Annotated in this window: 64 protein-coding genes and 1 riboswitch (1 of these 65 cut by a window edge); of the genes, 9 read left to right on the plus strand and 55 right to left on the minus strand. The window is 38.5% G+C overall.

Translation table 11 applies throughout. The features are described from left to right. Positions 1-358: 358 nt before the first annotated feature. From prsW to AC4BHA_RS03025, 11 genes are all read right to left on the minus strand, one after another. The gene (gene prsW / locus AC4BHA_RS02975) at positions 359-1039 is read right to left on the minus strand and encodes a glutamic-type intramembrane protease PrsW (RefSeq protein ID WP_066107516.1); all 681 of its coding nucleotides are present in this window, start codon (positions 1037-1039) and stop codon (positions 359-361) included. Between the two features lie 108 nt (positions 1040-1147). Beyond that, entirely contained in the window at positions 1148-2113 is a 966-nt protein-coding gene (locus tag AC4BHA_RS02980) for an asparaginase (RefSeq protein ID WP_066107519.1), read from the minus strand. 37 nt (positions 2114-2150) lie between these two features. Next, the gene (locus tag AC4BHA_RS02985) at positions 2151-3125 is read right to left on the minus strand and encodes a YpdA family putative bacillithiol disulfide reductase (RefSeq protein WP_066107522.1); all 975 of its coding nucleotides are present in this window, start codon (positions 3123-3125) and stop codon (positions 2151-2153) included. A gap of 195 nt (positions 3126-3320) precedes the next feature. Next, entirely contained in the window at positions 3321-4586 is a 1266-nt protein-coding gene (locus AC4BHA_RS02990; protein WP_066107527.1) for a Glu/Leu/Phe/Val family dehydrogenase, read from the minus strand. 263 nt (positions 4587-4849) lie between these two features. Beyond that, the gene (locus AC4BHA_RS02995; RefSeq protein WP_490558129.1) at positions 4850-5440 is read right to left on the minus strand and encodes an adaptor protein MecA; all 591 of its coding nucleotides are present in this window, start codon (positions 5438-5440) and stop codon (positions 4850-4852) included. Between the two features lie 74 nt (positions 5441-5514). Beyond that, complete coding sequence (locus AC4BHA_RS03000) at positions 5515-6300, minus strand: metallophosphoesterase (RefSeq protein WP_490558130.1); 786 nt, start codon at positions 6298-6300, stop codon at positions 5515-5517. A gap of 83 nt (positions 6301-6383) precedes the next feature. Further along, the gene (locus AC4BHA_RS03005) at positions 6384-7034 is read right to left on the minus strand and encodes a CBS domain-containing protein (RefSeq protein WP_066107536.1); all 651 of its coding nucleotides are present in this window, start codon (positions 7032-7034) and stop codon (positions 6384-6386) included. A 93-nt stretch (positions 7035-7127) separates the two neighbouring features. Then, the gene (locus tag AC4BHA_RS03010; protein WP_066107539.1) at positions 7128-7586 is read right to left on the minus strand and encodes a YpbF family protein; all 459 of its coding nucleotides are present in this window, start codon (positions 7584-7586) and stop codon (positions 7128-7130) included. Positions 7587-7699: 113 nt separating this feature from the next. Further along, a complete protein-coding gene (locus AC4BHA_RS03015; RefSeq protein WP_066107543.1) occupies positions 7700-8293 on the minus strand; it encodes a CPBP family intramembrane glutamic endopeptidase in 594 nt (197 codons plus the stop codon). Positions 8294-8297: 4 nt separating this feature from the next. Next, positions 8298-9773, minus strand: a complete 1476-nt coding sequence (locus AC4BHA_RS03020) for a RecQ family ATP-dependent DNA helicase (protein WP_148629894.1) — start codon at positions 9771-9773, stop codon at positions 8298-8300. Between the two features lie 2 nt (positions 9774-9775). After that, the gene (locus AC4BHA_RS03025) at positions 9776-10831 is read right to left on the minus strand and encodes a YpbB family protein (protein ID WP_066107549.1); all 1056 of its coding nucleotides are present in this window, start codon (positions 10829-10831) and stop codon (positions 9776-9778) included. A 219-nt stretch (positions 10832-11050) separates the two neighbouring features. Here AC4BHA_RS03025 and AC4BHA_RS03030 point away from each other — a divergent pair, with 219 nt between their 5' ends. Then, complete coding sequence (locus tag AC4BHA_RS03030; protein ID WP_066107552.1) at positions 11051-11299, plus strand: ferredoxin; 249 nt, start codon at positions 11051-11053, stop codon at positions 11297-11299. Between the two features lie 54 nt (positions 11300-11353). Here AC4BHA_RS03030 and AC4BHA_RS03035 read toward each other — a convergent pair whose 3' ends face one another. Then, the gene (locus AC4BHA_RS03035) at positions 11354-11941 is read right to left on the minus strand and encodes an ECF transporter S component (protein ID WP_066107555.1); all 588 of its coding nucleotides are present in this window, start codon (positions 11939-11941) and stop codon (positions 11354-11356) included. Positions 11942-12118: 177 nt separating this feature from the next. Next, a riboswitch (FMN riboswitch) is annotated at positions 12119-12249 on the minus strand. A 383-nt stretch (positions 12250-12632) separates the two neighbouring features. Between AC4BHA_RS03035 and serA the strand changes: the two genes are divergently transcribed. Next, positions 12633-14216: a phosphoglycerate dehydrogenase gene (serA, locus tag AC4BHA_RS03040; RefSeq protein ID WP_490558131.1), complete on the plus strand. Its 1584-nt coding sequence runs from the start codon at positions 12633-12635 to the stop codon at positions 14214-14216. A gap of 87 nt (positions 14217-14303) precedes the next feature. Here serA and AC4BHA_RS03045 read toward each other — a convergent pair whose 3' ends face one another. The 16 genes from AC4BHA_RS03045 to AC4BHA_RS03120 all read right to left on the minus strand — a co-directional run bounded on the left by AC4BHA_RS03045 (position 14304) and on the right by AC4BHA_RS03120 (position 29674). Continuing rightward, positions 14304-14777 (minus strand): mannitol dehydrogenase family protein, encoded by a 474-nt coding sequence (locus AC4BHA_RS03045; protein WP_181162015.1) that lies wholly within the window; start codon positions 14775-14777, stop codon positions 14304-14306. A 132-nt stretch (positions 14778-14909) separates the two neighbouring features. Further along, entirely contained in the window at positions 14910-16682 is a 1773-nt protein-coding gene (locus AC4BHA_RS03050; protein WP_066107565.1) for an ATP-binding protein, read from the minus strand. After that, entirely contained in the window at positions 16682-17401 is a 720-nt protein-coding gene (locus AC4BHA_RS03055) for a response regulator transcription factor (protein WP_066107568.1), read from the minus strand. The genes AC4BHA_RS03050 and AC4BHA_RS03055 overlap by 1 nt, the downstream gene beginning before the upstream one ends. A 338-nt stretch (positions 17402-17739) precedes the next feature. Further along, positions 17740-18918, minus strand: coding sequence for a c-type cytochrome biogenesis protein CcsB (ccsB, locus tag AC4BHA_RS03060; protein ID WP_490558132.1), 1179 nt, complete (start codon positions 18916-18918; stop codon positions 17740-17742). Further along, on the minus strand, positions 18899-20557 hold the full coding sequence (resB, locus tag AC4BHA_RS03065) for a cytochrome c biogenesis protein ResB (protein WP_490558133.1): 1659 nt from the start codon (positions 20555-20557) through the stop codon (positions 18899-18901). Before resB ends, ccsB begins: the two co-directional genes overlap by 20 nt. A 15-nt stretch (positions 20558-20572) precedes the next feature. Beyond that, complete coding sequence (gene resA, locus AC4BHA_RS03070) at positions 20573-21100, minus strand: thiol-disulfide oxidoreductase ResA (protein ID WP_066107578.1); 528 nt, start codon at positions 21098-21100, stop codon at positions 20573-20575. A gap of 86 nt (positions 21101-21186) precedes the next feature. Next, positions 21187-21915, minus strand: a complete 729-nt coding sequence (rluB, locus tag AC4BHA_RS03075; protein WP_066107581.1) for a 23S rRNA pseudouridine(2605) synthase RluB — start codon at positions 21913-21915, stop codon at positions 21187-21189. 225 nt (positions 21916-22140) lie between these two features. After that, positions 22141-22671 (minus strand): spore maturation protein, encoded by a 531-nt coding sequence (locus tag AC4BHA_RS03080; RefSeq protein ID WP_139891721.1) that lies wholly within the window; start codon positions 22669-22671, stop codon positions 22141-22143. Then, positions 22671-23264, minus strand: coding sequence for a nucleoside recognition domain-containing protein (locus tag AC4BHA_RS03085; RefSeq protein ID WP_066107588.1), 594 nt, complete (start codon positions 23262-23264; stop codon positions 22671-22673). Before AC4BHA_RS03085 ends, AC4BHA_RS03080 begins: the two co-directional genes overlap by 1 nt. Then, the gene (locus tag AC4BHA_RS03090) at positions 23257-24384 is read right to left on the minus strand and encodes a D-alanyl-D-alanine carboxypeptidase family protein (RefSeq protein ID WP_066107848.1); all 1128 of its coding nucleotides are present in this window, start codon (positions 24382-24384) and stop codon (positions 23257-23259) included. The genes AC4BHA_RS03085 and AC4BHA_RS03090 overlap by 8 nt, the downstream gene beginning before the upstream one ends. A 322-nt stretch (positions 24385-24706) precedes the next feature. Beyond that, positions 24707-25363, minus strand: coding sequence for a molybdate ABC transporter permease subunit (modB, locus tag AC4BHA_RS03095; RefSeq protein WP_066107591.1), 657 nt, complete (start codon positions 25361-25363; stop codon positions 24707-24709). 9 nt (positions 25364-25372) lie between these two features. Then, complete coding sequence (gene modA, locus AC4BHA_RS03100) at positions 25373-26155, minus strand: molybdate ABC transporter substrate-binding protein (RefSeq protein WP_490558134.1); 783 nt, start codon at positions 26153-26155, stop codon at positions 25373-25375. A gap of 255 nt (positions 26156-26410) precedes the next feature. Beyond that, the gene (gene moaA, locus AC4BHA_RS03105) at positions 26411-27427 is read right to left on the minus strand and encodes a GTP 3',8-cyclase MoaA (protein ID WP_219847589.1); all 1017 of its coding nucleotides are present in this window, start codon (positions 27425-27427) and stop codon (positions 26411-26413) included. A 132-nt stretch (positions 27428-27559) separates the two neighbouring features. Beyond that, a complete protein-coding gene (gene moaD / locus AC4BHA_RS03110) occupies positions 27560-27793 on the minus strand; it encodes a molybdopterin converting factor subunit 1 (protein WP_066107599.1) in 234 nt (77 codons plus the stop codon). Next, entirely contained in the window at positions 27790-28236 is a 447-nt protein-coding gene (locus AC4BHA_RS03115; RefSeq protein WP_066107853.1) for a molybdenum cofactor biosynthesis protein MoaE, read from the minus strand. Before AC4BHA_RS03115 ends, moaD begins: the two co-directional genes overlap by 4 nt. Before the next feature lie 181 nt (positions 28237-28417). Next, on the minus strand, positions 28418-29674 hold the full coding sequence (locus tag AC4BHA_RS03120) for a molybdopterin molybdotransferase MoeA (protein ID WP_066107602.1): 1257 nt from the start codon (positions 29672-29674) through the stop codon (positions 28418-28420). A gap of 65 nt (positions 29675-29739) precedes the next feature. Between AC4BHA_RS03120 and moaC the strand changes: the two genes are divergently transcribed. Continuing rightward, entirely contained in the window at positions 29740-30228 is a 489-nt protein-coding gene (gene moaC, locus AC4BHA_RS03125; RefSeq protein ID WP_066107605.1) for a cyclic pyranopterin monophosphate synthase MoaC, read from the plus strand. A 141-nt stretch (positions 30229-30369) separates the two neighbouring features. On the opposite strand, the gene AC4BHA_RS03130 is transcribed toward moaC, so the two are convergent. From AC4BHA_RS03130 to AC4BHA_RS03160, 7 genes are all read right to left on the minus strand, one after another. After that, positions 30370-31389, minus strand: coding sequence for a ThiF family adenylyltransferase (locus AC4BHA_RS03130; RefSeq protein WP_490558135.1), 1020 nt, complete (start codon positions 31387-31389; stop codon positions 30370-30372). A 201-nt stretch (positions 31390-31590) separates the two neighbouring features. Beyond that, the gene (locus AC4BHA_RS03135) at positions 31591-32103 is read right to left on the minus strand and encodes a MogA/MoaB family molybdenum cofactor biosynthesis protein (RefSeq protein WP_066107611.1); all 513 of its coding nucleotides are present in this window, start codon (positions 32101-32103) and stop codon (positions 31591-31593) included. Positions 32104-32260: 157 nt separating this feature from the next. Continuing rightward, positions 32261-33130 carry a superoxide dismutase gene (locus AC4BHA_RS03140; protein WP_490558136.1) on the minus strand — a complete coding sequence of 290 codons (870 nt, stop codon included), beginning with the start codon at positions 33128-33130 and terminating at the stop codon, positions 32261-32263. Positions 33131-33278: 148 nt separating this feature from the next. Next, positions 33279-33767, minus strand: coding sequence for a DUF3907 family protein (locus AC4BHA_RS03145; protein ID WP_066107615.1), 489 nt, complete (start codon positions 33765-33767; stop codon positions 33279-33281). A gap of 223 nt (positions 33768-33990) precedes the next feature. Next, the gene (locus tag AC4BHA_RS03150; RefSeq protein ID WP_140461611.1) at positions 33991-34368 is read right to left on the minus strand and encodes a hypothetical protein; all 378 of its coding nucleotides are present in this window, start codon (positions 34366-34368) and stop codon (positions 33991-33993) included. 12 nt (positions 34369-34380) lie between these two features. Continuing rightward, positions 34381-34959, minus strand: coding sequence for an SMC-Scp complex subunit ScpB (scpB, locus tag AC4BHA_RS03155; protein ID WP_140461612.1), 579 nt, complete (start codon positions 34957-34959; stop codon positions 34381-34383). Next, positions 34946-35713 carry a segregation/condensation protein A gene (locus AC4BHA_RS03160; protein WP_140461613.1) on the minus strand — a complete coding sequence of 256 codons (768 nt, stop codon included), beginning with the start codon at positions 35711-35713 and terminating at the stop codon, positions 34946-34948. Before AC4BHA_RS03160 ends, scpB begins: the two co-directional genes overlap by 14 nt. 175 nt (positions 35714-35888) lie before the next feature. On the opposite strand from AC4BHA_RS03160, the gene AC4BHA_RS03165 reads away from it, so the two are divergent. Both AC4BHA_RS03165 and AC4BHA_RS03170 read left to right on the plus strand, forming a co-directional pair. Next, on the plus strand, positions 35889-35984 hold the full coding sequence (locus AC4BHA_RS03165) for a YjcZ family sporulation protein (protein WP_066107625.1): 96 nt from the start codon (positions 35889-35891) through the stop codon (positions 35982-35984). A gap of 172 nt (positions 35985-36156) precedes the next feature. Next, a complete protein-coding gene (locus AC4BHA_RS03170; RefSeq protein WP_490551305.1) occupies positions 36157-36681 on the plus strand; it encodes a DUF309 domain-containing protein in 525 nt (174 codons plus the stop codon). 32 nt (positions 36682-36713) lie between these two features. Here AC4BHA_RS03170 and AC4BHA_RS03175 read toward each other — a convergent pair whose 3' ends face one another. Further along, complete coding sequence (locus AC4BHA_RS03175; protein ID WP_066107629.1) at positions 36714-37079, minus strand: GNAT family N-acetyltransferase; 366 nt, start codon at positions 37077-37079, stop codon at positions 36714-36716. A 373-nt stretch (positions 37080-37452) separates the two neighbouring features. Here AC4BHA_RS03175 and AC4BHA_RS03180 point away from each other — a divergent pair, with 373 nt between their 5' ends. Next, a complete protein-coding gene (locus AC4BHA_RS03180; protein WP_066107633.1) occupies positions 37453-38325 on the plus strand; it encodes a DUF1002 domain-containing protein in 873 nt (290 codons plus the stop codon). 39 nt (positions 38326-38364) lie between these two features. Here AC4BHA_RS03180 and lysA read toward each other — a convergent pair whose 3' ends face one another. From lysA to spoIIM, 15 genes are all read right to left on the minus strand, one after another. After that, the gene (gene lysA, locus AC4BHA_RS03185; RefSeq protein WP_490558137.1) at positions 38365-39672 is read right to left on the minus strand and encodes a diaminopimelate decarboxylase; all 1308 of its coding nucleotides are present in this window, start codon (positions 39670-39672) and stop codon (positions 38365-38367) included. 106 nt (positions 39673-39778) lie between these two features. Continuing rightward, positions 39779-41251, minus strand: a complete 1473-nt coding sequence (locus AC4BHA_RS03190; protein WP_490558138.1) for a spore germination protein — start codon at positions 41249-41251, stop codon at positions 39779-39781. Further along, positions 41211-41813, minus strand: a complete 603-nt coding sequence (gene spoVAEA, locus AC4BHA_RS03195; RefSeq protein WP_066107642.1) for a stage V sporulation protein SpoVABEA — start codon at positions 41811-41813, stop codon at positions 41211-41213. Before spoVAEA ends, AC4BHA_RS03190 begins: the two co-directional genes overlap by 41 nt. A 22-nt stretch (positions 41814-41835) precedes the next feature. After that, positions 41836-42231, minus strand: coding sequence for a stage V sporulation protein AB (locus AC4BHA_RS03200; protein ID WP_308810534.1), 396 nt, complete (start codon positions 42229-42231; stop codon positions 41836-41838). 10 nt (positions 42232-42241) lie between these two features. Continuing rightward, on the minus strand, positions 42242-42859 hold the full coding sequence (locus AC4BHA_RS03205) for a stage V sporulation protein AA (protein WP_066107645.1): 618 nt from the start codon (positions 42857-42859) through the stop codon (positions 42242-42244). Between the two features lie 138 nt (positions 42860-42997). After that, positions 42998-43753 (minus strand): RNA polymerase sporulation sigma factor SigF, encoded by a 756-nt coding sequence (gene sigF / locus AC4BHA_RS03210; protein WP_066107647.1) that lies wholly within the window; start codon positions 43751-43753, stop codon positions 42998-43000. A gap of 13 nt (positions 43754-43766) precedes the next feature. After that, positions 43767-44213: an anti-sigma F factor gene (gene spoIIAB / locus AC4BHA_RS03215; protein ID WP_066107650.1), complete on the minus strand. Its 447-nt coding sequence runs from the start codon at positions 44211-44213 to the stop codon at positions 43767-43769. Next, positions 44214-44564: an anti-sigma F factor antagonist gene (spoIIAA, locus tag AC4BHA_RS03220; protein ID WP_066107855.1), complete on the minus strand. Its 351-nt coding sequence runs from the start codon at positions 44562-44564 to the stop codon at positions 44214-44216. A gap of 123 nt (positions 44565-44687) precedes the next feature. Next, positions 44688-45866: a D-alanyl-D-alanine carboxypeptidase family protein gene (locus AC4BHA_RS03225; protein ID WP_066107653.1), complete on the minus strand. Its 1179-nt coding sequence runs from the start codon at positions 45864-45866 to the stop codon at positions 44688-44690. A 736-nt stretch (positions 45867-46602) separates the two neighbouring features. After that, on the minus strand, positions 46603-47427 hold the full coding sequence (locus AC4BHA_RS03230) for a purine-nucleoside phosphorylase (RefSeq protein WP_139891702.1): 825 nt from the start codon (positions 47425-47427) through the stop codon (positions 46603-46605). A 14-nt stretch (positions 47428-47441) separates the two neighbouring features. Continuing rightward, positions 47442-48617: a phosphopentomutase gene (gene deoB, locus AC4BHA_RS03235; protein WP_066107658.1), complete on the minus strand. Its 1176-nt coding sequence runs from the start codon at positions 48615-48617 to the stop codon at positions 47442-47444. A gap of 311 nt (positions 48618-48928) precedes the next feature. Further along, complete coding sequence (gene xerD, locus AC4BHA_RS03240; protein WP_066107858.1) at positions 48929-49819, minus strand: site-specific tyrosine recombinase XerD; 891 nt, start codon at positions 49817-49819, stop codon at positions 48929-48931. A gap of 6 nt (positions 49820-49825) precedes the next feature. Beyond that, complete coding sequence (locus AC4BHA_RS03245; RefSeq protein WP_066107661.1) at positions 49826-50056, minus strand: YqzK family protein; 231 nt, start codon at positions 50054-50056, stop codon at positions 49826-49828. A 112-nt stretch (positions 50057-50168) separates the two neighbouring features. Further along, positions 50169-50654, minus strand: a complete 486-nt coding sequence (fur, locus tag AC4BHA_RS03250) for a ferric iron uptake transcriptional regulator (RefSeq protein WP_066107665.1) — start codon at positions 50652-50654, stop codon at positions 50169-50171. Positions 50655-50833: 179 nt separating this feature from the next. Then, positions 50834-51475: a stage II sporulation protein M gene (spoIIM, locus tag AC4BHA_RS03255; RefSeq protein ID WP_066107668.1), complete on the minus strand. Its 642-nt coding sequence runs from the start codon at positions 51473-51475 to the stop codon at positions 50834-50836. 137 nt (positions 51476-51612) lie between these two features. On the opposite strand from spoIIM, the gene AC4BHA_RS03260 reads away from it, so the two are divergent. Beyond that, entirely contained in the window at positions 51613-52182 is a 570-nt protein-coding gene (locus AC4BHA_RS03260; RefSeq protein WP_066107671.1) for a GNAT family N-acetyltransferase, read from the plus strand. Between the two features lie 46 nt (positions 52183-52228). On the opposite strand, the gene AC4BHA_RS03265 is transcribed toward AC4BHA_RS03260, so the two are convergent. Then, complete coding sequence (locus AC4BHA_RS03265) at positions 52229-53404, minus strand: endonuclease Q family protein (RefSeq protein WP_140461618.1); 1176 nt, start codon at positions 53402-53404, stop codon at positions 52229-52231. Then, complete coding sequence (locus AC4BHA_RS03270) at positions 53405-53956, minus strand: NUDIX domain-containing protein (protein ID WP_139891700.1); 552 nt, start codon at positions 53954-53956, stop codon at positions 53405-53407. It lies immediately after the preceding gene. Between the two features lie 80 nt (positions 53957-54036). Between AC4BHA_RS03270 and mciZ the strand changes: the two genes are divergently transcribed. Both mciZ and AC4BHA_RS03280 read left to right on the plus strand, forming a co-directional pair. Continuing rightward, positions 54037-54171 (plus strand): Z-ring formation inhibitor MciZ, encoded by a 135-nt coding sequence (mciZ, locus tag AC4BHA_RS03275; RefSeq protein ID WP_077248152.1) that lies wholly within the window; start codon positions 54037-54039, stop codon positions 54169-54171. A 64-nt stretch (positions 54172-54235) separates the two neighbouring features. Then, the gene (locus tag AC4BHA_RS03280) at positions 54236-55156 is read left to right on the plus strand and encodes an aldo/keto reductase (RefSeq protein WP_490558139.1); all 921 of its coding nucleotides are present in this window, start codon (positions 54236-54238) and stop codon (positions 55154-55156) included. A gap of 54 nt (positions 55157-55210) precedes the next feature. Here AC4BHA_RS03280 and AC4BHA_RS03285 read toward each other — a convergent pair whose 3' ends face one another. Both AC4BHA_RS03285 and AC4BHA_RS03290 read right to left on the minus strand, forming a co-directional pair. Beyond that, complete coding sequence (locus AC4BHA_RS03285) at positions 55211-56710, minus strand: aminotransferase class V-fold PLP-dependent enzyme (protein ID WP_490558140.1); 1500 nt, start codon at positions 56708-56710, stop codon at positions 55211-55213. A 130-nt stretch (positions 56711-56840) separates the two neighbouring features. Beyond that, positions 56841-57671, minus strand: partial view of a methyl-accepting chemotaxis protein gene (locus tag AC4BHA_RS03290; protein WP_490558141.1) — the 3' end only. The gene runs 867 nt beyond the window's last position; only the last 831 of its 1698 coding nucleotides appear in the window; its start codon lies beyond the right edge, outside the window; it ends in the stop codon at positions 56841-56843.

Here is a 57671-nt window from a genome sequence, read left to right on the forward strand (position 1 = left end):
TTCAGTCCAACATGAAAATCATTTTCAAACTAGAGGATTGATGATTATAAAAATAAGTTGCATACAAAAGCTTTTTGAGCTGATAGCAGAGAAAAGCAAAGTTGAATGGAGGTAGGGAAAAATCATTTAGGATTGTAGAAGCAGTGGGGTATGAAGCATATTCTTTGTAACATAATAAGCAACAATTTCAGGATGAATTCATGACCTTTATTTACCCTGGAGGATTAAAGCCGCAGACAACATAAATAGATAAAACATCCTTTAAAATAAAAAAAACAAACCCTAATCAAATCTACTCCTAAAAAGAAGCAGATTTAGATTTAGTGTTTGTTTCTATTTTACTGCAGTTTACAGTTTATTAAACTGATTCAAATGACTGTTTAAAAGCCTTTTCTGTTAAAATTCTTGCCTTTTTTACTTTCCAAAGTCCGAGACCCCATAGACAGAACATAAATGGAATTAAATATACATACCATTTTTCCTGCTCCATCAATATATAGTTAAAGGAACCATGCAAGGCAATCGGAATGAACAAGGCTGTCAGCATATAAGTCAGCTTTAACCTGGGCTGGGTTTGGAATTTGGCTTTCCCAAAATAAAAGCCCATGATGACCCCAAACAGTCCATGACTTGAAACAGGGAACATCGCTCTTCCCCATGCATATTCAAGCCCATTCGAAAATAAATAGAGGATATTTTCCAATGTTGCAAACCCCAAAGAAATAGAAACTCCATAAACAATTCCATCATAGGGTTCATCAAAATCAACATGGCCATAGATCAACCAAAGGAATAAAGCCCACTTAATCAGCTCTTCTACCATTCCCTTTTCAAAGAAGGCATCAGCCCAAACAGAAAGAAAAAGCCCTTCTGCCTGGATGACATATTGAATAAACATAACAGGTATGACAAATAACGCACCATAGATAAATACTTTAAATACAACTGATACAGGCTCAGTGTTATATTGATCTTTCAGGTAAAAATAAATTAGCAAGGCTATACCAGGTGCAACGCCCGCTGTTAATATATTTAACATGGATTACCCTCTCTTTTTTACTCTTTCGTCCTTTAATCGTAACACGGACGAAAAAAAAAGAAAATCAAGAATTCTCACAGCTTTCATGTGATTAGTGTAATTCGAACCCTACAACTTAAACGCAGCCTTGATATCGACATTACCATTGGATAATAATATGGCCAATTTCAATCTTGCCTTCTTGCTGTCATAATCCTCACCTAGAATCACACCCCTATTTTGCAGGTCATGCGCACTGCCGTGGTATCCATAGGCAGGATACACTTTTCCTTCTTCCGCACTTGTACTGATAACAATTGTTATCCCGTTATCCAAAGCAGATTGGATTGAGTTGACCATTAAAGGTGTTACTTGCCCACGGCCGACTCCTTCTAGCACAATTCCACGTGCGCCGGCATTTACAGCGGCATCAATCATAATCCCATCTGCACCTGTATAGCATTTTACGATATCAACGCGCGGTATTTCCGGACCGATTTTGTAAGATTCATTATAGATCGGCTTTTGATAGACGCTGACTACATCATTATCGATGATTCCAAGATATCCATAACCAAATGATTCAAAGCCCTGGAGATTCGAAGCATGGACTTTTTTCACGTATCTTGCAGAATATATCCGCTCATTAAAGACAACCAAAACTCCGCTATGCTTTAAGTGTTGATTTGCGGCTACATAGATTGAATTCCGTAAATTGGAATATACATCGGTTCCGACATCCTGAGGGGAGCGCTGTGAGCCTGTTACCACTATTGGTCTTGGATCTTTAGTTGTTAAATCAAGAAAATAAGCCGTTTCCTCTAACGAATCCGTTCCATGAGTGACTACCACTCCACAAACTCCTTCATCCTCCAATTCCTTTTCAATGGCTTCTTTTATTAAAACCATATCTTCGAAACCAATATGCATGGAAGGCTTTTGCATTAAATCTATAATTTTTATATCGAAACCCTCCGGCAACTGACAGAGTGCTGCTAATTCCTCACCACTCATAGCACCCGAATTCAGAAGTCCTTTAGAGATTTCTTTACTGGCAATCGTTCCACCAGTCGTAATTAGTGAAATTTTCTTCATTTTACACCTCTTAACAAGTAATCAAGCATTCTTAATGCTACTCCAACCCTTCCTTATCTTTTACCGCATTTGCTATTTGTCCACCATGAAATCTTCCATTCTCAATAAAAATTTCATTAGCATTATTTCCGGCCACAATCACACCAGCCACAAATAGGTTCTCTATGTTTGTTTCCATTGTTTGCTCATCAATCATTGGTTTCCCTGTATCACTTTGTATTTCAACACCTACATTGGTTAGAAGGCTGTAATCCGGATGGTACCCTGTCATAGCAAAAACAAAATCATTTTGTATTTCGATTATTTGCCCCTCTTTTTCATAAATGACAGTTTGCTCTTTAATCTCTTTTACGACTGAATTAAATTCCATTTTGATAATTCCGTTGCGGACATATGATTCAAACTCGGGCAAAATCCAAGGTTTAATGCTTTTTGAATAAACATTTCCCCGATATATGACTGTTACTCTTGCTCCCGCTTTTACAAGCTCTAGCGCAGCATCTACGCTTGAATTTTTGCCACCGATCACAACCACATCCATATCGTAGAAAGGATGTCCTTCTTTGAAATAATGGTATACCTTATCCAAATTTTCACCTGGTATATTCATCATATTTGGTTGATCATAATAGCCCGTTGCAATGATACAGTATGGTGTTTCATATTCATTTTTGGTTGTTTTTATTCTAAATAATCCATTCTTCTGCTTTTCTATTACTTCCACACATTCATATGTATTTATTCTGAGATTCTTCCTCTTCGCTACTTCTCTATAGTATGTTAATGCCTGGAGTCGAATAGGTTTCCGATTTTCAGTAATGAAAGCGACATCCCCAATTTCTAATTTCTCACTGGTTGAGAAAAAGGTTTGATGTGTTGGGTAATGATAAATCGAATTAACAATATTCCCCTTTTCAATAATCAATGGATTTTTACCAATTTCCTTTAAACTAATGGAAGCTGACATACCACATGGTCCGCCGCCAATCACAATTGCTTCTTCATAGTGCATACTTCTTTCCTCCAAATAACCGTAAACTGGAATTTCAATTTGTATGTAGTATCTAGTACTTCTCAATGAATATTTAAATAACCTTTTTAGAATAACATTTTTAGAATAACATTTTTAGAACCTAAACTCATCCACCACATGCAAAAAAGTTTTCTATCTCACGAGGGACAGAAAACTTTCTTATTGTTTGCAGTATTAAATCCAGCCTCTGAAACGCGATGCTTCGGCCATTTTCCGTACCCCAACCATATAGGCGGCGAGGCGCATGTCTACACGGCGGGATTGAGCTGTATCGTAGATGGTATTAAATGATTTAACCATTACTTTTTGTAATTTTTCCTCAACTTCTTCTTCAGTCCAATAGTATCCTTGATTATTCTGTACCCATTCAAAATAAGATACTGTAACACCACCGGCAGAAGCTAAAACGTCCGGTACTAACAGTATACCGCGATCTGTTAGAATACGCGTTCCTTCCAAAGTGGTTGGACCATTAGCAGCTTCAACGACAATCTTCGCTCGTATATTGTGAGCGTTTTCGTCTGTAATTTGATTTTCAATTGCGGCAGGTACCAAAACATCACATTCAAGTTCAAGTAATTCTTGGTTGGTTATCGTATTCGTGAATAGGTTGGTTACTGTACCAAAGCTGTCTCGACGATCCAGCAAGTAATCAATATCAAGGCCATCGGGATCATGTAAAGCCCCATTTGCATCTGAAATACCGATTACCTTGGCACCGGCATCATGCATGAATTTTGCCAAAAAGCTTCCTGCATTTCCAAAGCCTTGGACAACAACTTTCGCTCCTACTAAATCCATTCCACGTTTTTTAATCGCTTCATGGATACAAATAGTTACCCCTTTGGCAGTGGCTGATTCCCTGCCATGTGAACCGCCAAGAACAAGCGGTTTACCGGTAATAAATCCCGGAGAGTTAAATTCATCTATACGACTGTATTCATCCATCATCCAGGCCATAATCTGTGAATTGGTGAAAACATCCGGTGCCGGGATATCTTTTGTAGGACCGACCAATTGGCTTATCGCCCTGACATATCCACGGCTAAGCCTTTCCAATTCCCGAAAAGACATATTGCGCGGATCACATATGATACCGCCTTTTGCCCCTCCATACGGTAAGTCTACAATGCCACATTTCAAACTCATCCATATGGATAAAGCTTTAATCTCATTCTCTGTAACATTAGGATGAAAACGAATTCCACCTTTTGTCGGACCTATAGCGTCATTATGTTGAGCACGATAACCAGTGAAAACCGTTACAGAACCATCGTCCATTTTAACAGGGATTTTCACAGTTAGCATACGAAGCGGTTCCTTCAATAATTCAAATACCTCTTCTGGATATCCAAGCTTATCTAAAGCCTTATGGATGACAGTCTGAGTCGATTTTAAAACATCTAGTTTGTCCTCAGTGGAATGATGGTCGGCTGTCATTATAGTACCTCCTACAGATGTATAATAAGTAATATTTTCCTACCAGCATAAGTATACAACTTTGGCAATTGTCTGGAAAGTGAAATAATAGAATAATAGGGTTAAAAATTACAAAACAAAAATTTTTGAAAAAATATTCAGATTTATTATTCGCTTTTATAAATTCAGTATACTTAATAAAGCCTGGAAAGTGCAAGAGTACTGTTTTGGCCTTTATAAACACGCTTAGATTAAATAAAAATAACCACATCTTTTAGATGCGATTATGATAGGAAATATTTTTTTATAATAGTAATTATATTCTCTTTACTTATCCTGTGTCCGTAATCCGACAGGTATTCTTTACTCAAGGTCGAGAATTCTCCAAACTCCAAAAGAATAGACATAAGAGTTGCTTGGTTTATAAGAGTATCTTCTTTTATCTCTAAATAGTATTTGGACTTCCAAAAATAAAGGATTCCTTTCACATTCCAGCTAGTCTTTATAATTCTGCAAGCTTGTACCACATCATCAAACTCCGCAAATTCATATATGACTTGATCTCGCTTCATTATATTAACAGATAGGTACCCTTCTATTTCTTCTTCTTCTTCGAGATCTTCGTTTAAATTGTACGCATCCCTTTTTAAAATTATATAGATTCCGTAGCATGGATAAGAGTATACATCCATCTGAAAAAATCCAGCAACCAAATTCCCACATTCTTCAAGCACTTCTTGAATAATATGATAAAAAAAGCTATGGGTTTCCACCGAATGACTGGTTAGCACCTGACAGGTAACACCTCTGTCTTCCAATTCATCGTAGGGAATAAATAGTTTGAACAATGTCGGATTGATTTGTTTAAGCTTCATGAAAAAATCCTCCTGTAGCTACTCTCTCCATTCCATTGTATGAAGGGAGTCACAGTCGGTACCTTGTTTTAAAATCATGAAGGAGTTAACTTCTTTAAATGGATTAAATGAGTCTCAGGTTTTGCCATTAATCGCAGCGGAAGTAAGCTTGTTCCATATCCATTACTTGTTAGGATGGTCGTATCATTCCTCTCGCTGACGCCGCCCAATTTATATCTGCCCATTCCAAAAATCCTAATTTGCCCCCCATGTGTATGGCCGCTCAATACTAAATCAATTCCATATGATTTCTCAATTTCCTTTTCAATTTTAGGAGTATGACTGGCTAGAATTCTAAAACTGTCAGATTCCGCTTCTTCCATTGCCAAATCAAGCCGCCCCGTTTGTTCCTCTTCATCATAAAAGTCAATTCCAAGCAGGCGTATTTTACCGCCATCCTTTGTTTCAAACAGTACGCTTGTATCTAGTAATTCATGGATATCCAACTCTACAAAAAGTGCATCCAGTTCATGTCTATCTATTTCATAATCATTATTACCCCATATGAAATAAACAGGACCTACACTTTTTAATTTAGTTAAATTTTCTTTTATTCTATCTAGCGGTACCCCTTTTTCAGCTAGGTCACCGCCAATTAAAACAAAATCAGCCTTCCCTTTTACCTGCCCAATAATTTCATTACTGATGACCCGCCTATGTATATCTGAAATAAAAAAGATTGTGATGGTCTCATCACTTGGAAATGTACTGAATTCAAACGTATGATCAATCACTCGGTCCTGATGCGCAAGCCTGTACATATATATGAGTAAGCACACACATAAAGCAATTAATAAACCAAAAAAGAACAGCACTGCCATAGTATCTCCCTTTCAATCCTTTATATCTTATAACTAAAAGAAGCCAGCCTAATAAATGACTAGCTCTACATTTATTTATATCTTTATTTTTGATCAATATGCAAAACTTTTTCATCAATATGCAAGACTCTAAAGCCTGATTCCTCTAATTTACGGATAAATTTATCTACATTCGGCGCTTTCACTACTTTAATGACAATGCGCCTTAAAAGTTTATCGGTTTCATCAAAGGTAACTAATGAAATTATTTGTTGCTGATATTGCCTTGCAATCTCAGTTAACCTGGCAATACGCCCCTTGGTTTCGACTGTAGTTAATGCTATCCTCACACCAGGTACATGAACGCCAAAGGTACTCTGGAATTGTTCAATTATATCATAGCGCGTAACAATGCCATGGAAATACTCGTAATCATCCACTACGGCTAATAAAGGTGTCTCTTTTAAGTCCAAAAATATATTTTCGTATATTTCGTCTTCTTTTAATGTTTTGTTTACCTCAGCGATCGATTCTGCTTTTGTTTCCTTTAAAAAAATATCTCTCGGCAGCTCTGATAAGAAGGCTGCTTTGTATACTCGATACCTTGTGATCGTACCTATATACTTATTTCCTTTAAGAACTGGCACTCCCTCAATTTGATGTTCATCCAGCACCGAGAAAACCTCTTGAAGAGTATCATTGTAAGAAACCGTATGACAATGATATTTTGAAATCATGATATTCTTTACAAACATCAAAGCACCCCCACCGCAATCTAGTATAAACATTCCCTATAATTGATACTTATTCGACAAATCTCAGACTTTACCTGCCTATTTTGTGAAAAATTATTTATTTTCGTGAAAAAGATTAATATCATATAAATCTTTAAATTTATTAAAGAGGATATGTCTATTTTTCCAAGCTACATCATTTTTCCATAGATCCTTACTCCTATCTATAATCTCACATCGCAGTGCGTGAAATTCCTTTTCTGCCTTGTCCATCTTTTTTTTGTAATAAAGCATCCCTCCATACATAAAGGCAAGCATTAGCATACAGAGAATGATAAACTCATTGTCAAAAAAATAGTTATACATGGACATAAAAGAATAAGAATAAAGAGGAATAATGTTCTTATATACATAAACAACTAGAATTGCTGTTAAACCTAATGTAATGTAAATAAATAAAAAATGACGGGATTTATAATGATCGAACTTGCGTTTTCTTTTCACCACATTGTTGAGCATTATTTTTGTAGCCTCATCGGTATGTTCGTCCAAATCATTGATATACGCTTCCATAAACCACCTCTCCTTTTCATAATCATGTTTATGAAAAGAAGCGGTCAATTATGTAATTCTTGTCCATTATTTATTTACCCGTTCCCTATACATGCTTACTTTTACTAAATCTATTATAAGACTGCTTTTACCTTGCCAGCTTGCTTATTTATGACAAATCCAAGGATTAAATCAATGGTGAAATGCATCGCGATTGTAACAAATAAATTGCCTGTCCACTCATAGATAAACCCAATAAAGAAACTTAACAGTAAGATATTCACAAACAAGTATACATTATATAAATACCTTATATGGATTAGTGCAAATATGAGGCTGGCCATCCATAAACCAACATATGTTTGAATGATTCCCCTGAATAATAATTCCTCACTGATAGAAACTAAAAGGACAATAAAGACTAGTTGCCGTCCATTGAGAGAACTAAAAATACGTTGATTGATTCCGCCATCATTAAAGTATCTCTCGGGAAGATACCTCATCGAAAGTAAGTCGTAGAGAACTACCAGCAATCCTGCTGGGATTCCTATAAGAAGGATAGACCAATCTTGAAAATCAAATAACAATAAAAACTCCTGTATATCATCAAAGACCCATATCCCCAAAAAAGAGGAGATTATAAGCAAAAGCAATTGAGTTTGAATCAATGCCTTGTATAGTTCTTCATCCTTTAACTGACTCACGAGCTCTGCCTGTTTATTTTTCATTTGTTTACTCTGCCCTTCCAGTAAATAATTGTTTCAATTGCATACGCCAATTTTGATCTTCCCGAGGAATGTCTTGCCGTTGTTTTGGAAGGATAGCGATAAGTGCATCTAGTGTTGCTCCACACCGGTCACAGCAAGTCTTTGTTTTATTCTGTAGCTCCTGATTAAAATAGGAAGCGATGCTGCTCTTTCTGCACTCAGTGGAAAGAATCCATTTTTTCAATAGATATAATTTCATGAGTTTTTCTTTTTTTCGATTTTCCAGTTCTACATCTATTCGCTCAATTCGTTCATAGGGGTCAAGAATATTCCCCTTTAATAAAGCCTTATTTAATTCTTTTATCCGTTCTATTTTGTCATCACCAATAAACTCCTCAGCTGTAAGATTGGAGGCCTCATGATGAATAACCCATTCAATTTCTGAACGAATTGGAAAATCTCTTTCAATCAGATGGGAAGCTTGCCATTCATCTCCTTCTGAATATAACAATATGGCCACTGCCGGCAATCCATCTCTTCCAGCCCTGCCTATTTCCTGTACATATGCCTCCACACTCAACGGCATGTTTACATGTAAAATAAATCGTATATCATTTTTATTAATCCCCATACCAAATGCATTGGTGGCCACGATGATTCTTAACTGCCCAGATAAAAATTGCTGCTGAATCAGGATTCGGTCACTAGTTTCCATACCGCCATGATAATAAGCAACACCATCAAAGCCCTTTTCTAGTAGAAATCCACTTAATTGTTCAGCAAGTTTTCGGCTGGATACATATATAACCCCTGCACCTGGCACTTTATTCAGTGCATCAATTAAAATTTGAAGCTTATGCTGATAATCAGCGGCTTCTTCTACCAGGATACTGATATTCTCCCTGTTCACACTATGGATTACTCTCGCCGCATCCTCCATACATAAATTTTTTAAAATATCCTCTTGAACCTCAGGAGTAGCAGTAGCTGTTAAAGCTAAGGTCAATGGGTTATTCAGTTCTTCTCTAATACGGCCGAGCTGCAAATAACTCGGTCTAAAATCATAACCCCATTGTGATATACAGTGCGCTTCATCTACAACAAACAATGCAATGTTGAGCTTTTTTAATTTATCTAAAATAAATCTGGATTGCAGCATTTCTGGCGAGATATATAAAAATTTTAATAATGATAATGACCTCAGCACCATATCCCGTTCCTGCAGGGTTAAAAATGAATTTAAGGAGGCAACCTTTTTTTCGCCTTTCGCCTTCATTTGTTCTACCTGATCTTGCATAAGAGCCAACAATGGTGAAATGATAATAACCAATCCATCCATCAAGTATCCGGGCATCTGAAAACACAAGGTTTTACCGGTCCCAGTTGGCAGCATAGCAAGTGTATCTTTGCCGGTGATAATGGATTCTATCACTTCCTTCTGTCCAGTTCGAAACGTTTGGAATCCGAACATTTTTTCTAATTGAGCTTCTAGCGGCTGCATACTTACACTTCCTTTATAGTTGCCATAACGAGCCTGATTTTAAAATAAGTTATCTCAGATGGAAGGACCATTTTTAAAGATCTTAACTGTTTTGTTTCATTAGTAGCAATGGCCTGTTTGATTTGTTCTTTCTCTGTTGCACTTACAAAATCATCTATCGGAAAATCAGGTACGTTTGAAACGATTTCAACAAGATGATCTTCAATCGTATTCGTTTTTAAATTCCGTACGGCTGCTACTTCTTCTTTGGACATCCCGGCTTGCAGCATTTTTAATGTTCTTTGCGTAGAAGCAGTTAAAAGAGATTGAACAGGTTTACCTATAAGCACAAGTTCTTTCAATAGTATATAAGGAGACTGAACACTGGCTTTAAGCATATAATGAATAGTATCCCAAAAGAGAAGTCTCGCATAAAATACATCTATATTAAGCTTTCGTGCAGCCTGTTCGATTGTCAAACCCGCATGCTGGTGACCTGAGAAGGCTGAAACAATTAATTCTGCTCCGGCTTCATTTACATTACTTAATAAATCATCAAGCTCCTGATATAGAAGCTGGGCCAATTCCATTGAAGAGAGAGGAATCTTTTTAAATAATTTTTTCACTAACAGTTGTTCCTCTTGATTACGGGAAACCGCAATGAAAGAATGATTGCCATTTAGCAAACAGGACGACGTTTGTACCAATAATTGCAGCCTCATCCAAAATCCATGAGCTGCATCTTGAAAGGTACGACCATCCAGGTTAGTTAACTGAGGATAATCCTTTTCCCAAAAGGAAAGTGCTTGTTTACCATGCTGCGTACAGACATAGGTATTAATACCTGTTTCTTTTATATATCCTTTTTTGGTTAATTCAATAATCTTTTGATCCCAAGTCTCTCTTTTTAACTTTGGAAGTACGCCAAAAAACCGAGATATATTAAACAAACGAGCATCTTGAATGGGCTGAGAGGATTTTTTCCCATTAAGTATATGTAAAGGGGAATATACTGTTCTTTGCCCCTTTAATGCATTTATTAAATACAGTATTAATCCGTCAAAATATGGTATAATCATGTTTTAACCCCTTTATCCTACATGTCTGACACTTTTTATCTTACCAAATAGTTGTACCCTCATGCTTAAAATTCAATAGCCTATTTTTCCTTTATTCGCTAAAAACACGCGAAATATTGGCTATTGAAAAGTTATACCATGAGTTTTACAATAAGGTGAGGGGTTTGATATCCAGTTCGGTATCAAAATATATATTTTTTTACCTGGGAGGTATTTAGCATGGCTAAATTTACTATTGTTGACAAAGAAACTTGCATTGCTTGTGGTGCTTGCGGAGCAGCAGCTCCAGATATTTACGATTATGATGATGAAGGTATTGCATTTGTTACTTTAGATGATAACCAAGGTATTGTCGAAATTCCAGATGTTCTGCTTGATGACATGATGGATGCTTTCGAAGGTTGCCCAACAGATTCTATTAAAGTTGCTGACGAATCCTTTGACGGAGACGCATTAAAATTCGAATAGTCTCCCATTAATAAAAGCCTCTGCGGTTTCGCAGAGGCTTTTATTTAATCTATTTTATACATTTCGCAATACAGATTGCTTCGAAAACCAGCCCTGCATTTTAGTGAATAACAGCATAAATACAATGGCAATTAAGGTTCCTTTTATTAAATTGAAAGGAATGATCGCCGTGGTGATCATTGCTCGAATCTCTGTACCAGACATGTTCCAATTCATTAACACACTGTAGCTTGGCAGCAAAATGAAGTAATTGACAAGACTCATAAATAAAGCTAATACGATTGTGCCTCCTACAAGTCCGTACACCATGCCTCTTTTGGTGCCGATTTTTTTATAAAAATAGTAGGCTGGAAGGATAAACGCGACGCCTCCGATAAAGTTAGCAAAATGCCCAATCGGAATTCCTGTGTCGCTTCCTGTCATCATGTAATCCAGAATATTTTTTAATAATTCTACCAGGATACCCGCAACCGGCCCAAAAATGATGGCCGCAATTAAAGCTGGAATATCACTAAAATCAATTTGTAGAAATGTTGGAAAACCAGGGAATGGAAAATTAATAATCATCAGAACATATCCAATCGCACCCAACATCCCAATCGTAACCATTTTTTGAATCTTACTTACACCACTGCTTTTCATTATTTCCTCTCTCCTTTAGGTTTGGTACTACCTCTTCCAGAAGAAAGGCTCTGCCTAAAACGTCAATCATGAAGCCATGCCATAAAAAATCCCTTTATCTTAATTAGATAAAGGGAGAAAAAGGCAATGTGAAACAAAACGTTCACGAAAGATCGTTTTTTGAACGTTAACAGAGACCTCCATCTTCTCCCATCCAGACTATACTGTCGGCTTTGGAATCTCACCAAATCCTGCCTTTACAGGCTCGCGGGCTTAGATTATAAATCATCACCGCCGGTAGGGAATTTCACCCTGCCCCGAAGATAGACCGTATTTAATTAGTAAAATGCTTTAGAAAAATAATCAGGCTAGACATTCCACCTGTATATTTAACTAGACCATTTCTATATTGATTTTATCCCACTAAACTAAATAATACAAGAGATTAGAATCACTATATAAATAGATCAAAAAATATATATTTGTAAAAAATTCATAAATTAATGGCCTCACCTCTATTTTCCTCGAACCAACTAAGCAGTCTAAATTATAGAAAATGAAGTCTTTTTAGTATCTGCCGGCAACAAAAATTAGACTTTTCCAAAATTTTAAAATAGTAAGCGCTTGCAATGTTGAATCTTGATTGACACACAGATTATAAGTCTTGTAGAGTGGAAACAAGATTAAATACTTCTACAGGATGGTGACAAGATTGTTTAAAGTGCTCATAGCTGATTCAATAAAGCCTGATGGTTTAACACCATTCATTGGCAGGAATGACATCGAGGTTGTCCAAAAAAAGATAGATGAAGTAAGCAGTGAATTGCATCTGTTTGATGCACTTTTAGTTAGAAGTGCTACAAAAGTAACAAATGATTTGCTTCAAAAAATGACAAACCTAAAAATTGTAGCCCGGGCTGGCGTAGGGATCGACAATATAGATGTTCCTTCCTGTACAAGTCGTGGAATCATTGTGGTCAATGCACCTGATGGCAATACCATTTCTACCGCTGAACACACTTTTGCCATGATGGCATCCCTGGCCCGAAACATTCCTCAGGCTCACCAATCTTTAAAAAATGGTGCTTGGGAGCGAAACCGCTTTGCCGGAGCTGAATTAAAAGGTAAGACGTTAGGAATCGTTGGTATGGGGAGAATTGGTACTGAATTATCCAAGCGGGCGAGAGCTTTTCAGATGAATATTTTTGCCTTTGATCCTTTCATTACGACAGATCGGGCAAAAGAATTAGGCATAACGGTCGGTTCACTCGATAACCTGCTTCAAGTATCTGATTTCATCACCGTCCATACCCCATTAAATAAGGATACAAGAGGCTTATTAAACAAAAATACGATACATAAATGCAAAGATGGTGTCTATCTTATCAACTGCGCCAGAGGAGGCATAATTGACGAGGACGCTTTATATGATGCTATTCTTGAGGGAAAAGTAGCCGGAGCTGCACTGGATGTATTTGTAGAAGAACCTCCGGTGAATAATAAATTATTGTCCTTGGATCAAATCATTGTAACACCTCACCTTGGAGCGTCCACTGCTGAAGCGCAATTAAATGTGGCTAAGCAGGTGGCAAAAGAAGTAGTCTCATTTGTGGATGGAATACCAGTGTCAAACTCCATCAATTTACCAGCTATACCTGCTGAATTATTTAATAGAATACAGCCATATTATCAATTAGTGAAAAAACTTGGCTCTTTCCTATCACAATATATAAACGAAGGCATAAAAGAAATTTCCATTACATATGGCGGTGATGCTTTTGATTTTGATTCATCAATTTTAACAAAATCACTTGTTTCTGGATTTTTTAAAGAACGGGCTGATGTCACCATCAACGAAGTAAATGCCCTGTTATACGCTAAGGAACGTTCCATCACTATAGGTGAAAAAATCTCAAACGAAACATATGGTTATTCAAATAGTATAACGGTAAGAATTAAAGGCGATACCAGACAAATTGAAATGAAAGCAACCTATATAAAAGAATATGGGCCGCGTATCATTGCCATCGATGACTTCAAAATCGACTTTTACCCTGATGGCCATATCCTATATATCCAGCACCACGACAGACCAGGCGTGATTGGCATTGTCGGTAAAAAACTCGGCGATCTTAATCTCAATATTGCCACCATGCAGGTAGGACGGAAAGAAGCCGGCGGTGAAGCCATTATGATCCTTACGTTTGATGAAAAAATTCCTCATTCCGTCATAAATGAACTTGCCGGCAATGATGAAATATCCGTCGCCAAAGCAATTAATTTGAGTGAGGCATAGAATAATAAGAATAGGGCATCTCATAAGCTGGCTTAGCTTATCGATGCCCTTTCCTCTTATATTCTATTAAAATTACTTAGTCTCAGTTCAATAAGCCACTTTATTCTCATGTTTTTGGATTTGCTCATGCAATGTCTCTCTTACAGCTCCGGGTCCCCCAATCAGTTGCTTAAAAAATTCTTCGATTGTATTTCCTAAGCCAACTTCGTACAAGTCCACCCCAAAAATTCTTTCGTTTGAAAGAATAGGCTGTAAGTGGTTACTGACTGATTCAGGTTGGCCGAACTCGATTCCATGAAGATACTGCTGCAAATCTTCTAAAATAGGATCAGGACTGATGTTCATTTTTTTACCAGCATCATTCACACCAAGTAGATACCGGCACCAAGCCGCAATCGTTAAAGGAATAAATGTTAAATCAGTTATTTGAAGGTCATTTCTTTCGGCATATAATTTGATAGTCTCCCCAAATCGGATTCCTAATTTCTGCGAAGTGTCTGTAGCGATCCTCCCAGGTGTATCCGGAAAAGTGCTTGTACACCGTTCCGTAGAGTTTTTCATGTTAAATACCAGTATCAGGATTCAATAGCTCTCCTATAAAATGTCCAGTATCAGAATGCAAAAAAGCACATCACCTAAGTGATATGCTTTCATCAAACAGTTCCTTGTGTAACAAGAATTATCTTCTTAATTCTACTTTTTCGCTGGCAGGAAAAATGTAAATGTCGTACCCTGTCCAACCTTGCTGTAGACATCTATTTTACCGCCATGACCATGAATAATATTTTTTGCTATTGCAAGGCCAAGGCCTGTGCCAGATCTCCCTCTTGTTCTTGCTTTATCAACCTTGTAAAACCTTTCGAAAACAAAAGGCAGCTCTTCCTCAGAAATACCTACACCAGAATCCTTCACGTCAAATTGAGTACCATTATCCAATGTTCTTTGGATAATTTGCACTTCACCTCCCCCAGGTGTATGGCGCAGGGCATTATCAATCAAGTTGGTGAATACCTGTTCAATGCGGTCAGGGTCCAGCTCAACAAGCGCCTCAGGATGGTCAAGGGTTGTATAGACATCAACATTTTTTTCCTGAGCTGCCCGCTGGAACTTTTTCGATATTCTACCAAGAAAGCTGCCAACTTCTACTTCCTCAATATTTAAAGTCTGATGTCCTGCTTCCATTCGAGCCAAGTCTAAGAGTTCATTAACCAAGCGTCCCATTCTTAATGATTCATCATATATGACCTGTGCCATTTCTTTTTTCTCATCTGCTGTTTCCGCAATATCATCTATAATTGCTTCACTATATCCTTGAAGCATAGCAATAGGCGTACGAAGCTCATGCGATACATTGGCAATAAAATCTTTTCTCATCTTATCAAGCCGGCGTTCCTCCGTCATATCCCTTAATACAGCTACAGCTCCACGGATATCATTTTGACGGTAAAGGGGATTCATAAGTATTACCCAATCGTGCCCCTGCGTGGTAATCTCGGCTATTTTAGCTTTTCCCGTTCCCTTAACCTCGAGGAATAAATCGCTTAATGCATCAGGGACTTGGTTTCCAGACTGTTTTTTTTGATTGGTTTCATCCAAAAAACTATACCTTAAAAAGTCATCTGCTGGAGGATTCGTTACAAGAATTTCACCGTCTCTGTTAAACATGATCACTCCATCAGCCATATTAATTAAAATATTCGATAAATTCTCTTTCTCCTGCTGTAATGCCGTCATATTATACTTCAGCTGCCGTGCCATTTGATTGAATGCAATCGCCAATTCGCCAATCTCATCGTTTGTTAAAATGGGAACCTTCATGTCAAATTTTCCTCTGGCCAATTCAGATGCTGCTTCCCTCATTTTTCTAAGCGGAGCAGTCACTCTTGATAACAGGAAGAACGCAAAAATCGTCGTTAAAACAATCCCTATCCCGACAGCTATCAAGATGAAGATTGTCGTTTGTGCGTTTGTACTCTCACTCGAGTCTACAGACTGAAATGCATAGATGGCGCCATCCATTCCGTCATTAGTGATTGGAATTCCGACAATTGTACCCTGAGTAACATTATCCCCGCCCAAAATAGACGATAGATAAGTGGTTTCTGAAACTTGTCTATCATTCACTAATGACTTTTTTAAGGTTTCATCACGAGAAAAGAGTTGATAGACTTCTTTCTTATTCAAATCATTCAAACTGCTGTATATATTGGTATCATCTAAAATAATAACAATATCCTTATTCGGATCGATGATTTGCCAAACAATTTGTGTTGATTGCTCGATATCTGAATGTTCCTCTAAAATCATTTCAACTTGTTTGGCTGTTCGAAACAAAGAAGATTTAGCTTCCTCCATACTTTGATTATGGAAAAACTCCAGCAGTAATACAGTTAAGATGAATAGAACGAAGGAAAACAGCAAAATAATGGTCATCCAAAGTTTCCCGACTACACTTTTCCAAAACATTAGTCGTTGACTACCTCGAATTTATAACCAACACCCCAAACGGTTACAATCATTCTAGCTGCATCCTCAGATACTTTATTTAATTTTTCTCTTAATCTTTTAATATGTGTATCAACGGTACGTAAATCCCCAAAGAATTCATAGTGCCAAACTTCTTTTAGCAATTGTTCCCGATCATACACTTTATCCGGGGTTTTAGCGAGAAAGTATAATAGTTCATATTCTTTAGGTGTTAATGCAACCTCTACACCGTCCGCCAATACTCTATGCGCATCATTATCGATCGTTAGATGATTAAAGACGACAACATCTTTAGTTGAGGTCTCTGATTGAATATAGGAATTTTTCGATGACCTTCTTAACAATGCTTTCACTCGTAAGACTACTTCCCTTGGACTAAAAGGCTTTACTATATAATCATCCGTGCCTGCTTCAAAACCTTGCACTCGGTTTATTTCTTCCCCTTTAGCAGTCAACATAATAACAGGTGTTGCCTTTTTTTCACGCAGTTCTTTACAAACCTCAATTCCATCCTTGCCAGGCATCATCAAATCCAGAAGGATTAAATCATAATCATTCGCCAAAGCAAGTTCTAAAGCATCTTCCCCATTAGCAGCCTCATCAATTGTATATTTTTCGCGCTCTAAATACATTTTCAATAGTCTTCTAATACGGTCCTCATCATCTACTATAAGCAATCGTATGTTGTTCTCTTCCATCACCCGGACCTCCTTAAGCATTAACTAATAACGATACAAATTTATCCACGATATCAGTTTTATTATACATGCATACTAAATATTTAGGAATAGAAAAGTGAATATTTACATAAATAAAGCGATTCTATAAAGTTAAATTTATAGAAAAATAATATCTATCATACAACCAGATTTTTTTAATATAAGATTTTGCCTAACTTCCTATTCAGTTGTCATCCAACTTAAAAATAGTAAAAGCATCATAAATCGGAATATAATTGCAGTTAATAGCTTAAGCCTGATTTTCTAAAGAAGAGTTAAGAACAAAGGGCTTCCATACTTGGAAGTCCTCTTTTTTCTTAATTACTAGCATATGAGTGTAATCCAACGATAATTAAATTCACCGCGATAAGATTAAACATAATGATAATAAATCCTATAACTGCAAGCCAGGCTGACTTTTCGCCATGCCACCCCTTCGATATGCGCAGATGCAGAAATGCTGCATAAAATAGCCATGTAATTAAAGCCCATACTTCTTTAGGATCCCAACCCCAAAATCTTGACCAGGCTATTTGGGCCCAAATCATGGCAAATATCAACCCTCCCAAAGTAAATACAGGGAATCCGATTAGAATGGATCTGTATCCAACCTCGTCAAGTAAATCTAAATTCACTGATTTTGCCAACGGCTGTATAGCTGCTCCTATACGCTTACGTAAAATTAAACGCAGCACTCCATATAGCACGACACCTATCATGATGGACCAAACTACTGTATTCAGTTTTTTTGAATTGATTATTAATGGCAGTTCAATTAGCGGATTCATCCCTGTACCGGAAACCAATTTTGCTTCCTTCGGGACAAACAACGCCGGCATATTATATTCCTCTGTTTGCTCTGCACCGCTCTTATTGACCCAAGTATATTCAGTTTTATAATCAGCTATAGAAAACATAGTAGTAGATACAACAAAACCAATCGTACAAATTAATCCTAATAAAACGGCTTCCAGCCAAAACGTACTTTTTGATGCTTTCGTTTGTTTAACAGCCCGTATCAGATAAATTAATCCGGCCACAAAACTTATTGCTAAAATAGCTTCTCCCGCTGCTACAGTAGTAACATGTATATATAGCCAATCACTTTTTAATGCCGGAATAAGCGGCGAGATATCCCGTGGAAACATGCTGGCATACGCAATAACTAACAGCGCAATCGGAAGCGCGAATACTCCCAGAATGGCTGTTTTATATATGAAATAAATCATTATAAATGCTCCAACCAACATCATTCCAAAGAATGTTGTAAACTCAAATAGATTACTGACAGGAGCATGTCCTGACACTATCCAACGTGTGATAAAATAACCCAGCTGTGCAATAAATCCAATAATAGTGATAATAATTCCAGCTTTTGCCCATTTTTCATAACTCCACTTATCGTTCTTACCTTTTATGGATCCCGCAAATACAAAAGTTGCTATTAAGTACAGCACAAAAGCAATATATAGCAAATTACTGCTTAAAGTCGCCACTCTGTTTTCCCCCTCTTTCTTGAATCTCTTCCCCTTCGGCTTGATCATACGGTAATGGAATAGAAGTCCCCTCTAATATTTCATTAATCTCCCGCCTGATACCAAACCAGTTTTTATTCGTATGAGCGGCCACAAATATTTTATCCCCACTCTTTTGAATCCAAATACGCCTATGATTCCAATAAGCCCCCTGTATAACGCCAATCATAAAGATAAGCCCTCCGAGCGCAAGTACCCATAAAGTTAGGTCTTTACGTACTGTTAATACAGTTGCAAAACCTGTCTCTATATTTTTGAATTTAAGTTTATATTCGGTCTCACCCAAAGGCTCAAGGGTTTGTTTAATCGCAACAAAGCTAACTTCTCCTTCTGGATGCTCTGGTGATACCATTTTGAAGATAAACGCAGGGTTATTTGGAAATCGACTCTTTGTTGTCGGCTGCTCATTCTCATTAAATTCAAAATCAGGAAAATAACTCTCCAGGTGCACGGAGTACCCATTACCCAGGTCATAGCTATCTTTCGGATTATTCAAATCAACGGTTAAGTTGCCATGCTCCTTTTCAGTTGCTTTATCAATTAAGGTGAATGACATTTTAGTCATGTTTTCCTCGTAGGATGTTTGATATAAAGCAAAGGAATCAAATTTCAAAGGTTCATTTACACGTATCGGATAATCTTTAACTTTTTCAAGCTTTACTTCTTCCCCTGGCAAGGTATCCCCTACCGCTTGATAAAGAGTGGCATCTGTTTGATAATTTTTTACGACCGTACCAACCCGGTCAAGCGTTGCCTCAAACTCTTCTTTTTCCTTATCTTTATCATAAACTTCTACAGTAAATTTATGGTTTTCAATAAAGTACTCACCATTCGTTCCAGGTACAGCTTTCTTTTCACCTTCTTGAATTCTGAGGTAATCATTCACATACATCCCTGGAATAAAACGCAACATTCCGCCAATTAAGAAAATGATCAGGCCTATATGATTAACATAAGGACCCCACCTCGAAAAACGGTTCTTCTCTGCTAAAATATTGCCGTTCTCTTCTCTTATGTTATAACGCTTTTCTTTTAATCTCGTTTTGATTAATTCATAGTTTTCTTTTTCCTCTGCTATATCAGCTTCACCAAAAATCCGCTGTCTGCGTAAAAAACCCTCATTCCTGATTACTCTCTGATTCTTTAAAGCTCTGAATAGCGGAATAAAGCGGTCAAGACTGGCGATAACAAGTGAAACTCCTAAGAGGGACACTAACAGTAAAAACCACCATGAACTATATAAATTATGTAATCCTAACTCATAATACACTTCACCAAACCAGCCGTACTTACTTTCATAAAACGTTTCAGCGGGTTCTCCATTTGGAATATACATTTCTTGCGGGAAGATGGTACCGATAGAAGCTGCAATTAATGGAAGAATGATTAAGGTTACGCCAACCTTTACGGATGAGAAAAAATTCCAAATCTTATCAACTACTGATTTATTGTAGGTTTGCGATCTTCTGGCACTGCCTTCATATTTCATATCCAATAATTTTTTTTCTTCTTCTTCCTTATTGAGCACCTTACCGCATGCTTCACAAAATATCGTTCCATATGGATTAACATGACCACATTCACAAGTTATTTCCTTCATCCTTATTACCCCTTGTTATGGCTGTATTTTCTCCATCATCTTTTGAATCTTCTCTTCAGTTAAACTACCAGTGGTTGAATCTACGACCTTACCATTTTTATCAATTAAAAATGTGGCCGGCAAGGGATTAATCAGATACTGATGCTGCACCTGATTGTCCTTATCGATGACAACCGGAAAAGTAAGCCCATGTCTTTGAACAAATTTATTCACGACAAAATCAGATTCATTTACATTGACAGCTAATACCTGTACACCTTTATCTTTGAACACTTCATATTGACTTTGAATATAAGGCATTTCATATTCACATGGTTTACACCACGTCCCCCAGAAATTCAGAAACACTCCCTGCCCCTTATAATCCTCTAACACATGCTTAACCCCTTCAAGATCTGTCAGAGCAAAGTTTGGAGCGGTTTCATTCATTTTAAGGGTTTTTTCCTTGTCCATGGTTAAACTCGAAAATACCACATAAATGACGGCTCCAGCTAAAAGGGCCAGAACCCCTATTCTCATCCATTTACGCTTTTGTTTGGTCAAAAAAGTTCCCTCCCGCTATGCTTTAGACACACAAGAATATAGCGCTGCCAGAAAGGCACTAATTTAGGGCAGCGCTACGGTTGTATTTACTTATCTTTATGAAGCGCCATAGAACGCAGTTGCTTTACTTCATGTGGTGTTAACTCTCTGTAATCTCCAGGACTAACACCGTGCAGCGTCAAGAATCCATATCTTTCACGTTTAAGTTTGATAACGGGCATCCCAATCGCTTCAAACATACGGCGGACTTGGCGGTTTCTGCCCTCATGAATCGTCAGCTCTACAATAGAGGACTGTTTTCTGCGATCCATTGATAGCAATTTAGCTTTCGCAGGGGCTGTTTTACCGTCTTCCAATTGAACACCACGTTCCAATTTCTTTATTATTTCGCGGGATGGAATACCTTGAATTTTCGCTACGTACGTTTTTTCTATTTCGTACTTTGGATGCATCAGGGCATTGGCAAACTCACCATCATTCGTCAGCAGGATCAAACCTGATGTATCGTAATCCAGTCTGCCTACTGGATAAATCCGTTGTTTGATCAGTGGAAATAAATCTGTTACGGTCTTTCTCCCTTTGTCATCGTTGGCAGCGGAAATGACACCTCTTGGCTTATAAAGCAGAAAATATACCGGTTCTTCCTTTTCTACAGGTACTCCACTTACCTCTATTTGATCATTTGGGCCAACCTTAACGCCAAGCTCTTTTACAATCTTACCGTTAACAGTTACTTTGCCTTCTACGATTAACTGTTCCGCTTTTCTTCGGGAGGCGATTCCTGCCTGTGCTATCACTTTTTGTAATCTTTCCATTTTAATCACCTGTCTAATTTTACTTTTTCTGTATTCTTTACTCAAATAATAGGCATTCTACCTAGTTGTTCATTATACTTTGTTTTTGCAGAAAGTGATATGTCCTATCACGCATATTATTTCATTACTTACTAAGAAACACAAAAAAATCGGCTTTTTATACCGATTTTTGTTAAATCTGACTATTTTTTTCACTTCTTTTAGCATTTTGTGACAAATTTGTGTCTATTGGAACATAATAGCAGCTAATAAGATTGCCGCACCAATCCCGACGAGGTCAGCTAACAATCCCACCTTTAAAGCATCTCCCATTTTCTTAATTCCTACTGCACCGAAATAAACAGTTAAGACATATAAGGTTGTATCCGTGCTCCCCTGGATTGTGGAAGCAACCTTCCCTATAAAAGAGTCAGGTCCATATGTGGCAATCAAATCACTGACCATGCCGAGAGAAGCATTTCCCGATATGGGTCTTATTAAGGCTAAAGGTACTACCTCTGAAGGCACACCTAAGAAGTTTAATACCGGTTTCATCCAGCCTATCAGCAAATCCATAGCACCTGAAGCACGAAAAATAGAAATGGCCACCATCATACCAATGAGATAGGGAATAATCGAAAATGTGATTTTTATCCCATCTTTTCCGCCTTCCACAAAACTCTCGTAGGTCGGGACCTTCTTTATGGCACCCATGACAAGGATGAGCAAGATAACCACAGGTATCATCCAAATTGATATGGTTGAGATCCAGTGCATCAATCCATCCCCTTTCTTACTCTTTTCCAGTAGAAGTACCGATCTAAAATAATAGCTGCTATCGTTGCAATGACGGTTGCCAAAAAGGTCGGGCCGACAATTTCTGTCGGATTGGCTGAATTATAATGAATGCGGATTCCTATGACGGTTGTTGGAATAAGCGTCAGCCCAGAGGTATTCAATGCCAGAAACGTAATCATAGAGCGGCTTGCTGTATCCTTTCCGCCATTTAAGTCCTTTAATTGTTCCATCGCCTTTATACCCAGGGGTGTAGCTGCATTTCCCAGTCCAAATGTGTTCGCCATTATATTGGATACGATATATCCCATTGCCGGATGATTTGGCGGCACATCTGGGAAAAGCCTGGATACGATTGGCTTTGTCAAACGTGTTAAACTATCCAATAGACCTGCCTCTTCTGCAATCTTCATGATGCCCAGCCAAAAAACAAGGACACTCATAAGGCCGAAGCATAGAGTGACCGATTCTTTTGCACTCTTAAAGATCGCTTCATTAACTTCCGCCATTGTTCCAGTAAACATCGCATAAATGATTCCAATTATACTGATTCCGACCCATATATAATTAACCATTTGTGTTTACACCTGAAAAAGTATAGAAGACGTCTTTCCATATATCGAAGACAGTTTGATCTTTTTTATGTAGATAAACCGGTTTAGATATAAGCGTTTGTCCATCAAGAATTAAATTCACCTTTCCAACCTTAGCCGGAAGATTTTTTCCTTTTTTCCACTGTTTTTTGGGCTTTTTCAGTTCATACTTTACTTCGACCTCCTCTTGTTCTTTTTGCGTAAGCGGGTAGGATAACGATGATTTTAAATAAGCTTTATTTTTATAAAATCCTTTTTTTATCGTTTTTATGTCTCCACGCGGTACTACTTCAGTTAATGTGTAATTGTTAAATCCCGCCTCAAAAAGAGCTATATGATCAGCCCAATCTGTAGAATCATCGATAGTAACCGTAATAAGATCCAATCCATCCTTGGATGCAGTTGTCACTAGCGTGCGGCGCGCTTTTTTTGTATAACCTGTTTTACCGCCTGTGGTGTATTTATATTTTTCCGTTAACAGCCTGTTTTTGTTTTTCCAAACACGGTCCCATACTTCATTCGGGTTGGGTGCCCGATGGATCTTAGTTCCGGCAATTTTCTGATACATTTTATTCCCCATCGCATACTTAGTTAGGATTGCCATATCATAGGCTGTGGAATAATGGTTATCAGAATCATCAAGACCATGCGGATTGGTGAAATGACTGTTCTTCATGCCAATCCATTCTGCTTTCTGATTCATTAATGCAGAAAAACCCTCCACACTTCCTCCCACATATTCAGCAATGGCAATCGCCGCATCATTTCCTGATCTGAGCATAAGTCCATAAACAAGGTCGCTTAATTTTATTTTTTCTCCTACCTGCAAATAGATCGCCGATCCCTCTGCTTTTAAAATCGCATCTGTCACCGTTACAGTTTTATCCATCTTCCCCGATTCAATCGCAAGAATTGCGGTCATAATTTTAGTAATACTCGCTATCCTTCGTTTTGTATGGGCATCCTTCTCATATAAAATCCGGCCGGTGCTCTGCTCAATCATAATTGCACTTTTAGCCCCTGTTTGGATTCTTTCAAGTTCTTGCGCTTGTGCAGAAACTGTTTTTATCGGCGAAAGTAAACTTGCCAAACACAAAATCATAATGAGGATGGTGCCTGCCAGCTTCCATAACACTAAGCGGATTGGATCGTTCTTTACTGAAAGATTACGTTTCGAGTTATATTTCTTACGTTTATATTTGAAAGAGTACACTTTCACCACACTCGTCCCCTTCATGTTTTTGTACAAGTCTATGCGCTTAATTTCTTAAATATTCGAAGACAGGTTATTCAGGGTGAGTGATAAGTGAATTAGATTATGTATGAAGGAGGATGCTAAAATTCTTCAGGTAATAATTACTAAAAAAAAGGCAACTAAAAGTTTATGTAAACTTCGTTGCCCATTTACGATCAGTGATGAATCTTCACTCTTTTTTTAATTGAATCACGAACAGCATGAGAAAAGATAGTAAGAATATAGCTAAAACCCACATCCATGCCATGAGCATGTTGCCCGAATCAAGGGCTGTATAAATAGCTATCGGAACTGTTTGCGTAACGCCTGGAATATTTCCAGCAAACATTAAAGTAGCGCCAAACTCCCCCAATGCTCGAGCAAAGCTTAAAATACCGCCCGTCATAAGCGCTCTCGATGCTAACGGAAGGGAAACATGAAGAAAAACCTGCCATTTACTTGCTCCATCTACTCGAGCAGCATCTTCGATTTCATGGTCAATACCTTGAAAACCAGACTTAGCTGATTGATACATAAGGGGAAAAGCCACAATCGTAGCAGCAATGACAGCCGCCCACCAAGTAAATATAACTGGCTTCTCAAAAATCCACTCAATTGCTTGTCCAATGATACTTTGCTTTCCCAACAAGACAATCAAAATAAATCCTACTACTGATGGCGGCAGAACTAGAGGCAACATAAGAAATGTCTCAAAAGCCGCTTTTCCCTTAAAAGATTTCATAGCTAAATAGCGGCCAATAAATGTCCCTGATATGATAACAATTATTCCCGAAACCACTGCTATTTCAATTGAAAGAATAATAGGTGATAAAAATTCATGTAACATATTCATTCCTCAGTTCACTATGAATCCGTATTCCTCAAATATAGCCGTTGCTTCCTTCGATTGAAGAAAGTCATAATATCTCTTTGCTTCAACAGGAAATTTTGTATCATTTAGAATACCTAAAGGATACATAATAGGTGTATGGTGTTCTTTATTTGCCGTCGAGATGATCCTACTGTTATCTGATACAAGAGCATCTGTTTTATATACAATACCAGCGTCTACATTACCTGTTTCAACATACGACAGAACTTGTCGAACATCTTTTGCTAAAATGAGTTTACTCTCTACCTCATCCCATATTTCTAGTACTTCTAATGTTTCCTTGGCATATTTTCCTGCAGGAACAGATTCAGGAATACCAATTGCGATCTTATCGATTGTTCCATTCATTAAATCTTCAAAACCACTAATTTTGTTAGTTTCATTAGGACTCGGAGCAATTAAAACAAGTTCATTTTCTAATAAATTGACATGCTCCCCGTCCGCAATCATTTCTGCCGTAATTAATGATTCAAACTTATCTTCTGAAGATGATAAAAACAAATCCACAGGAGCACCTTGCATGATTTGCTGCTGAAGCACACCGGAGCCAGCAAAATTATATGTAATATTCATTTCTGGATTTTCTTTTTCAAAAACAGCTTGAATGTCTCTTAGCGCATCCTGCAAACTAGCTGCAGCTGAAATTCTTAGTTCTACTTTTTCTTCTTTAACTTCTTGTTCAGAACATGCAACTAGAGTAATGACTAAAAGGAATAGCATTGTAAAAATCGATACAGATTTTTTCATGTAATCCTCCTTGATGTATACCTACTTAAACAGAAATCATCTCAAGATTCAGTCTAATTTTAATGAAGAGCGTTTCTGATTTCACTTAATCCAGCTTAGTCTCCTGGTTCCTCAAGGGTTTATGGATCCCCTTTAAGATGGGTAACAGGGGGTGTGGGTCACAAAGGCTTAGCCTCATAACGTGATATTCTTAGCCTATGTTCCTTGAACAGTCCTTCTTAGGACTTCACTAAAAAAATCTAGTAAATTGATCTATTAACCACCTATAAAGAACATCCCTATCTTTTTTCTATTAGATATCGTTTGTTCCGTCCGTTCATCAGAATAACGGTCCGCCCTCAATTCCCAAACTTGACGAATGTGGTCCAGCAGTTCCTCATCTGTTACACCTCTACGGATTAATTCTTTTAAATCATAGCCCTTTGAGGCAAACAAGCACGTATAAAGATGTCCATTCGATGAAACCCGTGCCCTTGTACAGGAAGAACAAAAAGAATCCGACACGGATGTGATAAAACCAATTTCGCTCTTGCTATCTTTATAGCGATAGCGTTTAGCTACCTCTCCAAAATATTGCTCATCAACAGCCTCTAAATCGAAAACCTTAGACAGCTTTTCATATAGTTCTTTTTTCGCTACAACCTCTTTGAAACTCCATCCATTATCATTACCTACATCCATAAATTCGATAAAGCGCAGAGTTACACCCATCTTTTTAAAATAAGAAGCCATTGGGATGATATCATGATCATTGACTCCCTTTTGTACGACCATATTAACCTTGACCTGAAAGCCAAGGTTAACGGCATTCTCTATATTACGAAGAATAATAGAGGGCTGAATGCCACGACCATTCAACTGACCGAATACTTCGTTATCTAAAGAATCAAGACTAATATTTAAACGTCTTAGCCCAGCATTGTATAAGTCATGAGCATACTTTGAAAGCAAAAGACCATTCGTAGTTAAACCAATATCCTCAATTCCCTCTATTTTCACTAACCTTTCAACTAATTTAGATAAATGACTTCGTAATAAGGGCTCCCCGCCTGTTAAACGCAGCTTTTTTACACCAAGACCTGCAAATAAACGGACTGTTCGTTCTATCTCCTCAAATGTCAGAAGCTCTTGTTTCTTTAAAAACGCATAATCATCTCCAAAGATTTCTTTAGGCATACAATATGTACAGCGGAAATTGCAGCGATCCGTAACTGATAGCCGCAAATCACGAATCGGTCTTTTTAATTTATCCAATAAAGACTGTGAGGTCATGGTTATTCCCTTCTTTTCATTCGGTTTCCAGGTCATTGATATTATCAAATACCACCCTTTGTATTCTCCGGCGGAATTTCATTTATCCATCTAACTCTTACTGTCCTTAACAGCTGTAAAAACGCGTTTTCTTTAACCTCCACTAACTGGAGGTATAAACACCACCACATCTCCATCTCTAATTTTCTCATCTTCTGTCACATATTCTTCGTTTATCGCAACAAGGACTGAATGCTTTTCGAAGTTTGGATAGGTTTCTTCTGCCCATTGCAGCAACTCTCGGACAGACCATTCCATTCGTTCGATGTTCTCTTCCGCTTTACCGGTCAAGTCTCGCATACTTGCAAAATAGAGAATTTTTATCATTTTATTGACTCCTCTGATAATGGCTTTTTATGTTGATTCCCCACCCATACTTCCCCATTTTCCCAAATCTCCTTTTTCCAAATTGGAACAATTTGTTTAATCCGTTCAATCGCATATTCGTTTGCTTCATAAGCATTCTTTCTGTGAGGTGAAGAAATAGCTATAACAACGGCTATATCTGATATTTCCAATTGTCCAATACGATGAGCAATCGCCACTCGTGTACCCGGCCATTTCATTTCAATTTCTCTACCAATTTCCGCCAGCTTTTTTTCAGCCATTGGTCCATACGCTTCATATGCCAAGGATAATGTTCGAACACCGTTTGTCCATTCCCTTACATGACCGGAGAACACGGTTACTGCGCCCGCTCCCTCGTGTAATACATAATCTGCATATTTTTGAACCTCTATTGGATCTTGAACTATTTCAAATGGTTTCATGATCATCACATCCCTGTATAATCTAGCATCCATCACTAGCATCCATCTATTCAATGACTCTTCTTCTACCGACTGCGACATCATATGTTTACTGACGGACATAGATTTTTTGATAATATCCAACCGGTTCCCATAAGTGTTGTTTCCCCCTATTTTTATAAACCTACGATTAATCAAACTTTCATAGCATCCATCGAGATGCACCTTCCTCTACTCCCAATAGCAATAAATCAACTTCATCTCCAGCCTTCCAGCCCTTTTTTCCACCGGGGAGAACGATAAATGCATTTCCCCTAGCAATGGATGTAACCGCATTCGATTTATTAAAACCAGCAGGAGTCGCGCTTAATCCTGAAGAAGTTACTTCATACGTTGCTCGAATAAAACGAGTAAACGGATTAGCATCCAAAAAATCTTCTGCTAATGCAGCCTTTACGTTTGGCATAAACGGTTTACAGCTACCCATCATTTTTAACAGGGTAGGACGAACAAATAATTCAAAGCCCGAATAACAGGCAGATGGATTTCCAGATAAACCAAATAAATACTTTCCATTATTCACTGCTACTGTCGTAACACTACCTGGGCGTATGGCTACTTTATTAAATAAGACATTCGCTCCAAGATGTGAATAAATGACTGGCATAAAATCAAAATCTCCAACTGAAACACCACCAGTTGTAATAAGACAATCTGTCTCTTCAATTGCTCTTTCCACTGTTTGTAGGGATTGCTTTAGATTATCCGCTTGAATACCATATGTATGATTTTCAATTCCCATCCGTTTCAGCTGTGCTTCAATCATGGGTCCGTTACTATTGCGGATTTTGCCTGGTACAAGATCATCCTCTACTGCCAATAATTCTGTACCTGTAGATAAAATACCAACTACTGGCTTCTTGGCTACTTTCACGTGCGTATATCCAAAGGTCGCCAACAACGCAATCACACCTGGAGTAATGAACGCCCCCTCTTCAATAAGCCGTTCATCTTTCCTGGCATCTTCTCCTTTAGGAGAAACATTTTCATTCATTTCAAATGATTTATAAATAGATATGTGATCTTCCTGTTCTATCACCTGTTCAAGCATAACAACAGCATCTGCATCCTTAGGCATCATCGCCCCGGTCATAATCCGAATGGCTTCTCTGGGAGCAAGTGTCTTTTTAGAAATATATCCAGCTCCAACCTCATCAATTACCTGAAAGGATACGTGATGCCCGTCTGAGGCTCCAACTGAATCGGAGGAATGAATGGCAAATCCATCATATGCCGATCGATCAAATGGAGGAACATCATGTTTAGCAATAATCGGTTCCGCTAAAATTCGGCCATATGCTTCTGACAAAGGGACAATTTCAGCTGAAGCAGGTTGTATTTCCTTCATAATTTTCTCTATTGCTGCTGAAATTTGAATTGGTATTCTTTTTTCTACCATTCTTTTATCTCCTTACAAATAGAATGCTATACTATGGATAAATCATATAGAAAGGATGTTTTTCCATGACAGAATTCACTCATTTCAATGAACAGGGTCGTGCCAAAATGGTTGATGTTTCCCATAAAGATAAAACCGTTCGGACTGCTCTTGCTAAATCTTCTATTCTTGTAAACCAACATATTTATGCTCAAATTTTTGATTATTCAAATAAAAAAGGAGATGTCTTTGCCGTTGCCCAGGTTGCTGGAATTATGGCTGCCAAACAAACATCTTCTATTATTCCTATGTGTCACCCTATCCCGCTATCTGGTATCAATATCGAATTCAATTGGGAAATAGATGAAGCAAACTCCCATTATGAAATTAGTATTCTTACTGAAGTTAAAACAATAGGTGCGACCGGTGTCGAAATGGAAGCACTTACGGCAGCATCTGTTTCAGCATTAACCATTTATGATATGTGTAAAGCCTCCGGTAAAGAAATGGTCATTGGGCCAACCATGCTTTTGAAAAAGACTGGTGGCAAAAACGGTGATTACACGCGTAGCTGAAGAGATAAATTGAAGGTTTAGCTACACTTTTCGGTTAGCTATATATTTTATAAAAGTTAACCGAATGGACTTCCTTCCATTTCTCCTGCAGCAAGCTAGACACAGTTGTCCAGTCTTCCATGACCTTTTTCCGACACTGTATTACACAAACATTTGATGAAATAATTTTAGTCCTTCCGTGCTATCCTGTAACCCATGTATTAACAGTCTCCCATTTGTGAACAAGATCATTCGATATTGTTCTGTATGAAATTGGATAAAATAAGGAGTCTTTTTAAATCGATATCCCTGCCTTATTGCCAGTCGCTCAGCATCTTCTAAAGATACACGGCGATTAGCTTGAGGGATGATTTGTATAGTGTCTCTCCCGCATAACACCATAGATTTCATTTCTTCGCTTTTTTCGAGCGAAGGATATACAGGACAATGTCCGCATGTAGGACAATCCTCTTTTTTAATACGAGATACTCCAACCTCTAAGCTGGTATGATTCCAAACATCAAAATGATATACTTTTCCCCGCAGCTTCTCCGGATGACCAGTTAACCATTGCATAACCTCTGTACATTGATGGGCTGCTGTAATTTGAACGGCTGGAGCAATAACTCCAACCGAATCACAGGTTTCATTTAACGAGGGCAAAGCCGGGAAAAGACATCTGAAACAAGCCGTTTTACCCGGTATGAAAGTGAAAACAGTGCCACTCGCACTTACACAGGCCCCATACACCCAAGGTATCCCATATTTATGTGCAGCATCATTTATAGCCATTCTTGTTTCAAAATTATCAGTTGCGTCTACCAAGATATCACATTTTTCTGCTATGTCTTCAATGAGTGTACCATCTGCATTTTCTAAATACGTAAAGAGGTGAACATTTGAACGGATTTCCTTCAATCGTTGCTCAGCAGCTATCACTTTAGCTGTCAGATTTAAAGCATCTTTCTCCACAAATAACTGCTGTCTATGTATGTTGGACATTTCTACAAAGTCACGATCCACTAAATGTATCGCCCCTATACCTGCACGAACAAGTGTCTCCGCTATTACCGTTCCAAGTGCACCGCAACCGATAATACCTACTGTTGATTCAGCCAAGCGTATTTGACCATCGAAGCCAATAGGCTTAAACAACTCTTGCCTAGAAAATCGGGTACCCATGTTCATTGGCTCCTTTATTTAAACGAACTATCTACTCATCTCTTTAATAGTCTTACACGTTCTCCAATCTGCCGACCAGATAATGGATTGTATTCCATTTTATATTATCAGAAAATTAAATACAATAGACCTCACCAGTGAATCATTATTTGACTAAAAAAGATGAAACCTATTACATGAAGGCTTCATCTTTTTTATACCTTATAGATCCTTTTTCAGTTCTCTTACGACATGTGCTAACTCCGGCAAAATCAATTTATTCATTGCCAACTCCACTGCGCCAGTGGAACCAGGTGTTGCGAAGATTACCTTCCCTTGAGTTACTCCAGCGATGGCTCTGGATAAAATAGCTGCGGAACCAATATCCTCCTGATAACTCAGCATTCGAAAAATCTCACCAAACCCTGGCATTTCTTTATCTAGTAAACCCTTAATTGTTTCAATAGTTACATCCCGATAGGCAATCCCAGTACCGCCATTACTTATAATGGCATCAACCTCTCTATCCTCCAACCCAGCTGAGAGTTCCTGCTGAATAACATCCTGCTCATCCTTCACTATTTGGTAGCGCGTAATGATATGTCCAGCTGACTGCAACAAACGCATCATAAGCTGCCCGCTTCGATCCGTATGCTCATCTCTTGTATCACTTACCGTAAGCACCATTACCTTCACACAATCCGGAGCCGATCTCCGATGCTCTATTAAACTCATGCCTATCCCTCCCTCCCATCATATTATCACAAATAATGGAAGTAATAGACTTGCTCAGGTAAGGAAGTATAAGGGGATAAACTAGACCTCAACTAAAAAGGTCAACCAAAGTCTTGGTCAACCTTCAAAAATAAACCTGGCGTATTTGAACGTACTTTTATTTCTTATATATTTTCCAGCCAATTTTCCGTGCCTGTTCAAATCGTTCGCTAACATTGTTCCAATTAACCAAATTCCACCAGTTGTTTATATAAGCCGGACGGTCAGTCTTGTATTGTAAATAATACGCGTGCTCCCAAACATCCAATACTAATAAAGGGATTGTATCCCATTGCGTCAGAATCATATGCCGTTCAGATTGTAAAATTTCCAGCCGATGGGCTCGGTTGGACCAAACTAAAATCGCCCAGCCTACACCCTCAACCTTTTTAGCAGCTTCGGTAAATTCCTTTTTAAATTTTGTGAAGCTGCCAAAATCTCTTTTAATAAAGTTCATTAATTCACCTGTTGGTTCCCCACCGCCATCAGGCTTCATATTGTACCAAAATATAGTGTGCAAATAATGTCCTGATCCGTGAAAAGCAGCTTCTCTTTCCCAATGCTTTAAAAGGTCATAATCATCTTTATCGCGGGCTTCTTTCATTTTAGTTTCGGCTTTATTCAGACCATCTACATATGTCTGATGATGAATAGTATGATGCAATTTCATAATCTCCCGGTCTATAAAGGGCTCCAAAGCATCATAGGAGTATGGCAATGGCGGCAAGGCATGTCTTCCAGGCGGTACATATGAATCGCCATTATGTGCCTTTTGAACAGATTCATCCAGCTCCTCCATCATATTTTGAAGCTTTATTAGCTCATGTTGGGATGGAGTTTTATTTTTCATGCTGTTTAAAAGGGCCGTGAGATTATCAACCCGCTCCATGATCAAGCTTCGAAATGACTCCTCTTGATTGGTTGCCCATTCAACAATCGCAGTCTTCCATTTATCTACCTCTTCCCAATACTTTTTAAAAGGATTCATATTCATCAACCTCCCCGTCATACAACAATATTCAAAAGGAGGTTGACTTAATTCTTATTTTTTCAATGAAATAGGTATGACTTTCCAATTAAAAATAAACCCAAATAAAAATGCGATTACACTATACGTAATCGCACTTCATATCCTGTTAATTTGATTGAACCATCTTTGTTCGATAATCGGTTTCATAGTATTCAAGTTCTTCTCTGATTTTTTGAACATCAAATTCCAGTTTTGTAATCAGGCTTTTCAAGCTTTCTGGTGCTTCTTCACGGAATTTTATACAATTGCGCCCTGTATACGCTGAACGGCTGTCCTCAAACCATAAATCACTTTTTGGAGCAAAATATTCTTCAATACATTTATGATATACGCGGTAAAGAACTCGCTCTGCAGCACCTTTATTAAATGGTTCGTTTTTAAGGACAATCCTGCAAGCCTCTAAGCCTTCTTCACAATAAACCAGCAGCTTACGGATTGTTGAAAACAAGCCCTTATAATAGAGCTCATCGCCGCTTTTTTCCTCCATCAAACGTTCAATTGTCATTTCATTCATGTAAATCTCGAGAGTTTGTACTGTTTGCTCCAAAAATGTTGTTACATCCTCCAACTGGCTCTTCACTAATGTATTACCCAACCGGAACCCTCCCTTAAAAATTCAAACCCTTTGATCATGTAAAACTCCACTATTCCTTGTGTTCATTTACTTTCTAATAGGACAAACAAACTCTTAACCTTCCCTGGCCATAATCGTATCTTTTAAGCTCAGTTACTAAATAGTTTACCATATTCAACCTACTTTTTATTGTTGATTAACGTTCAGGGAGGAATATTTTACATTATTATACGACAATTCAAGCTCAAACTTCTGGATTTTTCTGCATTTTATTTAAAATTTCTTTTATCTGGGCATATGGTAAATCCTTGAAAATAGTTAAAAAGATCGCCTCAGAATTTATATATACCCGTTTCCTTGCATGAAAATGCGAATTTTGCAACAAACAAAGGAGGGCAATAATATCTTTTAACGTATATCCTGTCAGTAATTCCTGAACCTCGGACACCCACTCACCCTCTTGTTCTAACAAAACTTCTTCAAAATACCGAAGATAAATAACCTGAAATTCTTTTATTTTTCCATTTTGCTTGTATGTCACGGTTGAACGATTGAAAAAATCCTCAGGTGAATTGGGTTTTTCCTTTTCTAACTCATATCCTATACAAGACAAGATTTTCAAGCTTCATCCTCCTTATTCCATCTCTTGGAATTTATGAAAAAACAAATCTGCTTCCTCGTCATTAAATCCATCATCTGTGTCATCCTGTAGCGCCGGCAGCTCGTCCAAAGATTTTAAACCGAAGTAATCCAAAAACTCCTTGGTCGTTCCGTATAAATAGGGCCTTCCCGCCCCTTCCGCACGACCTGTTTCCTGAATTAAAGCCTTGGCCATTAAGGTTTGTAAAGGACGTTCCGTTTTGACACCGCGGATAGCCTCAATCTCAATTCTGGTTATAGGCTGTTTATAGGCGATAATCGCCAATGTTTCCAAGGAAGCCTGCGATAGTGTGTTTGCCGAAGGTGTTTCAACAAGCTTTTTCAAATAGGGGGCATGCACTTTTTTTGTCGCCAATTGGTAGACACCGGCCAATTCAACAACACAGATTCCCCGATCTTCATTTTGATACAGCTCTTTAAGATCATATAACGCATCTTTTGCCTCTTCTTCTGTCACTTCCAATACGGATGAAATTTGCTCAAGAGATAACCCTTCATCACCTGCCGCAAAAAGTAGTGCTTCCAATATTGATTTCCAATTAACAATATCCAATTGTAAAATCCTCCTGCTTCCATTCTATGAAAATTTCCTCGAAGTTATTTGTTTGTTCCACCTGAATTTCATTTTGCTTCATCAATTCCAGGACAGCAAGAAAGGTGACAACTAACTGCTCTTTTTCCTCTGTGTTAAAGAGAGAGGTAAATAAGACCTTTTCTCTTTTTTCCTTAAGATAATCCTTTATTTCCTGAATCCGTTTATCTATCGTAATTTCCTGACGTGTAATTCGAGTTTGTAACGGTTTTCTTAATTTTTTTCGTCTCATTAATTTTTGAAAGGCGCTCAGCATATCATAAAGGCTGACATCTAAGTCATGGCGTTCCGTTTTTACATCTTCCGTATATGGCGATAAATCAATCGGAGGTTTAGTAAATAATAACGCCCTTTCAGCTTCCATATTTTTAAACTCATCAGCCGCCTCTTTATATTTTTTATATTCAAGCAGCTGTGTAACTAATTCTTCACGAGGATCGTCACTCATCAAGAATTCATCCTCTTCCTCATCCCATTCCTCTTCATGTTTGGGTAGGAGCATTTTACTTTTAATAGCTAAAAGTGTTGCCGCCATGACTAAATATTCACTGGCTATATCCAGTTCCAGCTCCTTCATGGTGTGGATATAGGCAACATATTGTTCGGTGATTTCAGAAACAGGAATATCATAAATATCTATTTCTAATCGATTTATTAGATGCAGTAATAAATCGAGTGGACCTTCAAATGCATCTATCTTTATTTTATAACTCATCTCTTTATAGGCACTCCTACTTATTTCAACTAGTTTAAGTATAATTTAACTCAAGCTTCTTTCCAATAGAATGAACAAATTGATTTTCTAAAAGGTGGGCAAAAGCCCATACATTCCAGTATGGATTACATAGTATGACAATGTAAAGAAAAGATCCAAAGAGGAGGATTCACAAATGGGAGATGGCGCAGTTGGAGGTTACGGTAGCGGATTTGCGCTAATCGTAGTGTTATTCATTCTACTCGTAATTGTTGGAGTAGCTTGGTGTTAATTAAATGGTGAATCTAAGGAACAGGCTGTCGACTAGGTAGCCTGTTTCTATTGTTATCAGCTAGATAATCCCGCTCTTCTCACCATTTAAAATCCTTATTCTTTTCTTATCCATGTTCGTTCATGTATATTTATCTATAATCATAGAGAGATATTGAGGTGACAATAACCAAATGAACTACCCAATTGAGTTCATTCAGTACTTAGCCGAATTTCATGGAAGCAGAGATTATTTTGAATGCCATGAAATACTTGAAGAGTACTGGAAAAAACATCTCCCGTTAGATCGAGAATCTGTATGGGTCGGATTTATCCAGCTGGCCGTCGGTATGTATCATTACCGCAGAAATAATGAATCAGGAGCTATTCGCACCTTACAAAAATCAAAGCAAATTTTAAACAAACATACCGAAGAAATGAATCAATTAGGTATGGATTCAAATGGTTTACTCCAATTACTGACTGACTCCATACATAGGTTAAAAAACAATGAACCATACAAAAGTCCATTTTTGCCAATTGAAGATCCAGATTTGCTCGCGGCCTGCCAAACCATTTGCAAAGAATATGGATATTCATGGAATTGCAGCAGCAATCTTACTGATCCATTATTAGTGAATAGGCATTCTACCCGTGATCGTACAGATGTCATTCAGGAACGATTCAAGCAACTTCAAAAGCGCAGCAAAAATAAATAGAGAAACCCTCTTAAATAAGGGTTTCTCTATTTTCATGCTTTATTATCGGCTTCACAATCCAGACATTTTGAAATAAACTCCGCTGTTATATCTCTGGAAATAATTTCGTATCCCTCATATAATTCAATCAGACAGTTTACCATTTCATGGCCAACTCCCAGACCCCTATGAGAGGGATTAACGGATAAATCGGTTACCGTAACCGTCTTTCCATCCAAATCTACCCCGATCAGACCTATAATGTCCTCATCTTGTTTCCAAAGATATAGTTGCCTGTCTGATTCTGTTTCATATGATTTAACAGTATTCTGGAGCTTCTTTAAATCTTTTTCATCAGGCATAAAAGATAATAAACCCATTGCGATTTTTTCAAAGCTCTTCTTGTATCTAATTAACATGTTTGATCCCTCATTAAATGAGAATAATAGAATGGTATTTAATAATCTTTCTTATCATACTAGTTTTTAACAATGAATTCAACTGACACAAATGCAAAGTCCTTTCTTTGCCATGCTAGACAACAGACATACATTTTATCCCAAAAAGGCTTTATATATACAATTCTAACGATTCGTACCCTATACAATATAGCCAAAATGGATAGAAATAACTGTAAAAGAACGCAAGAAAGAATAGACAATCTTCCAATTCCATTATAATATGACAGAGTTAACACAATTGGCAATTTGTTTGCCTAGATTACTATAACTACATAAAAAAATGAAACTTTTATCATTTTTTTACGTCTAACTGGTACGGGAGGTTATCACAATGAAAAAACAGCTTTTAAAATTAATGTCAGTTTTGTTGGCAGTTAGTTTTCTCATCCCAAGTGTAGCTTTGGCTGATATGCAAAGAGGCGACATGGTCGTTACACTTGGCGAAAACCTGACTCAGGAACAAAAAAAATTATTGTTAGCTGAAATGGACGCTCCAAAGGATGTAGAGATTGTAACAGTTTCTAATTCAGAAGAGCATAAATACTTGGATGGTAAAATTGCAAGCAGACTGATTGGAACAAAAGCAATCTCCTCTTCATCCATTACGATTGCTGCCAAAGGTTCCGGGATTACGGTCAAAACGAAAAATATCAATTGGGTAACAGAAGATATGTATAAAAACGCCTTGGCAACTGCCGGTATAAAAGATGCAGAGATTTATGTTACGGCTCCTTTTGAAGTTTCCGGTACAGCTGCCTTAACGGGCTTAATTAAAGCATACGAAGTGACAACAGACACCAAAATATCTGAGGAACAAAAACAAGCCGCCAATGAAGAAATGGTTGAAACAGCCAAACTAGGTGACCAAATCGGTACAGATGAAGCTACATCACTGGTTGAGTCCATTAAAGAAGAGATCGCTGTTAACCCGCCTCAAAATGATGCTGATTTGCGCAGCATCATCGAAAAGGCAGCAGAGCAGCTTGGCATCACGTTAACGGAGCAACAGATCCAGAGCCTAATCGATTTATTTAACAAGCTTCAGGATCTAGGAATTGACTGGAACAAAGTTGGAGAGCAAATAAATGCCGCTAAAGATAAAGTGACCAATTATCTTCAATCAGAAGAAGGGCAATCCTTCCTTGATAAATTAAAAGCATTTTTTGTAAGTCTAATCGACGCAATTAAATCCTTATTCTCCTAATACAATTAGAGGCTGCCGGAAATGGCAGCCTCTAATTATTTATTCATATAATGGCAGGTCATTTTTTATTAGATCTTCAAGACTCTCTCTTTTCACAACAAGACGCGATTCCCCATTTTCTACAAACACAACCGCAGGACGACGGAGCCTGTTGTAGTTATTGGACATTGAGTAACCATATGCACCTGTACAAAAGACCGCCAGCAGATCCCCAGGCTTAACCTTAGGCAGCGGAAGATCCCAAATTAACATATCCCCGCTTTCACAGCACTTCCCTGCTATGGCTACTTCTTCAAATACTTCATCATTCAGGCGATTGGCAAGAGCAGCTTCATAATTTGCCTGATAGAGAGCAGGACGAATATTATCACTCATTCCTCCATCAACCGCCCAATATTTACGAGTTCCCGGCACATGCTTACTTGATCCAATTTCGTAAATGGTTGTTCCGGCATCCCCCACCAATGAGCGCCCTGGTTCAATCCAGATTCCCGGCATAGACAGACCAGCTTCTTCAAAATCGGATTTTACTTCACTCACAATTTCTTCTACATAGCGAGAGACAGGAATAGGCTCATCCTCTTCTGTATAACGGATTCCAAAACCACCACCTAAATTTAAAACCTTTGGTGAAAATCCATATGTTTGATTCCAATTCGCAATTTGTTCACTAATCTTTTTAGCGGCCAAAATAAATCCGGTTGTTTCAAATATTTGTGAACCAATATGGCAGTGTATACCCAGTACGTCAAAATACTCGCTCCGCAGTACAATTTGCAGAGCTTGTTCCGCCTGGCCATTCCATAGATCAAATCCAAATTTAGAATCCTCTTGTCCTGTTAGAATATAATCATGAGTATGCGCTTCAATTCCAGGAGTTACCCGTAAAAGTATGGAGCATCGTTTACCTTTCATTTTGCACAGCTCTTCTAAAATAGCAATCTCGTGAAAATTATCAATTACGATACAGCCAACCCCCGCTTCAAGCGCCATTTCTAATTCATCAACACTTTTATTATTTCCATGTAAATGAATCCGTTCAACCGGAAATCCGGCCTGGAGGGCTGTATACAATTCGCCTGCAGAAACTACATCCAAAGATAGCCCTTCTTCCATAGCAAGCTGAAACATCGCTATGGAAGAAAAAGCTTTGCTCGCATAGGCCACCTGAGCATCAACACCCAGCCTGCCAAACGTATCTCTGAACATTCTTGCCCGTTCTCTAATTAAAGCCACATCATATATGTATAAGGGAGTGCCATATTGCTCTGCAAGAGAAACAGTATCTACTCCCCCTATTTCTAAATGGCCATGTTCACTCATTTTTCCTGTCCCATAAAAGTGCATGTAAACTCCTCCTTGACGTTATAACAAAAATAGACAGCCATTAATGCTGTCTATTTTTTGAATAGTATAACTACTTTATCACACTAATACCCTAATTCAAAATGAATTATTTTGTACGATCCACCGGATGTAAAATCCGCGGTCTTAAATGTCTGCCAGGCACCGGCCTTCTGATAATAATATTCGAAAGCGCTTTAGGTGCAAATGGGATAAACGGCCATAAATAAGGTGTAGATAACGTATTTAATCTGGTTAGGAAAAAAACGAAGAGCGTATTGGCAACCATGTACCCGGGTACATGGAACAAAGCAGTAAAAATTAAAATCAGGTACCGCATATATTTATTGGCCAAGCCGAGCTCCAAGCTTGGAGTGGCAAAACTGCCAATCGATGCAATGGCTACATATAGTAATACCTCAGGTACCATCCAACCAACATCAATGGCTATTTGACCAATTAGGACGGCAGCAATAAGTCCCATGGCTGATGATAAAGGAGCAGGTGTATGTATCGAAGCAATTCTGAGCAGTTCAATTCCAACCTCCGCTACAGCAATCTGTAATAGAATATGAACATGTGCATCATCCTGCGGACCAATAAACTTCATAGTTTCTGGTAGCAAATGGGGTTCCAATACAAATAATAACCATAATGGCAATATAAAAAGAGAAGCAAAAATACCGAGAAAACGGAACCATCTAAGAATGGTGCCCACTGAAGCTGCCTGTCTGTATTCCTCTGCATGCTGGACATGATGGAAAAAGGTCGTCGGTGTAATCATGATACTTGGCGACGTATCTACATAAATAAGGACATGCCCTTCGAGTAAATGGTTGGCTCCTACATCTGCCCGCTCGGTATAGCGAACCATTGGATAAGGATTATACCCTTGATTGACCAAATATTCCTCAACCGTTTTTTCGGCCATCGTCAATCCATCAATTTCAATTGATTTCAGTTCATCCCGAATGATATTAACGAGCTTCGGATTAGCTACCCCATCAATATATCCAATCGCAATATCTGTTTTGGAGCGTTCTCCAACACGCATAATTTCGAATCGCAAACGTTCATCGCGAATTCTCCTGCGTGTTAAGGCAGTGTTAATAATAATATTTTCAACATAACCGTCCCTTGCTCCTCTTGTGATCCTCTCTGTATCCGGTTCCTGGGGCTGTCTCCCCGGATAACTCCTCACATCTACGATCAGAGCTTTTCCGCTGCCTGCAACAATAATGGAAATCAAGCCTGACAATACCTGATCTACCATTTCATCCATCGTTTGAACAACCTCGACAGATTGTTGTACTAGCCGATTTTTAACCAGGTCATAGATAGGGACATCCAAGGCATTGTCTTCTTGTTCATTAATATCAGTCAATGTCTCTAAAATCTCTATGATAAAACTGGTATCACACAAACCATTAACATAATACATTTGCATCATTGTATCGCGAATCAGGATTTCTCTTACTCCTAAATCAAAACTTACTCCAAGACCCACATTTTTCTCCATGTATTGCTTTACGGCCTGTATGTCACTCGATATGGGTGTTTTCTCCTTTTGATTGGCCTGCATGGTATCCACTCCTTTCGAGAATCAGTTTTACAGCACTAAGTGTTATGGGACTGCCTTTAGCAATATCATCATATTTAGACATTTTGCCTATATCACCAATACCGACAACAATAGGTGCATGAATAGAATCGATACTATAGACTGTATCTCCATTAATTCGTTTAACATCCATTTCTGGTATTCCAAATTTATCAACGCCAAATCCGGTAAGATTCCCTTCGCGATCAATACAGACATCTACTTTTGTCCATTCTTCCTGTTTCGTTTTTGAAGCAACGGCAAGAATTCCAAGAAGATTGATATCAGGGTGTTCCGCAACATATTTCATTAACTGCTCACCAGCCCCTTCTCCGACCAGACCACTGTCATCAAACATAACCAACACCGGGTCATGGGCTGCAGATTTAATGAGTTTAATCAGTTCAGCTCCGCCCATTTTTGTTGGATTTCCATAGGAGGATGAAATGCAGCGACCGCCGATTTCTTTTGCTACATGTTCGATCGTTCTTTTCGCATATTCGTCTCCATCTGTGATAATGATGATATTTCGCTTCCCTTTCAACTCTTTCACCGCCCTATGACTTTTATTGATTATAAACAATCCACTGAAATAGTGAGCCCATTATTTTCCCGAGAACAAGCGCCATCAGAATATATAGAATCCGCTCCTGCATTCCGATTCTTTTTGCCAAGATCGGAAAGACATTTAAAACCTCTGTCAAAGCTGCTGCTAGCATCCCGTTAAAAACGCCGCTAAATATGCCCATGATTGATAGGAGTATCGGAGTTAATCCCAATGAAAAGTCCCATAAGCTGGATATGGTCCCACCTATTGCTCCGAGTATAACCGCACTTTCAAAATAATGAACAGATTTAACCTTCGTAAGCTGTGTAAGCCTTGGTATAATATTAAGGACAGTCAGGAAAGCCACATATCCGGCTCCGACCGATACCCCACCTGAGAATCCAACTATCAGCACAAAAACGAACTCAGTCATCTTTTACGGAAGTAATCGAATGTTTGTTTTCATTCATAATGATGTATTGATCTAAATCCTGCTGATAGTTAAACATCTCTACTTCCATTGGACTTGGTTCATCATTTAATCTTTTTGTGAAAATATGATTAAAGAACAAAATCATCCCAATTCCGAGTCCAAATGAATAGGGTATTTGAAATACAAGTGGATTTGCAGAATGCTTACCGGTAATCATATAATAGAGACGTTCATGCAGCTCCCTCATACTGACATCCTCATGAAAATTCATAATCGCAAAGCCAGCCCCTATAAAAAGGACAATCCACACAAGAATAAACAAAAGGTTCGATACTTTCTTCGTTTTACGTTCTACCTCTACAATTGTTTGCGATGGGCCATAGGTGTCCATTTTCATTTCGGGAAAATGCTGAAAAATTGCTTGGAGAACAACCGTTACATCCAGAATAAAAACATTTTTATTCTTCGAAAATTCACCCAGAACTAAACTTCCAACCTTTTCTTTTACTTCGTCTGTCCCAATTATATTGGCAATATCCGAAAGTCTTATCGGATGGTTCGGCAAAACTTTCGCCCGATATTTTAAACGGATATAAACACATTCCTCCATGAATATTTTCATCCCCATTTCCTAAATTCACATGTATTTATAGTATGGTTAGAAAAATCAGGAACCATACCAAAAATCATAAATTAGTTTATAGAGAGATACATTCAATCGCAAAAAAAAACCGTACGAACCAGCACTCTAGTCCATACGGTCTTTCATTTGATTTAAAATCTTTTTTTCTAATCTAGATACTTGTACCTGGGAGATTCCTAGCCTCTCTGCAACCTCCGTCTGCGTTTGATCCTTATAATACCGTAAATAAACAATTAATTTCTCTCGTTCATCCAATAAGGCGATTGCCTCTTTCAAAGCAATTTTTTCAAACCACTTTGTCTCTGAACTATCTGCTATTTGGTCTAGCAAGGTAATCGGATCGCCGTCATTCTCATAAACCGTTTCATGGATTGAAGAAGGCGATCGGCTTGCCTCCTGTGCCATAATGATTTCCTCAGGTGATAAATCCAAATACTCACTGATTTCTGTAATGGTTGGCGTCCGTCCGAAGTGCTTAGATAATTCATCCTTCGCTCTTCTGATTTTGTTGGACATTTCCTTCAATGAACGACTGACTTTTACCGTGCCGTCATCACGAATGAAACGCTGAATCTCTCCAATAATCATGGGAACTGCATAGGTTGAAAATTTAACATTATAGGATAAATCAAATTTATCTACAGATTTCAATAAACCAATACACCCTATTTGAAATAAGTCATCTGGTTCATATCCTCTGTTAAGAAATCTTTGTACAACTGACCATACAAGCCTCATGTTTTTCTGGATGATTTCGTCTCTAGCTAATTGGTCACCTTGCTGGCTTTGAAGTATAAGTGTTTTTACCTCTTCGTCCTTAAGCTGGGCGGTCTTTTTACCCTTTTTGACTTCCACATCCATTGTATTAGTCTCCTTAATTACATAAAGCTTTGCTTTTGGAAAGATTTTTCATAAGCCTTACCTCTGTTCCTTCACCTCTGGATGAATCGATATAAATCTCATCCATAAAGTTCTCCATTATGGTAAAGCCCATACCGGACCTTTCCAATTCTGGCTTTGTTGTATACAAAGGCTGCCTTGCTTCATCGATATCTCTGATTCCAATGCCATTATCCCGGATTGTCAGTTCCACTCTTTCTTCCTCAAGATCCAATATCGCAGTGATATAGATTTTGCCCTTGGCATCTCCCTCATATCCATGGATAATCGCGTTGGTGACCGCCTCCGATACAACCGTTTTAATTTCGGTTAACTCATCAAGTGTAGGATCCAATTGCGCGATGAAAGCTGCCACCGTAATCCGTGCAAATGATTCGTTTTGACTCAATGCAGAAAATTCTATAGCCATTTCGTTTTTCATTTACGCTACCCCCAATCCCTGTATAGCTGCTTCCTCTGAAGATTCAAGACGAAGAATTTTAAACATTCCGGACATCTCAAATAACCTATGAACAGAAGGCGAGATGGCACAAACAATCATTTCCCCTTCAAATTGCTGAATTTGTTTATATCTGCCTAAGATCACCCCAAGACCGGAGCTATCCATAAAACTCAACTCGCCCAAATTTAAAATGATATGGCGAATGCCACCAGTTTCTATTAATTGAGATGCCTTGTTCTTTAAATCCTCCGCCGTATGATGATCCAATTCTCCCTTCAGGCGAATACATAATATATCCTCAATCGTCTTCATATCAATTTCTAGACTCACAGTACCTTTGCCCCCTTCAAAGAAAGTATAGTGGTGATTTTCGCCAAGCTCCACTTCAATTCCTTCTTAAAGACAAAACTAGTGATATTCTCTTTCTATTCGTTTAATTTCGCATACCAATGCTTATTCGTCGCCGGTATGGGTAAACATGCCGAAAGAACGCTTAAATAAATCAAACCAGCTTGCTCGTTTTACATCTTTTGATGCAATAAGAGGGGTTTCTGAAATTACTTTGTCGTCTCTCATCATTTTTAAGACACCAAGCTGATCCCCTTTTTTGATTGGGGCCTGTACATCTTTTTTCAGTACGATATTCGGACGGATATTCACATTGTCTTCCCCTTTTTTATTTAAAAGAGAAACTGAATCGTTTGTGACCAGACTTACTTTCTTCTGTTGACCTTTTTCAATTTTCAAAAGTGCAAGAGGCTGTTCTTTCTTATAGACCGGACGTGATTGATAATTAGCAAAGGCATAATCCAGCATTTTTGTAATTTGAGAATTTCGTTCCTTTGGATTCTCAGCTCCAAATACAACTGCAATGACTCGTAAATTATCTTTTTTAGCTGTTGCGGTTAAGCAATATCCTGCTTGATGTGTAAAACCTGTTTTTAATCCGTCCACACCTGGGTAAAATTTCACCAGTTTGTTCGTATTCACAAGCCAGAATTTTTTATCTGAATCCTCACGTAAGTAAGATTCATATAAACTCGTAAAATTTGTGATTTCCTCATGCTTTAGTAACTCTTTTGCTATAGTCGCCATATCAAATGCTGAACTGTAATGATCAGTTGTCGGCAGTCCCGTACAATTTTGAAATTTAGTGTTCTTCAATCCCAATTCCTGCACTTTGGCATTCATTCTTTTCACGAATTCCTCTTCGCTTCCAGCAATTTTTTCAGCCATGGCAACGGAGGCATCATTCCCTGAACCAATCGCAATTCCTCTAAGCATTTGCTCAACTGTCATTTCCTCACCTGGTTCAAGGAATATTTGCGAACCACCCATTGAGGCAGCATATTCACTTGTTCGAACTTTATCTTCCATCGTTATACGCTTTTGATCTAATGCCTCCATGATTAACAGCATAGTCATAATCTTCGTCATGCTGGCGGGAGACAGCCGCTCATCTTTATTTTTATCATATATGACAGAACCCGTATCCTTTTCTATCAGTATTGCTGACTTCGTTTTAGGTGCTAAATCTAATTCCGCCGTTTTTGTTTTTTCGGCTGCAAATGATGGTACAGACATACTTAAAGTGAACACTACTACTAATAAAGCTGAAACATACCGTTTCATGGACAGACCTCCTACTCATGATAAATTCCAGTTTTACCAACAACACCACTTTTATACAGTCCAGAATCTTATCTCAGATAAAATTATATTTCCTGATGAGGACCTAACTAATTTGAATGAAGATTTTAAATATGCAGTCTTAATTTCAAAGGGAACTCTAGCTATTTCTGTGTTAGTAGGAACCAAATTAACTAACATTAGATGTTCTGAAATTAAATTATCGAGCAAAACTCGAGAGGAGAGAAATTTGAGCCTGTAAATCATAAAAACATCCTTATTTTTAAAGGGAATTGGTTAAAGTGAAGACTTTTCAGTCTGCTTTTTATAATCAGTATTTAAATTTCATCTATATAACAGGCAACCTATAAACAATTGAGCGAAATTTTATAGCAATAGTTCGATGAATTGAGCGATATTTCAATTTATTGAGCGAACGGTAAAGCAATTAGCGGAAAATGAGGTTAATTGAGCGGGAATTCCGGTGATTGAGCGATCATGTAAGACTCTTAAGCGATTAGCATGGCTATTGTGCGATCATTAAGCATTTGAACGAACGATTTACACAGTAATTGAACCAAATTTGGACACTAGAGCAATTTATATCAGGCAAAAGCGAATTATTTATTCATTTTACCCTAGCATGTCATTACGCATGGCATCTTACTCCTACTATTAACCGTAAAAAAATAGAGGCTATCTAATAAAAACTATTAGACAGCCTCCTGTTAAAACTTACTTACGCTTCAATTTTCATTTCTGATACGATTGATTTCACTAAGTTCAAGAACGTAGATTTTACTTTTTCAGTCGTTTCAATTACCTCGTCATGTGCCAAAGGCTGATCCAGGATTCCAGCAGCCATGTTTGTAATGCATGAAATACCGAGTACCTTCATGCCTCCATGAGCAGCAACGATAACTTCAGGAACTGTTGACATTCCCACTGCATCTCCGCCTAAAATACGTGCCATTCTTACTTCTGCTGGTGTTTCATAAGTAGGACCTGTAAATCCAATGTAAACACCTTTTTGAATCGCAATATTTTGTTTAGAAGCAACTTGTTCTGCCAATTCCACTAATGATTTTGTATAAGCACTTGTCATATCAGGGAATCTTGGTCCAAACTCACTGTGATTCGGTCCAATTAATGGGTGTGCGCCCATGTAATTAATATGATCTGTGATAATCATCAAATCACCAGGCTTGAAGCTTTCATTTACTCCGCCTGCTGCATTTGTTACAAGTATATGCGTCATTCCCATTGCCTTCATAACACGTACCGGGAATGTAACTTCTTGCATGGAATATCCTTCATAATAGTGGAAACGCCCCTGCATAGCCGCTACTGTTTTGCCTGCCAGCGTTCCAACAACAAGTTGGCCGGCATGTCCTTCAACAGTAGAAACTGGGAAATGAGGTATTTCACTGTATGGGATTACAGTGGCATTTTCAATTTCATCAGCCAATACTCCCAACCCTGAACCAAGAATCAATCCTAGTTCCGGCTTTTGACCGGATACCTCTAAAATATGCGCTGCTGCTTCATTTACTTTTTCAAACATTCTGTTCTCTCCTTTTAATTTAGTTCCTTAAGGAAGCTTACTCCATGCTCAGGCATTTTCACACCGAAGTTATCAGCAACGGTTGCACCAATGTCCGCAAATGTACTGCGGATCGGCAGTTCTTTACCTTCTTTAAATTGTTTGGAGTATACAAGTAAAGGAACATATTCTCTCGTATGGTCTGTTCCAGGATGAACCGGATCATTACCATGGTCTGCTGTAATAATTAGCAGATCGTCTTCCTTCATTTTATCCAGTACTTCCTGCAATCTTCCATCGTACTCTTCTAATGCTTTACCGTACCCAATAGGATCGCGTCTGTGGCCAAATACAGCATCAAAATCAACAAGGTTCAGGAAGCTTAGACCAGTAAAGTCCATGTCCAATGTTTGGACCTGCTTATCCATTCCATCCATATTACTTGTTGTGCGAAGCGCTTTTGTTACGCCCTCGCCATCGTAGATATCAGCAATTTTCCCAATGGAGATTACATCAAAGTTACTATCCTTCAACTCATTCATTACCGTGCGTCCAAATGGTTTTAACGCATAATCATGGCGATTTGGCGTACGTTTGAAATCACCAGGCTCTCCAACGAATGGGCGAGCAATAATTCTGCCTACCATATATTCTTCACGAAGAGTCATTTCTCTGGCAATTTCACAGATACGATAGAGCTCTTCAAGAGGTACTACATCCTCATGAGCTGCAATTTGCAGAACGGAGTCAGCAGAAGTGTACACGATTAATGCTCCGGTTTTTACGTGTTCTTCTCCCAATTCTACTAGGATTTCTGTACCGCTCGCCGGTTTATTCCCAATAATTTTTCTGCCGCTCTTTTCTTCCAGCTCCTGAATTAATTCCGGCGGAAATCCATCCGGAAATACACGGAACGGTGTATCAATGCGCAGCCCCATGATTTCCCAGTGGCCAGTCATCGTATCTTTCCCATTGGATGCCTCTTGCATTTTTGTATAATAAGCCATTGGCTTGACTGCCTTTTGAATCCCTTTAATTTCTCTGATGTTTGACAAGCCTAATTTACCCATGACAGGCATGTTCAACCCATTCATTTTTTCAGCTATATGTCCAAGTGTATCCGAACCTTTATCGCCAAATTTCTCTGCATCAGGCGCTTCACCAATCCCAACAGAATCCATTACAGTTAAAAATACTCGCTTAAATTTCATACCTGAAACCTCCAGCTTCTTTTATATGTAGGTTACCCTTTCTCAACGCCTGTAATCTTCCATAAATTTCAGTAGAATTTACGGGTCAAAAGTTGCAGGCGTCAGAGGTCTGACTTCTTTATTTTACATCACCGGGGAAACGTTGCCAATTTAAGTTTACCAAATTTTAATAGTTTTATTTTTCGGTATTCACTCAATATTCAAAAAGTCTTTAGACCTACTGCTTATTTCTTTTTAGAAACGTGTTCAAAAATAAAGACGGCACCTTACCGGAAGCCGCCGTAACTATCCTAAACTTAGAGAATCCCCTTTTAAGCTCGGGGATGGAACTTACTGTATACATCCTTTAAACGAACATTCGTGACATGTGTATATATTTGTGTTGTCGAGATATCAGCATGTCCGAGCATCTCCTGAACAGCCCGCAAATCCGCACCATTCATTAGTAAATGAGTGGCAAATGAGTGGCGAAGGGTGTGAGGTGTCAATGACTTTTGAATATTCGCCTGCTCAGCAAGCTTCTTGATAATTTTCCATAACCCTTGGCGGCTGAGACGTCCGCCGTGATGATTCAAAAATAAAGCATCCGATTTATTCTTTTGGCTAACCAATCTAGGTCTACCTGATGTTAAGTAGGTGGTAATCGAATCAAGAGCCATTTGCCCCACCGGGATAATTCGCTCTTTATTTCCCTTCCCTATACAGCGAACAAATCCCATTTCTATATGTACATTATCAATATTTAACTCTATTAATTCACTAACCCGCATACCAGTTGCATAGAGCAGCTCTAAAATAGCCTTATCCCGTATGCCGAAAGCGTCAGCTGGGTTAGGTGCATTCAGCAATGCCTCCGTTTCCTCCTGGCTTAAAACCTTTGGCAATGATTTCTCAGTATGAGGGCTTTCAATCAAGACAGACGGATCTGTTTCCGAAATACGTTCCCTTAATAAAAATTGATGGAAGGATCGAATGGAAGCTGTATGGCGTGCCAGCGTTTTGGACGATTTTCCATCATCCCTTAATTTACCCAGGAACTGGACAATATGAACACGGGAAACGTCCTTCCAGTTGTCAATTTGTTGATTTTTCAAAAACTTATAATAGGAATCCAAATCTCGTTTATACGATAGGAGGGTGTTTTTAGCCAACCCTTTTTCGATTGTTAAATAATGGATAAAATCCTGCAATGGATCTTTCATTTTCATTTACTCCCCATCTAAATAAAATAGAAAGAGTCTTTCTCTCCATCCAGGCTCCTCTTCATCATTGATGGATTGAAAAACCTTTACAGCCGTTCCCTTAGGCTCGTCATAGCGATGATAATTTTCATATTCCTCATTAAACCAAACAATAGCAAAATAAAATAATATCGTAAAGCCAACAAACATGATGAATACCTTGCTTGTTTGCCAAAATAATTTAATCAAATTTCTCATAATTCTCTAGTCCTCCAGGCCTTTTTATCAATTTATGCCTGTTTGGACATGTTTTATACATATCATCCACGTTTTATGAGTAAAAGATAAAACCTTTCCACAACGGAAAGGCTTATCTTGCATGGTTATTCCCGGACCCTGCAGTCTCCGGCTCTTCTTTTTTATCTTGGCAACGATGGCAAACCCCATGAAATGTCAGGCGATGATCCTTAATTTTGAATCTGAATTTCTGTTCAACAATCGGTTCTACATCATCTAATAAATCTTCAAGAATTTCATCTACTGCTCCACATTCTATACAGACTAAATGGTGATGAAAATGCGCTGCTCCCTCTTGTCGCAAATCATAACGGGATACCCCATCACCAAAATTAATTTTATCTACTATTTTAAGCTCAGTAAGCAATTCAAGCGTTCTATATACAGTTGCCAAACCGATTTCCGGTGCTTTTTCTTTAACGAGCAAATATACATCCTCTGCACTTAAATGGTCTTCTTCATTCTCGAGCAACACTCTAACCGTGGCCTCTCGCTGCGGCGTCAGCTTGTAACTTGAAGAATGTAATTGCTTTTTTATTCGATCTAATCTAGATTCCAACCCTTTTCCTCCTCGCCGCTGAATCTGTCCGGATTTCATCATCATATTATAGAAGAAGGCAAAAAGGGATTATGAGTCCGGCCTTCTATCACCATTTATAGTATAGCAAAAAAAACGTCCATGTAAAATATAATAATTATAAACAACTTATAATAATGATTATTATCTAATAATTATTATTAACTCATATTATCAATTACAGCTTTCATTAGCCCCGGTGATAAAAAGGATTCAATCAAGGCTGCAACAACAAAAGACACTAAGGCCATTCCAAGCAACAGAGAATACTGGAAAAAATAAGGCCTTAATTTTTCGCGGCTTGATTTTAAAAATTGGCGTTTAATCATTTTAATGGAGATAATGACGGCGCATGATGCCATGATAATGGTTACGGGTACAAGGATGATATTCTGAGGTAAAATGGATACACACGCAAGCATAAAGCCCTGCCACCCTGTTTGGCTAACCAAAAAACCGACAGTAAAGCCGATCACGATTCCTTTTATAAAAAGAAGGATTAAAATCATTGGTAACCCGATAATCGAGATTCCAAGAATCCACATTAAGATAATAAACTTCGCATTCTCCTGAAAGCTATAGATGAAAATTTCACTGCTTGCACTGACTTTCCCTTGCTTTAATTCTCCGAAGAACTGAGACAAATAATAAAACAGGTCCTCTTTCTGAGTTAAAGATAAGCTGTTGACAATAATTGCCCCAAAAATGATTCCCATCAGGAATAGGACCATAATAAAAATGAAAATAGATAAATGATCTTTAATATGAAAAAGCAAAGCTCTTTTATAATACGATTTTTTCACAGGGGAATTCTCCTCTCCGGTTCCATTACTAGATTCTATGTATTTACTAGAGATTGTATTCTAGTAAAAAATAAATTCTTACTAGTCTAAATAGTATGATATAATCTCTTTAATTTACATAAAAGGAGGAGATTGGCATGAATCCGATCCTGATGGACATACCAGAAAAACTTGATGGAAGCCGAATTTATTTGCGTTCTTGCAAGCCGGGAGACGGGCCTATGGTCCATGATGCCATATTGGCTTCAAAAGAAGATTTAAAACCCTGGATGCCCTGGGCTAATCGAGATCAGACATTAGAGGAGACAGAGGACAATTTACGAAGAGCACAGGCAGAGTTTATTTTAAGAGAAGATATACGTCTATATGTGATGAGAAAAGAAGATAATATTTTCCTTGGTTCCACCGGACTACATAGAATGAATTGGGAAACAAGAAAGTTCGAGATCGGATATTGGATGGATTCTCGTTACACTAAAAAAGGATATATGACAGAGGCTGTTGAATTATTGACGAACTTCACATTCGATAAATTACTAGCTAACCGGGTGGAAATTCGCTGTGATTCAAAAAACATAAACTCCAGACGGATTCCTGAAAAACTGGGTTACACTCTTGAAGGGACATTAAGACACGACAGCTATGATTCTACAGGTACCTCCCTTCGTGATACATGCATTTTCTCTAAAATCAGAAGTGATTTGTAAAATAGAAAAAAGGGCAGTGAATGCTATTCACTGCCCTTTTTCTCCATTAATCCGTAATAATCTTCCCGTAAATACCGCCTCCGCCTTTTTGCAGAGACAATGTACCACCCCGTGCCTGATAGATGAGCATGGCTATTTTTTCAGGAACTAGCCCCTTTAGCTCCTCCAGGCTGGCTTCATGGATGACAGCCATTTCTGAACCAAAACCAGCTACTAATTTATCCAATGTTCTCGGTCCTAGCCCTGGAATAAACTCAAGCGGGATATGATGAATATAAGGCGGTCTCTCTTGCAGAACATCTCCCAGCTCTGCATCTGCAAGATCATTGATACGTTCAGCTACTCCACGTGTCACCTGATTAGAGCCGCAATAAGGACAGCGCTCTGAATACACAGCTAGAGTTTCGCCGCAATTCTCGCAAACTGTTTCATGGTATTTACCTAAATACGGATTCAGTCCGTAATTAGCTAAAATGGCACGTCCTTCTTCTTGTTGAAGTGCTTTATGCCATTCGGTAAAGTTAGGCTCCTGCAGCAACAGTTTTTGATATTCACGAGCCAGCTTTGGCAACGAATGTGCATCACTATTTGTTAAAAAGGGATAGCGGTTCAGCTCGCTTAACTTGGATGCCATTGTCGTATCAGCACTGAGCCCCAGCTCAACAGCGTCAATCCAGTCTGGATTCAGAACCTCGTTTAGGCTCTTTAAGACCCCTCTGCCGTACAAACTTTTATGGGGAGTGAAAATATGTGCAGGGATAAATAACCCGCTCAAATCCTTTACTTTTTTCTGCAATACGGTAGCACTCTCATAAATACGCTGAGAGCTGAGAGTATTATTTTTAACTCTCGTTGCAAACCATTCCGAAAACAGCTTCATTTTTTCAAGAGTAGGAAAATAAGCCAGCACATGAATGGGCCCTTTGCAGTTTGCATCATTGATTTCAATCTCACTCCCAGGAATCAAAACGGTACCGTCTTTATGTTGAAGACCGCCGCCCTCGAGTTCTTTCATCTCTCCTTTTGCCATGAGCCCCTCAAGTTCTTCTATCACCTCAGGAACATGGCAGTCGATGATCCCAACCATATCGAGTCCTTTTCTTGTCGCAGCATATTCAAGAATAGTTGAAATCGTTAGGGTCCGCGCTCCTGTAATTTTGACAGGCTTCCCAGATTTCGTTCTCCCCACATGAATATGAAAATCCGCGTAATATGTCTTCATTTATTTAGACAGTGCCTCTTGGAGCTGTAAATATTGAACCGCATAGGCTGTTTTGGCATCCTGAATTCTCTCTTCTTTAATCAGTTCCAAAGCCTCTTCTAATGTGACTTCCATCAAGTCCACGAATTCATCCTCATCAAGGCCTCTTGCATCTTCCTTTTTAGAAAGACCCTTAGCCAGGTAAATATGTACAATCTCATCTGCAAATCCAGGCGATGTGTAGAGGGAAATAATATGTTCAATGGACTCGCAGGCATATCCGGTTTCCTCTTCCATCTCGCGAACCACACAATCTCTTGGATCTTCACCGGCATCCAATTTACCGGCAGGAATTTCAACTAACGCTTTTTCCATCGGCTTACGGTATTGCTCAACAAGCACGAGCTTATTTTCATCTGTAACGGCAATCACTGCGACCGCTCCAGGATGTTTAATTAATTCTCTGGTCGACGTCTTTCCATTCGGAAGAAGCACTTCATCCACACGTACATCTAAAATTCTTCCTTTAAAAATAGGTTCTGATTTGATCGTTTTCTCTTCATATTTGTACATCGTTAAATCTCTCCTTTTGTTCTAAAAAGCATTCCTCTGTTCATACATTTTACCATATAGCATGTCCAAAGGGGTGCGTTATGAAAATATGGATCAGTGACAATCAAATCATTTTGAGCGGAAAAGCTTGGGAAGTAAAAGAGAAATTAAAGCAATATAGCAATCAATATGTGTATGTTACGGACTGGCTGCAGGCCGCTCGGCAAATAAAATGACGGATTTAACTCCTTCCATTACAATAAAGAAAAGACACACTGTAATAGCGAAAGGAGATTTCCTGTGAAAAAGAGACAAATTGGAGAATCTGACTTATATGTTACGGAGATGGGACTAGGATGCATGTCTCTCGGCAAAGACGAAAAACAAGCCCGACTAATACTGGAGACAGCTATCGAACACGGAATCAACTATTTTGATACAGCCGATTTGTATGATTTTGGCCTTAATGAGGAAATGGTCGGAAGGGTGTTAAAACCATATCGACAGAACCTGATATTAGCTACAAAGGCAGGTAACAGATGGAATGACGAGAAAACTTCATGGTCCTGGGACCCTTCGCGAACCTATATTAAGCAGGCCGTAAAGGATAGCCTAAAGCGTTTACAGACCGATTATATCGATTTATACCAGCTTCATGGCGGTACAATAGACGATCCTTTGGATGAAACCATTTCCGCATTTGAGGAATTAAAGAAAGAAGGCTATATACGTGAGTACGGCATTTCCTCCATCCGTCCCAATGTCATTAAGGAATTTGCAAACCGCTCAAGCATCATATCGGTCATGATGCAATACAGTCTTCTCGATCGAAGACCGGAGGAATGGATGCCATTACTGGAGGAGCATCAAATCAGCATCATTGCTAGAGGCCCTGTAGCAAAAGGCCTTTTAACAGAGGAAATGTTAAATAAAGCTTCCGATTCTATCCGTGAAAATGGATATTTGGACTATACATATGAGGAGCTAGAGTCTCTGCTTCCATCCATTCAAGAAAAAATAGCGAGCCGTTCCATGAATGAACTGGCTTTACAATATATCCTCTCTTCTAAAGCGGTAGCTGCTGTGATCCCTGGGGCAAGCAGCGAAAAACAATTACTTGAAAATATAAAGGCTATAAACAGCAAACCGTTAGCAGCCGAAGAGCTGGAACTATTGCGCTCCTTAACTAAAGCAAATAAATATGAGACACATCGCGATTAAACGGGAGTCAGGCTATTTCATCTAAATAGCCTGATTCCTTTTCTTATTTTTATCCTATACATAGAATAACCAGTCGAAATCTTCCCGTTGGTAATCACAATAAAAATAATCATTCGTTTTTGAATCATACACATAATCCTGCTGGCACTCTTCGAAATGGTCAACAATCCATTTCATGGCTGAAATAAATTGGTAGGCTTCCGCATTCGTCATGGTTGGATGAATGGAAAATCGAATCCATCCAGGTTTAACCTCTAAATTGCCCTGATCAACCAATTCCATGATTTGTTGGGAACTCTCCTTGGAGATTCCCAATAAATAATGCCCATACGTTCCCGCACAGGAACATCCGCCCCGTACCTGAATTCCAAACCGGTCATTTAATAGTTTAACAATCAGATTATAGTGTACCCCCGGAATCATAAATGAAATAATACCCAATCGTTCTTCTTTCTCTGGTTCGAGAACCTTAATTTCAGGTATGGATAACAATCCCGGAAGAAGGATGGAAAGCAATTCTTTCTCTCTTGCCAACATATTGTCTACCCCCATTTCCTCCTTTAGCCTTATACATAATGCTGTTCGAATGCATTGCAGGATTCCTGGTGTTCCACCGTCCTCCCTCGTTTCAATATCCTCATAATAGCTTTTGTTTCCCCACGGATCCGTCCAATTGACAGTGCCGCCGCCAGGATGATCAGGTATGTGGTTGTGATACAAATTTTTATTAAAAATTAAAACACCACTCGTACCGGGTCCGCCCAGGAATTTATGCGGAGAAAAACAAATCGCATCCAGCTGTTCTGCAGGATTCTCGGGATGCATATTGATATTTACATATGGAGCGCATGCAGCAAAGTCTATCACACAGATACCACCGTGCTTATGCATCACGCTTGCCAGTTCATGATATGGAGTAATGAGTCCGGTTACATTGGAGCATGCGGTAAAAGCACCGATTTTCAACGGTCTGTTTGAATAGGATTGTAACTGCCGTTCTAATTGCTCCGGACTGACATTCCCTTTTTGATCAGGTTCCACGATAACTACATCGGAAATCGTCTCAAGCCAGGAGGTATGGTTGGAATGATGTTCCCGATGGGTAATAAATACAACCGGTCTTTCCTCAGGCTTTAGTTCAAGCCTCGATTCCCATTTTTCTGGTATGCGCAAGCCAAGTATACGTTGAAATTTGTTAATGACCGACGTCATTCCAAAGCCATCAAGGAGAATCGCATCATCCGGATCAGCGTTTACATGCTCTTTTATGATTTTCTTTGCATGATGATACGCATTCGTCATGAATGAGCCGGTTTGGTTTGATTCCGTATGGGTATTTGCCATAAACGGTCCAAATTCCTTCGTGATTTTATCCTCTATCGGTTTATATAATCTTCCGCTTGCTGTCCAGTCCGCATATATAATCGGCTTTTCTCCGTATGGGGTTGAAAACGTTTTGTCATTTCCTATAATGTATTTGCGAAAATCATGGAAATATTGCTCCAGCTCTCCAAACCATTCTCGCTGATGATTTCCAATTCTTGCCCTCAGCAATCCTGTTCACCTTCTATCTGCATAAGTCAGTAACAGTATATGAATAAAAAGCCTATTGGTTATTGCCTTGGAGAAAATAGTACTTTCTTACAAAAAAGCCCTATCACTTTTCAGTGATGAGGGCCTTCCATTATTCTTCCATTGATTTCTCAGTTTTAAATTTCCCTGTCAGAGCAATAAGTTCATTTGTAATTTGAGCAAGTCCATTAGCATATTCTGCTGTCTCTTTTACCATCGCATTCTGTTCCTCTGCGGATGCAGAAACTTCTTCAGCAGAAGCCGCTGATTCCTGAATGGTTGTGGATGTCTCTTCAATCATGCCCTCAACTCTTTTAACATCTTCATTAATCATTTGAAAGGACTCAGTTAATTTCTCTAAATGATTCTTTGTATACCCAACCTTTTCATTTATGATTGTCAGTGTACTGCTGCCTTCCATCACTGTTTCAACCTGAGTACGGAACTGATTTAAATTATTTTCCATAACGTTCATCGTGTTAAATGTGTCTTTTTGAATTTTATTAATTAAATCCTTGATCTCTTCAGTAGCTTTATTTGTCTGTTCGGCCAGCTTACGTACTTCATCTGCCACTACTGCAAAGCCTCTCCCTTGCTCCCCCGCTCTTGCGGCTTCAATAGCTGCATTCAGAGCCAATAGGTTCGTTTGGGCCGAAATATCTGTAATAAACCGAATTATATTTTCAATTTCATTTGCTCGTTCGCCTAAATGCTTCACTTGTTCGTTGGCATGAGCAATATCGTCACCAAGTGCTACTAATACCTGCAGTCCTTCGAGAATCATCACTTGTCCATCCCTTGCTATAAGTGATGATTCCTCTGCATTGCCCAATGTTTCTTTTGTAAAATAAGTCCCTGTTTCAACCTGTTTTGTAATATTCACCATTGTCTCAAAGATATGGTTAGCTTTATGTGATTGAGTATCAATTCCAGATGCGATATA

The organism is Pradoshia sp. Z3_51 (genome assembly GCF_058215915.1).

Excerpts from the sequence above, each read along its gene's own strand:
- AC4BHA_RS03045 (WP_181162015.1), bottom strand. The coding sequence starts at position 14,777 with ATGAAAAACTCTACGGAACGGTGTACAAGCACTTTTCCGGATACACCT.
- AC4BHA_RS03015 (WP_066107543.1), bottom strand. The coding sequence starts at position 8,293 with ATGAAAAATAAACAGGCAGAGCTCGTGAGTCAGTTAAAGGATGAAGAA.
- AC4BHA_RS03260 (WP_066107671.1), top strand. The coding sequence starts at position 51,613 with ATGAATCCGATCCTGATGGACATACCAGAAAAACTTGATGGAAGCCGA.
- AC4BHA_RS03175 (WP_066107629.1), bottom strand. The coding sequence starts at position 37,079 with ATGTTAATTAGATACAAGAAGAGCTTTGAAAAAATCGCAATGGGTTTA.
- AC4BHA_RS03190 (WP_490558138.1), bottom strand. The coding sequence starts at position 41,251 with ATGCAGGCCAATCAAAAGGAGAAAACACCCATATCGAGTGACATACAG.
- AC4BHA_RS03230 (WP_139891702.1), bottom strand. The coding sequence starts at position 47,427 with ATGTTTGAAAAAGTAAATGAAGCAGCAGCGCATATTTTAGAGGTATCC.
- AC4BHA_RS03010 (WP_066107539.1), bottom strand. The coding sequence starts at position 7,586 with ATGGAAGCGTATATCAATGATTTGGACGAACATACCGATGAGGCTACA.
- AC4BHA_RS03090 (WP_066107848.1), bottom strand. The coding sequence starts at position 24,384 with ATGATTTTGTGTTTGGCAAGTTTACTTTCGCCGATAAAAACAGTTTCT.
- xerD (WP_066107858.1), bottom strand. The coding sequence starts at position 49,819 with ATGAAAGATCCATTGCAGGATTTTATCCATTATTTAACAATCGAAAAA.
- AC4BHA_RS03115 (WP_066107853.1), bottom strand. The coding sequence starts at position 28,236 with ATGAAACCATTTGAAATAGTTCAAGATCCAATAGAGGTTCAAAAATAT.
- deoB (WP_066107658.1), bottom strand. The coding sequence starts at position 48,617 with ATGAAATTTAAGCGAGTATTTTTAACTGTAATGGATTCTGTTGGGATT.
- AC4BHA_RS02985 (WP_066107522.1), bottom strand. The coding sequence starts at position 3,125 with ATGCACTATGAAGAAGCAATTGTGATTGGCGGCGGACCATGTGGTATG.
- AC4BHA_RS03120 (WP_066107602.1), bottom strand. The coding sequence starts at position 29,674 with ATGGTAGAAAAAAGAATACCAATTCAAATTTCAGCAGCAATAGAGAAA.
- moaD (WP_066107599.1), bottom strand. The coding sequence starts at position 27,793 with ATGATAAAAATTCTCTATTTTGCAAGTATGCGAGACTTGACCGGTAAA.
- AC4BHA_RS03270 (WP_139891700.1), bottom strand. The coding sequence starts at position 53,956 with ATGTACAAATATGAAGAGAAAACGATCAAATCAGAACCTATTTTTAAA.
- AC4BHA_RS03030 (WP_066107552.1), top strand. The coding sequence starts at position 11,051 with ATGGCTAAATTTACTATTGTTGACAAAGAAACTTGCATTGCTTGTGGT.
- lysA (WP_490558137.1), bottom strand. The coding sequence starts at position 39,672 with ATGCACTTTTATGGGACAGGAAAAATGAGTGAACATGGCCATTTAGAA.
- AC4BHA_RS03180 (WP_066107633.1), top strand. The coding sequence starts at position 37,453 with ATGAAAAAACAGCTTTTAAAATTAATGTCAGTTTTGTTGGCAGTTAGT.
- AC4BHA_RS03265 (WP_140461618.1), bottom strand. The coding sequence starts at position 53,404 with ATGAAGACATATTACGCGGATTTTCATATTCATGTGGGGAGAACGAAA.
- AC4BHA_RS03035 (WP_066107555.1), bottom strand. The coding sequence starts at position 11,941 with ATGAAAAGCAGTGGTGTAAGTAAGATTCAAAAAATGGTTACGATTGGG.
- AC4BHA_RS03140 (WP_490558136.1), bottom strand. The coding sequence starts at position 33,130 with ATGAATCCTTTTAAAAAGTATTGGGAAGAGGTAGATAAATGGAAGACT.
- AC4BHA_RS03000 (WP_490558130.1), bottom strand. The coding sequence starts at position 6,300 with ATGGCAGTGCTGTTCTTTTTTGGTTTATTAATTGCTTTATGTGTGTGC.
- AC4BHA_RS03085 (WP_066107588.1), bottom strand. The coding sequence starts at position 23,264 with ATGGTTAATTATATATGGGTCGGAATCAGTATAATTGGAATCATTTAT.
- AC4BHA_RS03135 (WP_066107611.1), bottom strand. The coding sequence starts at position 32,103 with ATGAGTTTAATAGAGCATCGGAGATCGGCTCCGGATTGTGTGAAGGTA.
- AC4BHA_RS03025 (WP_066107549.1), bottom strand. The coding sequence starts at position 10,831 with ATGATTATACCATATTTTGACGGATTAATACTGTATTTAATAAATGCA.
- AC4BHA_RS03055 (WP_066107568.1), bottom strand. The coding sequence starts at position 17,401 with ATGGAAGAGAACAACATACGATTGCTTATAGTAGATGATGAGGACCGT.
- spoIIAB (WP_066107650.1), bottom strand. The coding sequence starts at position 44,213 with ATGAAAAACGAAATGGCTATAGAATTTTCTGCATTGAGTCAAAACGAA.
- resB (WP_490558133.1), bottom strand. The coding sequence starts at position 20,557 with ATGAAGGAAATAACTTGTGAATGTGGTCATGTTAATCCATATGGAACG.
- prsW (WP_066107516.1), bottom strand. The coding sequence starts at position 1,039 with ATGTTAAATATATTAACAGCGGGCGTTGCACCTGGTATAGCCTTGCTA.
- rluB (WP_066107581.1), bottom strand. The coding sequence starts at position 21,915 with ATGGAAAGATTACAAAAAGTGATAGCACAGGCAGGAATCGCCTCCCGA.
- AC4BHA_RS02990 (WP_066107527.1), bottom strand. The coding sequence starts at position 4,586 with ATGACAGCCGACCATCATTCCACTGAGGACAAACTAGATGTTTTAAAA.
- modB (WP_066107591.1), bottom strand. The coding sequence starts at position 25,363 with ATGTTACATGAATTTTTATCACCTATTATTCTTTCAATTGAAATAGCA.
- moaC (WP_066107605.1), top strand. The coding sequence starts at position 29,740 with ATGACAGAATTCACTCATTTCAATGAACAGGGTCGTGCCAAAATGGTT.
- AC4BHA_RS03225 (WP_066107653.1), bottom strand. The coding sequence starts at position 45,866 with ATGAAACGGTATGTTTCAGCTTTATTAGTAGTAGTGTTCACTTTAAGT.
- AC4BHA_RS03130 (WP_490558135.1), bottom strand. The coding sequence starts at position 31,389 with ATGGGTACCCGATTTTCTAGGCAAGAGTTGTTTAAGCCTATTGGCTTC.
- mciZ (WP_077248152.1), top strand. The coding sequence starts at position 54,037 with ATGAAAATATGGATCAGTGACAATCAAATCATTTTGAGCGGAAAAGCT.
- AC4BHA_RS03020 (WP_148629894.1), bottom strand. The coding sequence starts at position 9,773 with ATGCAGCCGCTAGAAGCTCAATTAGAAAAAATGTTCGGATTCCAAACG.
- modA (WP_490558134.1), bottom strand. The coding sequence starts at position 26,155 with ATGAAAAAATCTGTATCGATTTTTACAATGCTATTCCTTTTAGTCATT.
- AC4BHA_RS03205 (WP_066107645.1), bottom strand. The coding sequence starts at position 42,859 with ATGGAGGAATGTGTTTATATCCGTTTAAAATATCGGGCGAAAGTTTTG.
- AC4BHA_RS02980 (WP_066107519.1), bottom strand. The coding sequence starts at position 2,113 with ATGAAGAAAATTTCACTAATTACGACTGGTGGAACGATTGCCAGTAAA.
- AC4BHA_RS02995 (WP_490558129.1), bottom strand. The coding sequence starts at position 5,440 with ATGAAGCTTAAACAAATCAATCCGACATTGTTCAAACTATTTATTCCC.
- AC4BHA_RS03245 (WP_066107661.1), bottom strand. The coding sequence starts at position 50,056 with ATGAGAAATTTGATTAAATTATTTTGGCAAACAAGCAAGGTATTCATC.
- moaA (WP_219847589.1), bottom strand. The coding sequence starts at position 27,427 with ATGACCTCACAGTCTTTATTGGATAAATTAAAAAGACCGATTCGTGAT.
- AC4BHA_RS03005 (WP_066107536.1), bottom strand. The coding sequence starts at position 7,034 with ATGTTTGTAAAGAATATCATGATTTCAAAATATCATTGTCATACGGTT.
- AC4BHA_RS03170 (WP_490551305.1), top strand. The coding sequence starts at position 36,157 with ATGAACTACCCAATTGAGTTCATTCAGTACTTAGCCGAATTTCATGGA.
- sigF (WP_066107647.1), bottom strand. The coding sequence starts at position 43,753 with ATGGATGTGGAAGTCAAAAAGGGTAAAAAGACCGCCCAGCTTAAGGAC.
- AC4BHA_RS03160 (WP_140461613.1), bottom strand. The coding sequence starts at position 35,713 with ATGAGTTATAAAATAAAGATAGATGCATTTGAAGGTCCACTCGATTTA.
- AC4BHA_RS03080 (WP_139891721.1), bottom strand. The coding sequence starts at position 22,671 with ATGCACTGGATCTCAACCATATCAATTTGGATGATACCTGTGGTTATC.
- AC4BHA_RS03050 (WP_066107565.1), bottom strand. The coding sequence starts at position 16,682 with ATGTTTTGGAAAAGTGTAGTCGGGAAACTTTGGATGACCATTATTTTG.
- AC4BHA_RS03165 (WP_066107625.1), top strand. The coding sequence starts at position 35,889 with ATGGGAGATGGCGCAGTTGGAGGTTACGGTAGCGGATTTGCGCTAATC.